55 protein-coding genes, 2 tRNA genes, 2 pseudogenes and 1 riboswitch (1 of these 60 running past the window's edge) are annotated in these 57,671 nt (G+C 38.2%); of the genes and pseudogenes, 26 read left to right on the top strand and 33 right to left on the bottom strand.

Translation table 11 applies throughout. From position 1 onward, the window contains the following. Window positions 1-152, top strand: the end of a protein-coding gene (locus B9T27_RS11305; RefSeq protein WP_086206932.1) for a DUF808 domain-containing protein. The gene continues 775 nt to the left of window position 1, outside the view; the window shows 152 of its 927 coding nt (coding positions 776-927); the start codon falls outside the window, past its left edge; it ends in the stop codon at window positions 150-152. A 51-nt stretch (window positions 153-203) separates the two neighbouring features. Next, window positions 204-1,106 (top strand): neutral zinc metallopeptidase, encoded by a 903-nt coding sequence (locus B9T27_RS11300; protein ID WP_086206931.1) that lies wholly within the window; start codon window positions 204-206, stop codon window positions 1,104-1,106. A 70-nt stretch (window positions 1,107-1,176) separates the two neighbouring features. Here the strand turns inward: B9T27_RS11300 and B9T27_RS11295 are convergent, their stop codons facing one another. Next, the gene (locus tag B9T27_RS11295; protein WP_086206930.1) at window positions 1,177-1,722 is read right to left on the bottom strand and encodes a hypothetical protein; all 546 of its coding nucleotides are present in this window, start codon (window positions 1,720-1,722) and stop codon (window positions 1,177-1,179) included. Between the two features lie 249 nt (window positions 1,723-1,971). Between B9T27_RS11295 and B9T27_RS11290 the strand changes: the two genes are divergently transcribed. Continuing rightward, window positions 1,972-3,471 (top strand): cation:proton antiporter, encoded by a 1,500-nt coding sequence (locus tag B9T27_RS11290; protein WP_086206929.1) that lies wholly within the window; start codon window positions 1,972-1,974, stop codon window positions 3,469-3,471. Window positions 3,472-3,544: 73 nt separating this feature from the next. Here the strand turns inward: B9T27_RS11290 and B9T27_RS11285 are convergent, their stop codons facing one another. The 3 genes from B9T27_RS11285 to B9T27_RS11275 form a co-directional block, all read right to left on the bottom strand. Continuing rightward, window positions 3,545-4,414 carry a histone deacetylase gene (locus B9T27_RS11285; protein WP_086206928.1) on the bottom strand — a complete coding sequence of 290 codons (870 nt, stop codon included), beginning with the start codon at window positions 4,412-4,414 and terminating at the stop codon, window positions 3,545-3,547. A 15-nt stretch (window positions 4,415-4,429) separates the two neighbouring features. Further along, entirely contained in the window at window positions 4,430-5,395 is a 966-nt protein-coding gene (locus B9T27_RS11280) for a hypothetical protein (RefSeq protein WP_086206927.1), read from the bottom strand. 200 nt (window positions 5,396-5,595) lie between these two features. Continuing rightward, window positions 5,596-6,567 (bottom strand): alpha/beta fold hydrolase, encoded by a 972-nt coding sequence (locus tag B9T27_RS11275; RefSeq protein ID WP_086206926.1) that lies wholly within the window; start codon window positions 6,565-6,567, stop codon window positions 5,596-5,598. Between the two features lie 109 nt (window positions 6,568-6,676). Between B9T27_RS11275 and B9T27_RS11270 the strand changes: the two genes are divergently transcribed. The 4 genes from B9T27_RS11270 to B9T27_RS11255 all read left to right on the top strand — a co-directional run bounded on the left by B9T27_RS11270 (window position 6,677) and on the right by B9T27_RS11255 (window position 10,902). Continuing rightward, window positions 6,677-7,018 carry an MGMT family protein gene (locus B9T27_RS11270; protein WP_086206925.1) on the top strand — a complete coding sequence of 114 codons (342 nt, stop codon included), beginning with the start codon at window positions 6,677-6,679 and terminating at the stop codon, window positions 7,016-7,018. A gap of 184 nt (window positions 7,019-7,202) precedes the next feature. Beyond that, on the top strand, window positions 7,203-8,864 hold the full coding sequence (locus B9T27_RS11265; protein WP_086206924.1) for a phosphoethanolamine transferase: 1,662 nt from the start codon (window positions 7,203-7,205) through the stop codon (window positions 8,862-8,864). Between the two features lie 17 nt (window positions 8,865-8,881). Continuing rightward, window positions 8,882-9,571 (top strand): response regulator transcription factor, encoded by a 690-nt coding sequence (locus B9T27_RS11260; RefSeq protein WP_086206923.1) that lies wholly within the window; start codon window positions 8,882-8,884, stop codon window positions 9,569-9,571. Window positions 9,572-9,576: 5 nt separating this feature from the next. After that, a complete protein-coding gene (locus B9T27_RS11255) occupies window positions 9,577-10,902 on the top strand; it encodes an ATP-binding protein (RefSeq protein ID WP_086206922.1) in 1,326 nt (441 codons plus the stop codon). Between the two features lie 157 nt (window positions 10,903-11,059). Here B9T27_RS11255 and B9T27_RS11250 read toward each other — a convergent pair whose 3' ends face one another. Both B9T27_RS11250 and B9T27_RS11245 read right to left on the bottom strand, forming a co-directional pair. Then, entirely contained in the window at window positions 11,060-11,779 is a 720-nt protein-coding gene (locus B9T27_RS11250; protein ID WP_086206921.1) for a phosphatase PAP2 family protein, read from the bottom strand. Between the two features lie 184 nt (window positions 11,780-11,963). Further along, the gene (locus tag B9T27_RS11245; RefSeq protein ID WP_086206920.1) at window positions 11,964-13,151 is read right to left on the bottom strand and encodes an ammonium transporter; all 1,188 of its coding nucleotides are present in this window, start codon (window positions 13,149-13,151) and stop codon (window positions 11,964-11,966) included. A 509-nt stretch (window positions 13,152-13,660) separates the two neighbouring features. Here B9T27_RS11245 and B9T27_RS11240 point away from each other — a divergent pair. Beyond that, window positions 13,661-14,566, top strand: a complete 906-nt coding sequence (locus B9T27_RS11240; RefSeq protein ID WP_086206919.1) for an AEC family transporter — start codon at window positions 13,661-13,663, stop codon at window positions 14,564-14,566. A 26-nt stretch (window positions 14,567-14,592) separates the two neighbouring features. Here the strand turns inward: B9T27_RS11240 and B9T27_RS11235 are convergent, their stop codons facing one another. Then, the gene (locus tag B9T27_RS11235; RefSeq protein ID WP_086206918.1) at window positions 14,593-15,129 is read right to left on the bottom strand and encodes a hypothetical protein; all 537 of its coding nucleotides are present in this window, start codon (window positions 15,127-15,129) and stop codon (window positions 14,593-14,595) included. Between the two features lie 174 nt (window positions 15,130-15,303). Here B9T27_RS11235 and B9T27_RS11230 point away from each other — a divergent pair, with 174 nt between their 5' ends. Beyond that, on the top strand, window positions 15,304-16,365 hold the full coding sequence (locus tag B9T27_RS11230; RefSeq protein WP_086207066.1) for a molecular chaperone DnaJ: 1,062 nt from the start codon (window positions 15,304-15,306) through the stop codon (window positions 16,363-16,365). A gap of 58 nt (window positions 16,366-16,423) precedes the next feature. Here the strand turns inward: B9T27_RS11230 and B9T27_RS15090 are convergent. Further along, window positions 16,424-16,609 (bottom strand): annotated as a pseudogene (locus tag B9T27_RS15090) (transposase); the annotation flags it as partial. Between the two features lie 22 nt (window positions 16,610-16,631). Here B9T27_RS15090 and B9T27_RS15085 point away from each other — a divergent pair. Then, window positions 16,632-16,736, top strand: a pseudogene (locus B9T27_RS15085) (DUF559 domain-containing protein); the annotation flags it as partial. 431 nt (window positions 16,737-17,167) lie between these two features. Continuing rightward, window positions 17,168-17,800: a hypothetical protein gene (locus tag B9T27_RS11220; RefSeq protein ID WP_086206917.1), complete on the top strand. Its 633-nt coding sequence runs from the start codon at window positions 17,168-17,170 to the stop codon at window positions 17,798-17,800. Window positions 17,801-17,845: 45 nt separating this feature from the next. Here B9T27_RS11220 and B9T27_RS11215 read toward each other — a convergent pair whose 3' ends face one another. Next, complete coding sequence (locus tag B9T27_RS11215) at window positions 17,846-20,737, bottom strand: valine--tRNA ligase (RefSeq protein ID WP_086206916.1); 2,892 nt, start codon at window positions 20,735-20,737, stop codon at window positions 17,846-17,848. Between the two features lie 260 nt (window positions 20,738-20,997). Between B9T27_RS11215 and B9T27_RS11210 the strand changes: the two genes are divergently transcribed. The 3 genes from B9T27_RS11210 to B9T27_RS11200 are packed head-to-tail and all read left to right on the top strand — an operon-like array spanning window position 20,998 to window position 23,203. Next, the gene (locus tag B9T27_RS11210; protein WP_086206915.1) at window positions 20,998-21,660 is read left to right on the top strand and encodes a hypothetical protein; all 663 of its coding nucleotides are present in this window, start codon (window positions 20,998-21,000) and stop codon (window positions 21,658-21,660) included. A gap of 35 nt (window positions 21,661-21,695) precedes the next feature. Beyond that, complete coding sequence (locus tag B9T27_RS11205; RefSeq protein ID WP_086206914.1) at window positions 21,696-22,502, top strand: SDR family NAD(P)-dependent oxidoreductase; 807 nt, start codon at window positions 21,696-21,698, stop codon at window positions 22,500-22,502. After that, window positions 22,499-23,203, top strand: coding sequence for an ATP-binding protein (locus tag B9T27_RS11200; protein ID WP_086206913.1), 705 nt, complete (start codon window positions 22,499-22,501; stop codon window positions 23,201-23,203). The genes B9T27_RS11205 and B9T27_RS11200 overlap by 4 nt, the downstream gene beginning before the upstream one ends. A 56-nt stretch (window positions 23,204-23,259) precedes the next feature. Here B9T27_RS11200 and B9T27_RS11195 read toward each other — a convergent pair whose 3' ends face one another. The 8 genes from B9T27_RS11195 to sdsA all read right to left on the bottom strand — a co-directional run bounded on the left by B9T27_RS11195 (window position 23,260) and on the right by sdsA (window position 33,939). Beyond that, complete coding sequence (locus B9T27_RS11195; RefSeq protein WP_086206912.1) at window positions 23,260-23,700, bottom strand: YbjQ family protein; 441 nt, start codon at window positions 23,698-23,700, stop codon at window positions 23,260-23,262. 2 nt (window positions 23,701-23,702) lie between these two features. Next, window positions 23,703-24,059, bottom strand: a complete 357-nt coding sequence (locus B9T27_RS11190; protein WP_086206911.1) for a YbjQ family protein — start codon at window positions 24,057-24,059, stop codon at window positions 23,703-23,705. A gap of 100 nt (window positions 24,060-24,159) precedes the next feature. Continuing rightward, entirely contained in the window at window positions 24,160-25,632 is a 1,473-nt protein-coding gene (gene adeK / locus B9T27_RS11185) for a multidrug efflux RND transporter AdeIJK outer membrane channel subunit AdeK (protein WP_086206910.1), read from the bottom strand. Continuing rightward, window positions 25,632-28,811: a multidrug efflux RND transporter permease subunit AdeJ gene (adeJ, locus tag B9T27_RS11180; protein WP_086206909.1), complete on the bottom strand. Its 3,180-nt coding sequence runs from the start codon at window positions 28,809-28,811 to the stop codon at window positions 25,632-25,634. The genes adeK and adeJ overlap by 1 nt, the downstream gene beginning before the upstream one ends. A gap of 13 nt (window positions 28,812-28,824) precedes the next feature. Beyond that, entirely contained in the window at window positions 28,825-30,090 is a 1,266-nt protein-coding gene (locus B9T27_RS11175) for an efflux RND transporter periplasmic adaptor subunit (RefSeq protein ID WP_086206908.1), read from the bottom strand. 31 nt (window positions 30,091-30,121) lie between these two features. Beyond that, window positions 30,122-30,727 (bottom strand): phosphatase PAP2 family protein, encoded by a 606-nt coding sequence (locus B9T27_RS11170; RefSeq protein ID WP_228146210.1) that lies wholly within the window; start codon window positions 30,725-30,727, stop codon window positions 30,122-30,124. A 159-nt stretch (window positions 30,728-30,886) separates the two neighbouring features. After that, a complete protein-coding gene (locus tag B9T27_RS11165) occupies window positions 30,887-32,941 on the bottom strand; it encodes a site-specific recombinase (protein ID WP_086206907.1) in 2,055 nt (684 codons plus the stop codon). 20 nt (window positions 32,942-32,961) lie between these two features. Next, complete coding sequence (sdsA, locus tag B9T27_RS11160; RefSeq protein ID WP_086206906.1) at window positions 32,962-33,939, bottom strand: All-trans-nonaprenyl-diphosphate synthase; 978 nt, start codon at window positions 33,937-33,939, stop codon at window positions 32,962-32,964. Window positions 33,940-34,357: 418 nt separating this feature from the next. Here sdsA and rplU point away from each other — a divergent pair, with 418 nt between their 5' ends. From rplU to B9T27_RS11120, 8 genes are all read left to right on the top strand, one after another. Further along, entirely contained in the window at window positions 34,358-34,669 is a 312-nt protein-coding gene (gene rplU, locus B9T27_RS11155) for a 50S ribosomal protein L21 (protein ID WP_086206905.1), read from the top strand. Between the two features lie 19 nt (window positions 34,670-34,688). Next, window positions 34,689-34,946, top strand: a complete 258-nt coding sequence (gene rpmA, locus B9T27_RS11150) for a 50S ribosomal protein L27 (RefSeq protein WP_086206904.1) — start codon at window positions 34,689-34,691, stop codon at window positions 34,944-34,946. 221 nt (window positions 34,947-35,167) lie between these two features. Beyond that, on the top strand, window positions 35,168-35,863 hold the full coding sequence (gene lolA, locus B9T27_RS11145; RefSeq protein WP_086206903.1) for an outer membrane lipoprotein chaperone LolA: 696 nt from the start codon (window positions 35,168-35,170) through the stop codon (window positions 35,861-35,863). A gap of 170 nt (window positions 35,864-36,033) precedes the next feature. Further along, window positions 36,034-37,539: a carotenoid oxygenase family protein gene (locus tag B9T27_RS11140; RefSeq protein ID WP_228146209.1), complete on the top strand. Its 1,506-nt coding sequence runs from the start codon at window positions 36,034-36,036 to the stop codon at window positions 37,537-37,539. A gap of 122 nt (window positions 37,540-37,661) precedes the next feature. Beyond that, window positions 37,662-38,435 (top strand): RsiV family protein, encoded by a 774-nt coding sequence (locus B9T27_RS11135; protein ID WP_086206902.1) that lies wholly within the window; start codon window positions 37,662-37,664, stop codon window positions 38,433-38,435. Between the two features lie 129 nt (window positions 38,436-38,564). Continuing rightward, window positions 38,565-39,836 (top strand): serine--tRNA ligase, encoded by a 1,272-nt coding sequence (gene serS / locus B9T27_RS11130; protein ID WP_086206901.1) that lies wholly within the window; start codon window positions 38,565-38,567, stop codon window positions 39,834-39,836. Between the two features lie 83 nt (window positions 39,837-39,919). Beyond that, entirely contained in the window at window positions 39,920-41,317 is a 1,398-nt protein-coding gene (gene cysG, locus B9T27_RS11125; protein WP_086206900.1) for a siroheme synthase CysG, read from the top strand. A 48-nt stretch (window positions 41,318-41,365) separates the two neighbouring features. Next, window positions 41,366-41,845: a tRNA (cytidine(34)-2'-O)-methyltransferase gene (locus B9T27_RS11120; RefSeq protein ID WP_086206899.1), complete on the top strand. Its 480-nt coding sequence runs from the start codon at window positions 41,366-41,368 to the stop codon at window positions 41,843-41,845. Window positions 41,846-41,961: 116 nt separating this feature from the next. On the opposite strand, the gene B9T27_RS11115 is transcribed toward B9T27_RS11120, so the two are convergent. The 6 genes from B9T27_RS11115 to rpoD form a co-directional block, all read right to left on the bottom strand. Then, a complete protein-coding gene (locus B9T27_RS11115; RefSeq protein ID WP_086206898.1) occupies window positions 41,962-43,347 on the bottom strand; it encodes an APC family permease in 1,386 nt (461 codons plus the stop codon). A 266-nt stretch (window positions 43,348-43,613) separates the two neighbouring features. Further along, window positions 43,614-44,798, bottom strand: a complete 1,185-nt coding sequence (locus tag B9T27_RS11110) for an iron-containing alcohol dehydrogenase (RefSeq protein ID WP_086206897.1) — start codon at window positions 44,796-44,798, stop codon at window positions 43,614-43,616. Window positions 44,799-44,801: 3 nt separating this feature from the next. Next, entirely contained in the window at window positions 44,802-45,335 is a 534-nt protein-coding gene (locus B9T27_RS11105; RefSeq protein ID WP_086206896.1) for a hypothetical protein, read from the bottom strand. An 81-nt stretch (window positions 45,336-45,416) separates the two neighbouring features. Continuing rightward, complete coding sequence (lipB, locus tag B9T27_RS11100) at window positions 45,417-46,076, bottom strand: lipoyl(octanoyl) transferase LipB (RefSeq protein ID WP_086206895.1); 660 nt, start codon at window positions 46,074-46,076, stop codon at window positions 45,417-45,419. 623 nt (window positions 46,077-46,699) lie between these two features. Beyond that, the gene (locus B9T27_RS11095) at window positions 46,700-46,993 is read right to left on the bottom strand and encodes a YbeD family protein (protein WP_086206894.1); all 294 of its coding nucleotides are present in this window, start codon (window positions 46,991-46,993) and stop codon (window positions 46,700-46,702) included. 109 nt (window positions 46,994-47,102) lie between these two features. After that, window positions 47,103-49,052, bottom strand: a complete 1,950-nt coding sequence (rpoD, locus tag B9T27_RS11090) for an RNA polymerase sigma factor RpoD (protein ID WP_416224404.1) — start codon at window positions 49,050-49,052, stop codon at window positions 47,103-47,105. A 298-nt stretch (window positions 49,053-49,350) separates the two neighbouring features. Between rpoD and B9T27_RS11085 the strand changes: the two genes are divergently transcribed. Together B9T27_RS11085 and B9T27_RS11080 are read left to right on the top strand one after the other, a co-directional pair. Further along, window positions 49,351-49,560: a PA3496 family putative envelope integrity protein gene (locus tag B9T27_RS11085; protein ID WP_086206892.1), complete on the top strand. Its 210-nt coding sequence runs from the start codon at window positions 49,351-49,353 to the stop codon at window positions 49,558-49,560. Window positions 49,561-49,626: 66 nt separating this feature from the next. After that, window positions 49,627-50,151, top strand: coding sequence for a YecA family protein (locus B9T27_RS11080; protein ID WP_086206891.1), 525 nt, complete (start codon window positions 49,627-49,629; stop codon window positions 50,149-50,151). A gap of 250 nt (window positions 50,152-50,401) precedes the next feature. Here the strand turns inward: B9T27_RS11080 and B9T27_RS11075 are convergent, their stop codons facing one another. Together B9T27_RS11075 and B9T27_RS11070 are read right to left on the bottom strand one after the other, a co-directional pair. Then, a complete protein-coding gene (locus B9T27_RS11075; RefSeq protein WP_086206890.1) occupies window positions 50,402-50,980 on the bottom strand; it encodes a DedA family protein in 579 nt (192 codons plus the stop codon). A 133-nt stretch (window positions 50,981-51,113) separates the two neighbouring features. Further along, window positions 51,114-51,614, bottom strand: a complete 501-nt coding sequence (locus tag B9T27_RS11070) for a DUF2938 domain-containing protein (RefSeq protein ID WP_086206889.1) — start codon at window positions 51,612-51,614, stop codon at window positions 51,114-51,116. Between the two features lie 65 nt (window positions 51,615-51,679). Between B9T27_RS11070 and B9T27_RS11065 the strand changes: the two genes are divergently transcribed. Continuing rightward, window positions 51,680-52,108, top strand: coding sequence for a helix-turn-helix domain-containing protein (locus B9T27_RS11065; protein ID WP_086206888.1), 429 nt, complete (start codon window positions 51,680-51,682; stop codon window positions 52,106-52,108). A 17-nt stretch (window positions 52,109-52,125) separates the two neighbouring features. Here the strand turns inward: B9T27_RS11065 and B9T27_RS11060 are convergent, their stop codons facing one another. Next, a complete protein-coding gene (locus B9T27_RS11060) occupies window positions 52,126-53,058 on the bottom strand; it encodes a rhodanese-related sulfurtransferase (protein WP_086206887.1) in 933 nt (310 codons plus the stop codon). Window positions 53,059-53,175: 117 nt separating this feature from the next. Between B9T27_RS11060 and B9T27_RS11055 the strand changes: the two genes are divergently transcribed. Then, entirely contained in the window at window positions 53,176-53,664 is a 489-nt protein-coding gene (locus B9T27_RS11055; RefSeq protein ID WP_086206886.1) for a DUF1289 domain-containing protein, read from the top strand. A 58-nt stretch (window positions 53,665-53,722) separates the two neighbouring features. Here B9T27_RS11055 and ribB read toward each other — a convergent pair whose 3' ends face one another. From ribB to B9T27_RS11020, 7 genes are all read right to left on the bottom strand, one after another. After that, window positions 53,723-54,382, bottom strand: a complete 660-nt coding sequence (gene ribB / locus B9T27_RS11050) for a 3,4-dihydroxy-2-butanone-4-phosphate synthase (RefSeq protein WP_086206885.1) — start codon at window positions 54,380-54,382, stop codon at window positions 53,723-53,725. 108 nt (window positions 54,383-54,490) lie between these two features. Next, a riboswitch (FMN riboswitch) is annotated at window positions 54,491-54,670 on the bottom strand. A gap of 241 nt (window positions 54,671-54,911) precedes the next feature. Next, a complete protein-coding gene (gene panD / locus B9T27_RS11045; RefSeq protein ID WP_086202976.1) occupies window positions 54,912-55,292 on the bottom strand; it encodes an aspartate 1-decarboxylase in 381 nt (126 codons plus the stop codon). A gap of 144 nt (window positions 55,293-55,436) precedes the next feature. Next, window positions 55,437-56,015, bottom strand: coding sequence for an aminoacyl-tRNA hydrolase (gene pth / locus B9T27_RS11040; protein WP_086206884.1), 579 nt, complete (start codon window positions 56,013-56,015; stop codon window positions 55,437-55,439). A gap of 18 nt (window positions 56,016-56,033) precedes the next feature. Then, entirely contained in the window at window positions 56,034-56,330 is a 297-nt protein-coding gene (gene rplY / locus B9T27_RS11035; protein WP_086206883.1) for a 50S ribosomal protein L25, read from the bottom strand. Window positions 56,331-56,429: 99 nt separating this feature from the next. Then, window positions 56,430-57,383 (bottom strand): ribose-phosphate pyrophosphokinase, encoded by a 954-nt coding sequence (locus B9T27_RS11030; RefSeq protein WP_086206882.1) that lies wholly within the window; start codon window positions 57,381-57,383, stop codon window positions 56,430-56,432. Window positions 57,384-57,419: 36 nt separating this feature from the next. Next, window positions 57,420-57,494 (bottom strand) — tRNA-Gln (locus tag B9T27_RS11025). An 89-nt stretch (window positions 57,495-57,583) separates the two neighbouring features. Beyond that, window positions 57,584-57,658 (bottom strand) — tRNA-Gln (locus tag B9T27_RS11020). Between the last annotated feature and the right edge of the window lie 13 nt (window positions 57,659-57,671).

Raw genomic sequence — 57,671 nt, 5'->3', positions numbered from 1 at the left:
ATCATGTTGAATTAATTCCAAATATTGGGAATATTATGGGGGCTGTAACTCCGACCTTAATTAATATGATCATTGGTATTCTTGCTGGATTAGCTGTTATTTTAGTGATGAAAATAATTGAATCTGTACGTTCTAAATCTAAATCGGCATAATAGTTTAAAGTTAGTAGAATAAAATAGAATGTATTAAAAAAGGATAGAGCTATGCGTTGGAGAGGACGTCGTGTCAGTGAAAATGTAGAAGATGCTCGTGGCAGCAGGGGTGTAAAAGCTGGTGGAATCAGTATTTTAGGCCTTGTTGTTGCATTTGTGGCTTGGAAATTTTTCGGGGTTGATCCTCAACAGGCCTATCAGGTGACTCAGCAAGTTACTGCAAATACACAGAATCAAGCTACAGGAACTATCAAAAATCCAACGCCACAGCAGCAAGAGGCGGCTCAATTTGTGGGTACTATTTTAGCGGATACAGAAGATACCTGGTCACAAATTTTTCAACAGCAAGGTGTTCAGTATATTCCACCTAAATTGGTGATGTTTAGTGGTCGGGTAAATTCAGGCTGTGGTACAGCTGAATCTGCAATGGGGCCTTTTTATTGTCCTGCTGATCAGAAAGTTTATATCGATACAGAATTTTTTAAAGATATGCGGACCCAAATGGGAATTTCTGGTGAACAGAATCAGACTGAATTGACTGCCCAAGATGAAGCTGGTGATTTTGCACAGGCGTATGTGATTGCGCATGAAGTGGGACATCATGTGCAAAATCTATTGGGAATTTCTGCTCAGGTGCAAAAAGCACGTCAGCAATCTAGTCAAACCCAGAGTAATCAGCTTTCTGTCCGTCAGGAATTACAAGCAGATTGTTTGGCCGGGGTTTGGGCAAATAGAACACAGCAACGTACTCAATTTTTAGAGCAGGGTGACATTGAAGAAGCAATGGATGCTGCACATAAAATTGGGGATGATTATTTACAAAAACGCGCGCGAGGAACCGTTGTACCAGATAGCTTTACCCATGGTAGTAGCGCGCAACGTATGCAGTGGTTTCAGACTGGATTGAAATCTGGAAATATTAACGACTGTGATACATTTGGCGCATCCATTTAAGCATTGTTAAAATCGATACATTCCATTAATGATGGGAAATTTTAAAGAAAGAGAGTGATAGCTCTCTTTTTTATTTAGCCAAAAAGCTCTTAAAATTCCGCAGAACTCTAAAACTAACATATAGGGCAAATAAACTAAAAAGAACCATACTAAATAATTGATACTTTAAGTTTTGAATATCAGTGTTGTAAAAATCACGGATTTGTTGCTCAGTATATTGGATTGCTTTTTGTTGCATAGTTTCTGTGTTGATATATTTTAAATTTTTAATATAAACATTGTGCTTATAAGCGACTAAATCTAGATTTAAAATTTTTCTGGATTGGTTTTGATTATCCACGTCTGTACAAATATCTTGTAAATAGTGAGCACAACTGATTTTTACAATATAGCCTTGGTTAGGAATGTGTACATAAATATTCTGATCGGATTTAGAGCGTTGACTACTTAGTCGATATTCAATTTTTTCATTCGACTGGAGACTAAATGATCTCGGTTGAACATGGTTAGCTTGCAAAACTTCCTGTGCTTTTACGATGCTCGTCCAAATTAGTATCAGGGTAATTATAAAGATGATCGCCGCATAAAAAGAGCGGAATACCGTTTTGATGTTCATGGGCAGATGTCATCTATAAGTTTGGAAAGACGCTATCCTAAAATAAATCAGAATATTTGCAAATATTTAAGCTGCATTAATGCATGATCCGTTACTTTTCAGTTTTATGTTAAAAAACTTATCTATTTCAGATTAAATTCGCTATTGCTTGTAAAATTATGAGGTTTTTAAATGGTTTTCATTTGGGGATTCGATTTAGAAATGTTCGATATTTTATTAACTTAATGAAAAAGCAATATTAGGGTTCGCATGGGCAATTATTTCTTTCTTCAAGTATTTACAGTAGTTTTTGCATTATCCATTGCGACGACAATTTTTAATAAACGAATTTTGGGGTTTCCTCAGGCTATAGGTGTTCCTCTCGTTTCGGCAGTTTTCGTTTTTATTTTGCAGTGGGGAGCAAGTCTACTAAATGGCAATCAATTTATCTCCATTAATATCCATAATATTGAAGAAGCGGTACGCAATATCGATTTTTATGATTTTTTAGTCAATGGTGTGATTTGTTTTATTTTAACCTCTTCGGCTTTAAAGTTCAGAGTCTCTGATTTAAAAGTCTTTTGGAAGCCAATTACGATCTTGGCCACTATTGCGCTGGTGCTGTGTGCTTTGTTTTTTGCGGGGATGGTGTTTGGTTTTCAATATTTAATTGGCAATCCAGTTCCTATCTTAATTTTACTTTTACTCGGTTCGGCATTGGGTGCGACAGATCCCATTGGCATTAAGGGTGTCTTAAGCTCGGTACGTGCACCACATCATTTAATTGTTAAGTTAGAAGGTGAATCGCTGTTTAATGATGCAATGTGTATCGCCGTTTTTATGACTTTGTTAAATGTTTTAGAAGGCGAACATTTTAGTCTGCTCACAACTTTACAAACCTTGCTCTATGAAATAGTAGTTGCAGTGATTATTGGTTGGGCCTTTGGATTGGGGATTTTACGTTTACTGCGTGGTAAACATGAAATGGAATCCTTAATTTTAACCACGGCATTACTGGCTTGTGGTTCTTATTTAGTGGCTTTATTTGCACATGCTTCTGCACCGATTGCCTGTGTCATTGGGGGGTTGATTGTTGGAAATAAATGGAAAGAAATTTTACAAGAACGAGAAATTCGTGAAGTAAATCATTTTTGGCATACAGTCGAAGGTATTATCAATTCATTTCTATTTACCTTGATTGGTTTAGAAATTTTCATTCTTGATTTAAGTACCAGTATGATTTTAGGCGGTATATTTGCCTTTGTGGCTTTACATCTTTCTCGTTTTGCCGCTAACTTCCTCGCTTTCGCATTTTTCCCAAGTTTTCGGCATAAAAGTTATAACGGTAGTCTGACTATTTTGTCTTGGGGCGGTGTGCGTGGTGGTATTTCACTGGCATTAATTCTCGCGGTAGCCAACGTTCCAGAATTACGTGAGTACAGTAGTATTTTAATTGGTTATACTTTTATTAGTGTTTTACTTTCGGGAATTGTTTGTGGACTGGGTTTACCAGCAGTCATGAATGCATTTTATTACAATCCGAATGAACCTCAGGATGGTTTTAAGGGGTGGTATCAACGGTTATGTCATCGTATGAATCGTAAAGGCTTTCAATATATTGTGGGTGAAGATGCATTCGGAAATGAAACCATTACGATTTATAACCCAGAAGCTCTGGTTGATCAAAAGACAGAAGATGGGGTTGCAGCGGTACATCATCCAGATAAAGCACAAGAAGTGAAGCGTTTGGAAAATCCCCATAACTTTTAAACTGCTATCTAGATCTCATGTAAATAAAAATGAAGGTGCTAGGCCTTCATTTTTATGTGTGGTTTTTTCTTCATTAAAAGTTGAAATAGATTCGATTGGCCGCTTTAAAAGTATTCACATGTAACGGGACTAAATCATCAAGTTTTTGATAACCACCCGCCAAGACAAACATAATTGGAATGTTGTATTTTTTAGCGAGTTTAAAGACCATTAAATCACGTTGGTAGAGCATTTCAGTGGTGAACCACTTAGAACCACAGCGGTCATTCTGATGGCAATCCATACCCGCTTGATAAATAATTAAATCTGCTTGCCAATCCAAAGCATGTTCAAAACCTTCCACAATTGCTTCAGCATACTGATCAAAAGAGCCTTTTTTATTATGAATATGTCGCGTTAAACTCCGTTCAGACGATGTACAACCAAAAGCCAAAGCATAAATACTAAAATTATATAAATTAGTAATGCTTTGTGTATATTCTGCCGTACCATTGCCACCATGCTGATCACAGTCGAGGACAAAAATGTTCTTATCTGGAAATTGCTTGGCAATTAAAGCGATACCATTAAAAGTGCAATATGCATTACCACGTTCATACACAGCATGATGAAAGCCTTGGGCAATATTGGCAGAAATCCCTTTTTTGAATGCAATACTTGCTGCGACCAATTGGCCCGCTTGAATGGATAAAATCGCTTCACGAAATTGCGGGGTCCAATTTTTAAAACCTTGTGTCGTGGCGAGTGGTTTTTTACCTGTCATAAATGCTTTGACATAATTTGGATCATGAATTGAATATAAAATTTTATGATCAATACTTTCTGGGTCGACTAAATCTGCAAGTTGCTGTTGCTCTAAAACCTCGGCGACTGCAGTCAATTTTTCCATACTATTGGTATGCGTTTGAGCAAAGTACCGTGGGGAATAGCAAGCTTTCAACATCATTCAATACCTAATCTAAATTTGTTCTAAAGCAACGCTTTTTAATTGAGCTAGTTGTGTGGTGCCAGGACTAAACAATCCATTATCAATTTGTTGTTTAAAATGAGAGGTAAATGCACGTTGTCTATTTTCGGGAGAGATCGCGAGTGTGGTTAATCTTAAAAACCAAAAACCGTCAACTTCTGAAAGGGGAATGACAAATCCTTTGTATGTTTTATTCGCGATTTTTTGAATGGTGTCCTCATTATATCGAACCGAGAATAAGCTTCCTTCTGGAATACGGATACCATTCATAATTAATGGGACTAAATTAATACAGGAATGATCATCCCCCATTTTGACTTTTTCAATGAGAATAGGTTGATTCTGATCATTCACAAAAATATTGATTAAACCGTGTCTAAGAAACTTTCGATGTGCGATTTTGAGAAAAAAGTTTTCAGCCATTGGGCATGAGCCGACTTTGGGTTTTTCAACTAAACTTTTAAGTTCTATCAGTGTTGAATCATGCTTTCTCAAGATAATATCTTCTAAAAAATCACAAATCAGTTTGCTTTCTTCAAGTTTTACACCCTGAGCAATACTTCGTAATTGACTTTGAGATTGAACTTCAGCTGCTAAAGTATTATAAAAAAGATTATTTTGGGATTTCTGTGCAAGAAATAATTGCACCTCATGATTTAAATCTAAATTACGCCAAGTTTTGAGTTCTAGGCCATAGGATTTAGCCGTACTGAGGATGGTTCTTAAACGTTTAGTATCGTAATTACTAAAAATTTTAAAGTCTTTAAAGTCAGTTTCATCTGCTGCTAGGTTAATAAACTCTGCAATCACTCGTGTGGCTTGTGTAAAGCCACAGCCACGTCGTTCGGTTTGATGACTAAAATGTTCATTGAGCATTTCGGTTAAATTATCGGAAAGTGGCGTGAGCTGAGTTTGAAAACAGTTGAGAACTTCATGTTCAGATGATGATCCATTCATTAATAATCTCACACAAATATTTGTTATATATTGAATAATATTTTTATAATTATAAGTAGTGTAAGGCCTGTGAGCAAGGCTAGACGATAATTTAAGCTTCAGACGTTAGCAAGATAGCGAAAGCTGCAGAATGTATTACGAATAAGTAGAAGTACAAGCCAAGCAAATTAAGTTTCACTTGGCTTATGAAGGGTTGATCTTTATTTGGATTTGTTCAAGAAGTTCAGATAAGGCTGAACCAGTAATTGCTCTTGCTCCATAATTGGCATATGACCAACACCTTTGAGGATAATCGGATCTTGAGCATTTTTGAGTAGACTTTTTAACTCAGCAGCTGCTTCAACATTAATAATCTGATCTTTCTCTCCCCATGCTATTAACACAGGTTGATCAATGACACGGGTTGCAATTGCAAAACTATCAGGAGTATATACTTTAGACATCAAAATTAGCTGCTCCACTAACTTAGATGTATTCACAGATTGCGAGATCATCATTTTTTCTTGAGATTCTTTTAGTTCTTTTGGAATAAAAGGTGGTAGGTGAGTTGATATTTTTAATAGACGATCCAAATCTCCGGGTTTAGAGACTACTATATTTCGAAGTGTTGCTGGATCTTTTAAGTAAGGTGTATTACCCGTTTTAAACACGCCAGCACTATCAATTAAGAATAATGATTTAGTGTCTATAGGATATTGTGCGGTATAGAGTAGAGCAATTGCCCCTCCCATAGAATGGCCCGCAATATGGGCATCTTTTTCAACTTTAGCTGCTTCTGCAAAACGACGTAATTTTTCTGTCATATTGGGAATAGAATATTCAAAATCTGCAGGGACTCGACTATCACCTTGACCTGGCAAATCTGGAATCACCACATGATAATATGGGGTCAGGTTACGAGCAAAGCGATTCCAGTTATCTCGGCTACCAGCTAAACCATGCACGAGGATGAGGGTGGGTTTCCCAACTTGTCCACCTTCACTATAAGCCCAGTCAATATCTCCAACTTTGAGGCGTTTGGTTTGCAAACCAGCCCACTCGCGTTCTTGTTGAAGGACGCTTTGTATATCAATATTTGCAGCGGCATTGATACTGGTGGAAATGGCTGAAAGTGTAATAGTACCGAAAGATAACGCAACCGTTAGAAATAGTTTTGAAAAAGCCCTTTTCATGTGCAATCCTCTTGTTGTTTTTGATGTTTAAGTAAGTCTTAACTTAATATAAAATTTAACCAAATGCATTTGCATGAATTTTAAATCCAGTCATTTTCGAGTCAATCTGATGCCAAACTTAAAACAGGCCACTTCAAATGAACTTACTAGACAGATTTTAGAAGTGATTAGCCGAATTCCTTATGGAAAAGTCGCTAGTTATGGACAAATAGCGAAAATGGCAGGTCTACCTAAACATGCTCGATTGGTTGGATATGTTTTAAAAAAATTAGAGTCTGATGTGGATATACCTTGGTATAGAGTAATTAATGCGCAAGGAAAAATTAGTTTGAATAAGCTCAATGCACAAGGTGAAAACATTCAGCAAATTAAATTGGCAGCAGAGGGAATCTATTTACTAAATGGCAAAGTGAATATTAAGCAGTTTGGATGGGTAAATTTATATACATGAATTAATTTTTATTCTAAGCAGAAATTTTCAAATATTGAATCGGTTAGAAATAGTTTATCGTGCTAAAAATAAAAGGGATAATGATGATTACGGGGAGATATATTTTCTGGATAAAATCATATTAAGCTCTATTTAAGTTTGATAGATTAAGTTAAAGTGTCTGAAAAACAATGTAATTAGAGTGATGCTAAATTTTATCCAGCGCATAAAACAACGTGAAATTATTTTATCTCAAACCGCATTCCATTTTATTTTAGCAATTTGGCTCGGATTAATTCTTAATTTTGATTTTTTAAAGAAAATAGAATCACTTACGCCATATCAGGGCATTAAGGCAAATTTATTCTTAATCGCGACGGCATGCGTTTTAATTGCTTTGTACAATCTGATCTTACATATACTCGGATGGAAATGGACCAGTAAAGTAGTCGCAATTCTATTGGTATTTATTGGTGGATTTAGTGCCTATTTTGTGAATTCATTGGGCGTGGTGATTTCACCCGATCAAGTGCAAAATATGATGCAAACTGATCCATCAGAAGTGGTCGATTTGTTGTCACCGCAATTTTTTATCTGGACGCTATTTTTTGTAATTTTGCCGATTGTGGCAATTCTTTGGGTTAAAATTAAACCTGATAGTATTGGTAAAGCACTGCTCAAAAAATTAGCCAATATTGTTGCATCTTTTGCAGTTATTGCAAGTTTGTTATTTATATTCTATGTTGATTATGCAGCTATTTTTCGTGAACATCGTGAACTGAAAGGCATGATTTCACCACAAAATACTATTGCTTCAACTTATTCTTATTATCATAAAAAAGCACCTAAAAAAGATTTACCTTTAATTACTTATGGAGAGGATGCGCATATAGCTGCAAAAACTACAACACCAAATCTACCTAAATTGGTCGTGTTAGTTCTTGGTGAAACTGCGCGTGCAGAAAGTTTTTCTTTAAATGGTTATGCAAAAAATACCAATCCAGAATTATCGAAACAAGTCGGTTTAGTCAATTTTACTCAAGTCAGTTCTTGTGGTACTGCAACAGCTGTATCTGTACCCTGTATGTTTTCGGGTATGCCACGTAAAGATTATGATGAACAATTGGCCAGTCATCGTGAAGGTCTACTCGATGTTGCAAAGCGTGCTGGTTATAAAGTCACATGGATTGATAATAATTCAGGTTGTAAAGGCACTTGTGACCGTGTCGAACAGTTCATTATTCCAGAACCGCTCAAACAAAAATGGTGTAAGGATGGTGAGTGTTTAGATGAAATTTTGGTAGAGAGCTTAGATCAGTATATTACGAGTCTGGCTAAAAATGATGAAACACCACATTTGGTGGTATTACATCAAATGGGAAGCCATGGTCCTGCCTATTACAAACGTGCACCTGCCGAATTCCAACACTTTAAACCGACGTGTAGTACCAACGCCATTCAGGGGTGTTCACCGCAAGCTTTAATCAACTCTTATGATAATACGATTGTGTACACCGATCATATTTTAAATCAAGTCATAGAAACATTGAAGAATCAACCAAAGTATAAAACTGCATTTTGGTATTTATCTGATCATGGTGAATCAACTGGTGAACATGGTATGTATTTACATGGTGCACCTTATGCGATTGCACCAAGTCAACAGACCCATATTCCAATGATGATGTGGTTTTCAGATACATGGAAAACTAATGCTACAACGCAGATTAATTGTTTAGAAAAACAAAAGGCCAAAGTACTCAGCCAAGATAATCTGTTCCCAAGCTTATTGAGTTTATTAGATATTCAAAGCCGTGTTATTGATCAAAATAACAATATGTTGCATCAATGTGTATCGCATAGTTGAAAGGAGGAAATCAATCCATGACTAAAATCCTAATGATTGAAGATGATTTTATGATTGCTGAGTCCACCATGACGTTACTCAGATTTCATCAGTTCGAAGTTGAATGGGTCAATAATGGCCTCGATGGTTTAAAGCAATTAACGCAAAATACGTTTGATTTGGTCTTGTTAGATTTAGGTTTGCCGATGATGGATGGCATGCAAGTGCTGAAACAAATTCGTCAAAGGGTGGCTATTCCGGTACTGATTATTTCAGCACGGGATCAATTGCAAAATCGAGTGGATGGATTAAATCTTGGCGCAGATGACTATCTCATTAAACCTTATGAGTTTGATGAGCTTGTAGCACGTATTCATGCATTATTGCGCCGTGTGAGTGGTGGGAATACCCAGCAACAGGGGCAAGAGTCGAATATTTTGCGGAATGGTGATGTGGTTTTAGATGTTGATCAACATATTGCGACACTTAAAGGTGAGCAAGTTGAATTATCCAATCGTGAATGGGCGATTCTAATTCCCTTAATGACACATCCCAACAAAATTTTCTCGAAGTCGAATTTAGAAGACAAACTTTACGATTTTGATAGTGAAGTGAACAGCAATACAATTGAGGTTTATGTGCATCATATTCGGACTAAATTAGGCAAGGATATTATTCGAACCATTCGTGGTTTGGGGTATCGGTTAGGACAACCACAAAAAGTATAGGTCATATGACGACACATTATTCCTTAAAAAGAAAGCTCATTCGTTACACTTCTATTTTTAGTGTGATATTGGGCTGCATTTTGATTACGGCTGCATACAAAATTTCTCTTGAAGAAATAAATGAAATTTTGGATGCACAAATGGAGTATTTGGCAGAACGTGTGGCGCAAAATGCTCGTCCTTTACAAAGTAATTTTGATCAGCATAAGCGCTATCATGAGGAAGATTTATTTGTCGATGTTTGGGCGTATGCTGATCGAACAGATGTCACGCACGAGCATCACCTTTTAGTTGAACCGAAACAAAAGGCAGGTTTCTATTCCCAATCGTCGGTACATGGGGATTGGATTACCTATGTATTGCCGACCAAAGACTTTCAAGTTCAAGTCAGTCAGCAGAAAAAGGTTAGACAGCATTTGGCTTTAGAATTTGCTGTGACCATGTTTTTACCTTATTTAATGATTATTCCATTTGCCTTATTCGGTCTAATTTATATTATTCGACGTAGTTTAAAACCATTGGATGATTTTAAATCTGAACTGGCCCAACGTGATTCAAACTCTTTGCTTGCTATCCAAAATACGCAGTATCCTGAGGAGTTGGTTCCTACTATCAATGAAATGAATCATTTATTTGAACGGATTTCATTAGCACAGCAGGAACAAAGGCAATTTGTTGCAGATGCTGCACATGAATTAAGAACACCGATTACAGCACTAAATTTACAAACTAAAATTTTAATGAGCCAATTTCCAGATGAGGAAAATTTGGTGAATTTAAGTAAAGGTTTAGCGCGAATGCAGCATTTGGTATCGCAACTTTTATCATTAGCTAAACAAGATTCGACCTTAAGTCACGATGTTCAAATTACCAAGTTTAAGTTGAATGATGTGGCGCTGAATTGTGTTGAGCAATTGATGAATTTGGCCATGGAAAAAGAGATTGATCTGGGTTTTGAACGCAATGAACTAATTGAAATGCAAAGTATTGAGCAATCAATTCATTCAATTATTTTTAATTTGATTGATAATGCAATTAAATATACGCCACCCTCGGGCATTATTAATATTTCAGTATTTGAAGATGTCGAAAATAATGCGTATGTGCAAATAGAAGACAGTGGGCCGGGTATAGATGTAGAGATGTACGATAAGGTGTTAAAGCGTTTTTATCGTGTTTATCATCATTTAGAAGTGGGCAGTGGTTTAGGTCTATCTATTGTCGATAAAGCTATACAACAATTGGGTGGTCAATTAACCTTTGCGTATAGTAGTGAGTTGGGGGGATTAAGTGTATTGGTCAAACTTCCTAAAGTTTATCCGCATCCATAATTTTTATCGAATATAATCCATCACAGTGCATCAATAGAATACAACCAATCAAAATAGTGCTTTTTAAAATATTATTTTGCTTGGTTTTTTAATTTTATTTGTCTAATCAGCTAGACTTCATCTCAAAATATTAAAGTAAGATGAGTCTTAGAAAAATCTATACAGATGAAGAACTGCTTTTAGAACTCACCAACTTGTGTGCATTATCTTCAAATTTGCTATAAAAACAACAATAAACGAGTAAGTTAAATGCAAAAACAATCCAACCCGTCCATAGATTATGACTGAGAAAATGCGCGCCACGCATCATTTGTCCCCATCCTAAAATAAAGCCAATCACGAGACCTAAAGCTAAAAAGGCATACGCTAATTTCGGTTGTACTAAGCGGTAGACAAAGAAACCAGTCAATAACGCAAAGCCTGTACTGGCATGTCCACCAGGAAAGCAATGCCCCTCTGTGGCTGAAAAATTCCAGACATAGCCTAGTGCTGTGGGCTGAATCATATTCCATGGACAGGCATGTGCAGAATGTGCTTTTAAAACACCAATCACGGTGGTAGACAACATGCATACCCAAAACATGTAGCCATATAGCCAACGTTTTGCTTTTAATCGTTCTACTTTAAACGAGGCTAACCAAAGGACTAAGAATACAACATACACGGCAATGAGAATATTTTTAAAAATTTTATGATTGAGATGAACTAAATACCAATTATCGCGGTATAAAAAGTTTCCAGAGGCATCGATGAATGGTTGAATTAAGTGCATATCAATTGCACCACCTACCGGAAAATAAAATATGAGCATCAACAGGGTTAGTACAAGAACCAACCCATTGCTTAAAAAGAATTTTTTAAAATCAGATGCCAGCATAGTCAGATTACATTCATGAATTAATTAAAATTTATCGCTATTACAATGAATTAATCTTAAATATGGCTTAAAAATATTTTCAATATAATATATAGGCAAGAGTAAGTATTATTTGAGCACCAACAACTCTGTAACCACGACTCTTTTTGAGCCGCGATACTTTACTCATGAGCAATCTGCATATTTAAAATATTGCATCTTCCGAATTTGCAGATATTTTATGAATGGATAAATCTGCACCACGAAATTCTTCTTCTTGGGTTAAACGAATGCCCATCGTCATTTTTAAAAGGCCATACACTAAAAAACCACCACTTAAGGCAATGATGATGGCGAGCATGGTTCCAATGATTTGTGCCATCATAGAAACACCACCTAAGCCCCCCATCCAATGTTGTCCAAATATTCCGACAGCAATTCCACCGAATGCACCACCAACGCCATGCAAGGGCCATACACCAAGCACATCATCAATTTTAAGTTTGTTTTGAGTATAGGTGAATAATTTAACAAATAAGAAGCCTGCGAAGGCTCCAATAACAAGTGCACCGATAGGATGTACAATGTCCGAACCTGCACAAATAGCGACTAGGCCAGCAAGTGGGCCATTATGTAAGAAACCCGGATCTTCTTTACCAAAGAAATTGGCAGCAAGGGTACCACCGACCATCGCCATGAGTGAATTGATCGCAACGAGTCCAGAAATGGCATCTAGTCGTTGTGCACTCATGACATTAAAGCCAAACCATCCGACGATTAAAATCCATGAACCCAACGCTAAAAATGGAATAGAAGAGGGTGGATGGGCACTAATACGCCCATCTTTTTTATAGCGACCATGCCGAGCACCGAGCAGCAGCACAGCAGCCAATGCTATCCAGCCCCCCATGGCATGGACTACTACAGAACCAGCAAAATCATGAAAACTTGCGCCGAAAGTATGTTTTAACCAAGTTTGTAGGCCTAAGTTGCCATTCCATGCAATACCTTCAAAGAATGGATAAACCAAAGCAACCAAAAATAAGGTCGCAATCGCTTGAGTCCGCATTTTTGCACGTTCCGCAATCCCCCCTGAAACAATCGCAGGAATTGCTGCTGCAAAGGTGAGGAGGAAGAAGCAGCGCATTAAGTTATAGCCATGTTCATTGGCTAAAGTTGTACCTTGATGGAAGAAATGCTGCCCATAGGCGATGTAATAGCCTATAAAAAAGTAAGCGATGGCGGATATAGAAAAATCGGTCAAAATTTTACTGAGCGCATTGACTTGGTTCTTATGGCGGACAGTTCCAAGTTCTAGAAAAGCAAAGCCAGCATGCATCGCCAGTACGAGGATTGCACCGAGAAGAAGAAAGAGTAAATCAGTATTTTGCATGGCGATTCTGTTACTGCTCGATGTCACAATTCCGAATTAGTATAACTATACATTTTGTGGCGTGAAGTGTTTGGTTGTATGAAAAAAATGATTAACACATTCTAAAAGTGTACAAGACTCGATATAAAACAAACTAGTGCACCAAATTGGATTTTGTGCACTAGAATTGGGCAAGATGAAATTTGATTCATTTTTTAAGATATTGAAAAATATAAATAATTTTAAATTTTAAAATAAAGGATACTGAAATGATGGAGTCTATGAAAATGAAGAACTGAATATTACAGTTCAGTTTTTACAAAAATATAGATTGGTATTGTGTAATGATCGGAAATACTCTCAAAATAATGTGTTTTATAGGCTGGTTTAAATTGCTGAGAATGATTAATGTGAGTAGAAAATTATTTTGAATTAAATTCTACTCATAAATGAAGCTTCTATTTTTATATGACATATTAAAAAATGGATGAGCTCCTTAATCAGTAGTAGAGTCATGGGTCAATTTTGTTATGTATAGTATTTTACTGTCGTTATTTCCGCTCATTGCTTTAATTGCCACGGGGTATATTTTTAAAAGATTACACTTTTTGAGTGATGGTTTTTGGGCTGGTGCAGAAAAACTTAACTACTATATTCTTTTTCCTGCCATGTTGTTTGGAAACCTTGCGACGTCAACATTAGATCTCAATATTGTTAAAACGATTGTTGTGGTTTTAGCTATCGTTCTTAGTATTACATGTATTATTTTATATGGACTGCGTTTGATTTATAAAACTGCATCAGCACGTTTTGGCGTGTATATGCAAAGCATGGTGCGCTTTAATACGTATATGGGACTAGCTGTTGTTGCTGCACTTTTTCATACACAAGGCATGACTATTTTAGCCATTACCTTAAGCATTGCTATCCCTGTGGTAAATATTCTATCGGTATTATCTTTGACTAAAAGCGAAGGCATGATTTTTCGTTCTGTTGTTTTCTCTTTGGTTAAAAATCCATTAATTATGTCTTGTGTGGTCGGTATACTTTTTAATGTTTTAGGTTTTTCATTATGGGCAGGCTTGGAAAGTTTGCTTAAGCAGTTGGCGATTTGTAGTTTGCCTTTAGGTTTACTCTGTGTCGGTGCCGCATTGCAATTTATGGCCTTAAAACAGGATGCTATGATATTGTTTTTAAATACCTTCGGTCGTTTGTTAATGGTACCAACTTTGGCATTCTTGGTCTGTAAAATGCTGAATCTATCGGTATTAGAAACACAGGTTTTGGTGGTGTTTTTTGCTTTACCTACGGCCTCGGCAGCGTATATTTTAACCAAGGTTTTAGATGGCGATAGTCAATTAATGGCAGGCGTAATTAGTTTACAAACTTTATGTTCTGCACTGACTTTACCTTTTATTATTTATTTTATGGTTTAAAGTAAAATTTAGAAGTAAGTAATTGATTAGGTTGAAGAATAATTCATTTCTATTTTTTCAATAATTTTTGAGGTGAATTGCTCAATTTTTTCTGCATGTTGAATGAGCTTCTGTTGATGCTTAATCCATTTTAATTCCGAAGGCTGTCTTAAATGTTGAGATAAAATTTCTTCGGAATGGAATAATTCAAAAGAGAGTTGGTTGAGTTGTTCATCATAAATATTACTGTGCACAAAAATATGCAGTTCTTTGGCAAAGACAGGAATTAAGTTTAGATATTCAGACTCTAAAGTTTTAATCGCATCTATTTCACTGGTTTGTTGGTGCTGAAATTCTTGAAGAAATGCGGATGTGCTATTGCGAAGTTGGTAAAGTGTCGGCAATAGGGTAATAAAAAACTTTTGTTTTTGGTTTTCCAGAGTTTGTTGTTCATATAAGCGTTGTTTACGGTCAAAATGTAGGGGAACCGCAACGGCGACAAAGATTGCAATGACTGAACCAAGGGCTTGTACCCATGCAGCAAGTTCCTGATTAAAAATAAGACTGGTTTGTGTAAGTGCCATATTTTCCTCATGGATTTTTATTGTATTGACTCTAGTCTATGTTGGATTCATATTTTAATGAAGGACAATTTTTGATAATCAAGAAGGTCTGGGCGATAGCTTTATAAAAGCATCATTATCTTTGTGCTGATGGAATGTTATTATTGGTATCGTTTTTCTTTTGCTTATTTTTCTATGTCGTTCGATTTAAAACTCAGTGTGCAGCAAGATTCGCAAAATTTATCACAACAACAAAAAAAGCTAAATCGGCTGATTGAGCAAATTGAACAGCAAAAAATACAACTGGCAGCATGGCAAAAAGCCCAAGCCGAAATTCAGCAACAAGCACGTAAAACCCTTGTTCCCATCTATACTGAACTGCATGACATACTGTTTCAGCAGCTTGAACAATTATGGAACAGTTTACAGCGTTATGAATTTTCGAAAGTGGATATTGCACAGCTGGATGATAAAATCCAAAATCTTGCTGTAATCTTAAAAAGTTCCCAAGTGCTTTCAGAACAGAAAAAACTGAAAGTTGTTCAAATTGATAAATTTTATCAGCAACATACAGAACATAATCAAGCGAAAAAGAACAAGAAAAAGGGAGCAGTTGAAAGTCATGATCTGACGGAAACTTATGATCAGAACTCAGAATATGAACAAGCCGATGTAGATTTAGATGGTTATGAGTATGATGAACAGCAACATGAAGTAGAACGTGAACAACATAGGTTAAAGAGACAAAAACAAAAATGCGAGCAAGCGCAAAAAATGGCGGAGCAATCACTCAAAACAGTGTATTTAAAAATTGCCTCGATTATTCACCCTGACCGTGAGCAAGATGAACAGTTGAAAGTTGAAAAAACGGAGATGCTGCAACATGCGAATGCAGCTTACGAGAAGCAGGATTTATTTTATTTACTGAAACTGCAAATACAGGTGGAGTTGAATAGGGGGGTAACTCAAAAAGGTTTGAGTAACGAGCAAGTGAAGTTTTATAAACTGGCTTTAGAGGCACAAAAACAGCAGTTAGATGATCAGATTGATAACATTATTGAGTCACTGAATTGGACGAAACAAGCAAAATCGAAAGTTAAAAAGTCCTCAAATCCAATACAAATTGCCGATATGTATAAGAAGTTAGAAGCGGATTGTGCTGAATTAAAACAGCAAGTGAAATGGGAAAAGGATCGACTCAAATATATAAGTCGGGTGAAAGGGTTAGAGATATTGTTGGGGAATGGTGTTTTGTGATTTTTAAAATTACCTCTCCCTAGCCCTCTCCTGAAAGGCATAGGTATCTACACATTTTTTATAAATTGAATGCGGCCTTAGCAATCGCATTCAGCTCATCAGGCGAATACTCTGACAACAACTGAAGAGTGTTTAATAGTATTGAAAGCCCTGCCAGTATGGCAGGTGCACTTTCTAGTTTGCCTCTTTTTTGTTGCCGACCTGAAATTCGGGTGAGAAATGCCCGAATTCTCACATTCTGCTCTGCCACTGATGCTGAAAATTTAATGTAGCAACTTTTACGCAACAAGCGTTTTATGAGTCTGAAATTTCGCCGTCAGCATGTGATCAAACTCTATATTGTGGATTTTTACTGTCATGAAATTGGTTTATGTAGTTGAATAAGATATTAAGAGGATGAACTTTTAATTTCTCTGAAATATAATGTCTTAATGATTTTTACAAAGAGATACTAAAAATGACTGATGAAACACAACATAGTAAAATGACTGCCCTAAAGTTAGTATTTCCACCTGTTAATAATCGTTTTGCTTATTTATTAAAAAAAGCTGAAGTATTTTAACATTATGTGTCACAGAGTGACTTCTATATGTTGGGAATGAAACCAGTATGAACATTAGAAAATTGGCGTGATGTTGAAGATGGTAAAGTAACATTCGACATTGTCGCAAATAAAAAGATTATTGATACAGGCACTCTTAATTGTGCTCAGATTGCTGTAAAGCTTATAGAAAATAATGGTGATTTTGAAGAAGGTCAACACACCTTAAAAACGCAATTCACTAAAAGTGGAATTGTTTTCTTGAGAGAAGAAGATGAGCATACTTTGGAAGTTTTCACACCAGAAAATATTCTATGGCATAAAACTAATGGTACAAGATATCTTGAAGATATAGATGGATTCGAAAATTATGACAAAATTTTTAATGTGGATTTATTATATGTAGGTATTGCTAAAGTTGGAAATACTTATGATCGTCTCATTGCAAAAGGACATCAAATAAGAATGGAAATTCCTGCTGCAAAAACACCTCTTGTAGTGGGGGAAGATGTATCTGAAGAAATGGTACTCTTCTTTTTTAAGACAGAAAGTACATTTATGTCTCAATTTGGCCTGGACGAAGAAGATTTTGAGACTCCTGAAATTGAGAGAAAAAAAATAGTAGCTGATTGTGAAAAGGCATTTGTTAGTATTTTAGATCCAGAGTTTAATTCAATTAAATTTAAAACTTATCCTAAAGGTAAAGATGGATTATATGATACTAACCTGACAAGATACGTATATTATATTGGTGAAGATATTAAATTTAATTTACCTAGATCAAATCAATCTATTCAAGGAGGGTGGATACATCAGCTCGGATTCCCTCGGAACAGTATTGATAGTATTTTAGTTGATAGAAGTACAGATGAAGTTACTCTATATAAGGCATAAAAAAAATCCCCTCATTTGAGGGGATTTTTAAATTAAATAAAAATATTAAAGCGCTGCAATCTGATCCATATTCGCTTTAATTTTCACTAGCTGATCAGCAAACTCAGCCAATTTCACTTTTTCACCTTCAACCACAGCAGCAGGTGCTTTCGCCACAAAACCTTCATTTGAAAGTTTTCCTGCAATTTGGTCATGCTGCTTTTGAACTTTGTCGAAGTCTTTTTGCAAACGACCCAATTCCGCTTTCGGGTCAATCAAACCCTTCATTGGAACGAATACAGACACATGACCCACGACAGATGAAGAAGACAATGGCGGTTGTTCAGCATCCGTTAAGAACGTAATGCTTTCAACTTTAGCCAATGCTTTCACCAATGGTTCAATACGTGCAATCTGCGCTTTTTCAGCATCAGTGGTGTTTTGCAACAACACAGGTAATAAACGTGCATTACCTAAGCCCATTTCCCCACGAATGTTACGTACCGCACCAATCAAACCTTGTAGCCATTGCATATCTGCTTCAGCTTGATCGTTGATTTTTGCAGGGTCAGCAACAGGGTAAGCCGCAGTCATAATGGTTTCTCCCCCCAAGCCAATCATTGGCGCAAGGGTTTGCCAAATTTCTTCGGTCAAGTAGGGCATAATTGGATGTGCAAGGCGTAACGATGCTTCCATTACCGCAAGCAATACACGACGAACTTCAGCTTTACGTTCTTCAGCCACATTTTCATCATTTAGAACTGGCTTAGTTAGCTCGACATACCAGTCACAGTATTCATTCCAAATGAATTCATAAATCGCTTGCGCAGCCAAGTCTAAACGATAAGTCGCAAAGGCTTGTTGAACCGCAGCTTCCGCTTTTTGTAAACGGCTCACGATCCATTGTTCAGGCAATTCCCAAAGATCAGGACGGGCAGTTTGACCAACCGTTTGACCTTCAACATTCATTAGAACAAAACGCGTACCATTCCAAATTTTGTTGGCAAAGTTACGGTAACCTTCAACACGTTTCATGTCGAACTTAATGTCACGACCCGTATTGGCAAGCGCGCAGAATGTGAAACGAACCGCATCTGTACCGTAAGCTTGAATGCCATCAGGGAATTCTTTACGGGTTGATTTTTCAATCTTCGCGGCTTGTTTCGGGTTCATCAAACCCGTGGTACGTTTTTGTACCAAAGTTTCAAGGTCTACGCCGTCAATCAGGTCTAAAGGATCAAGCACGTTACCTTTAGATTTAGACATTTTCTGACCTTCGCCATCACGTACTAAACCGTGTACATACACAGTCTTAAACGGAACTTGTGGCGTACCATCTTCATTTTTCATGAAGTGCATGGTCATCATAATCATGCGGGCAACCCAGAAGAAAATGATGTCAAAACCAGTCACCAATACGTCCGTTGGATGGAAGGTGTTGAGGAAATAGTTTTCCGCATCTTTCTTCGCATCGCCAGTCCAGCCTAAAGTTGAGAATGTCCAAAGACCCGAAGAGAACCATGTATCTAACACATCTTCATCTTGTGTGAGTTGAACATCAGCGGCAATGCCGTTTTCTTCACGAACTTCAGCTTCAGAACGACCAACATAGATATTACCATCCACGTCATACCAAGCCGGAATGCGGTGACCCCACCACAATTGACGTGAGATACACCAGTCTTGAATGTTATTCATCCAAGCCATATACATGTTGCTGTATTGCTCAGGCACAAACTTAATGTCACCATCTTTAACCGCTTTAATCGCAGGTTCAGCCAATGGTGCAATTTTGACATACCATTGGTCAGTCAATAATGGTTCAACAATTACACCTGAACGATCACCACGTGGTGCTTTCAAGTCATACGGTTGAATTTGATCGAGCCAACCTTCAGCTTCAGCTTGTTCTACTAATTTTTTACGAGCAGCAAAACGCTCTAAACCAATATAGTCCGCAGGGGCAGCAATGGTTTTCGAAATTTGTTCACCAGCTTTAGCAATAAATTCAAACTCAGCCAGTACTTCTGCATTTTTGTTGAAGATATTGATGATTGGTAAGTTACAACGTTTACCTACTTCATAGTCATTGAAGTCATGTGCAGGGGTAATTTTTACACAGCCTGTACCGAAATCTTTTTCCACGTAATCATCTGCAACCACAGGCACTAAACGGCCTGAAATGGGTAGCACAATGTTTTTACCAACTAAGTGTGCATAGCGTTCATCTTCAGGATGTACCGCAACCGCTGAGTCACCAAGTAAGGTTTCAGGACGGGTCGTCGCAACGACTAAATAGTCTTTGCCATCCGTAGTGCGAAGTGACTTATCTTCAAAGAAATATTTGAAATGCCAAAGTGAACCTTTTTCTTCTACTGATTCAACTTCCAGATCAGATAGAGCAGTTTGTAATTTAGGATCCCAGTTGACAAGGCGTTTACCACGGTAAATTAAACCGTCTTTATGCAAACGAACAAATACTTCTTTCACGGCATTGGATAAGCCATCATCCATGGTGAAACGTTCACGTGTCCAGTCTACAGAAGAACCTAAGCGACGAATTTGACGAGTAATGGTATCGCCAGATTGTTCTTTCCATTCCCAAATTTTGTCGATGAATTTCTCGCGACCAAGGTCATGACGGCTAATATTTTGTGCAGCCAATTGGCGTTCAACCACCATTTGCGTTGCAATACCCGCATGGTCCGTTCCCGGTTGCCATAAGGTGTTTTTACCCATCATTCGGTTATAACGGGTGAGGGCATCCATAATGGTATTGTTAAAACCATGACCCATATGCAAGCTACCTGTGACATTAGGCGGCGGAATCATAATACAAAACGATTCACCTTTTTGAGATGGCTTAAAGTAGCCATTATCTTCCCAAGTTTTGTACCATTTTTTCTCGATCTCAGTCGGATCGTAAGTCGTAGCAATATTTTGCGCTGAATCAGTCATAGTTTAAACAGACCAAAAGTATGTGAAAAATTGCATCTATTGTAGCAAAATATTTAAAGCTTTGTTGCTTCGTATTAAGGTCTTATTTTTCAAAACTTATATTCAAGTTGCGCCTTTCAAATTCAACATTTTTTTGGCTGTTATTTTAGGGATTATGTCGCATGCTGTATGTCAAAAAGACAATGTAAATGCCCCATAGCTTTGATAGTATTGGGAGGAAAACAATTAAATTAAATAATGATTCATAATCAGGGAAAAACATGCCACATACGATTGCTTTAAAATTAAAACCAGAAACCTATCAGTGTTTTCAAGAGATTTATACTCAACTCAACGCTGGTGATAAAAATAATTTAGCCAAGCCTTTGGGGGAAAATTTAGCGGATATTGCCTGTGAGGTGATTGATCAGGTTTTTGGTCAAATGGTGACGCTATCCAATTCTGGAGATAAAGAGTCTGAAAAAGTGCTTGGCCAGATCTTCGATACTTTACGTAAATATATGCCGTGGTCTGTTTCATTCTTTGGCAATGAGCGCTTAATCCCGATGGTAAATTATTTAGAAAATTTGATTGAGGTCAAAGATGGGGAAAATTACTTAACCTATCAGGTCGATCATCACTTAATTACCGAGCTATTAGGGCACGTTGAACATATCAAACAAGAGCGCGATCAATATATTGTTCCTGCACTCAAAACGTTTACTCAAGTGGTTGATCAGGGTGTAACCAGTCTAATACGTGAACCTAAAAAAATGTTAAAATTCAATTTGGTGATCGATAAAACCTTGAATGGCGTGATTAACGTGACCACGCAATTAGGCTATAAGCGCTTTGATAAATTAGGCACGATGCATGATGCAAAAACGCTGAGTCAGTTTTTTGAGCATTTTTTGAATTTTTTAGATACTACACCTAAAAATTGAGATTAAATTCATTCTAAATATATAAGGAAATCAAAATGGCGAATTTGGATAGCTTAGACAATAAAATCGTTTGGATTACTGGGGCATCTTCAGGCTTGGGCAAAGCATTGGCACAAGAATGTGCATTGCAAGGTGCGCAGGTTATTCTGAGTGCCCGTCGTTTTGATGAGTTAGAAAATGTTCGAGTAGGATTATTACATCCTGACAACCATCTTTCTATCGTGATGGACATAACGGATGAGTCTCAAGTTCGCCATGCTTATGATCAAGTACTCGCGGAAAAAGGGCGTATCGACTGGCTCATTAATAACGCGGGTTTAAGCCAACGTGCATTGATTGCTGAAACAACCATGCAGACCGAACGGGCCATTATGGAAATTGATTACTTTTCTCAAGTGTTCCTCACAAAAACTGTTTTACCCACTTTCTTAAAACAAAAATCAGGACGAATTGTTTTTGTCTCTAGTGTGGCTGGTTTATTGGGAACACAATATCGCGCGTCATATTCTGCTGCAAAAGCAGCAATTCACATGTGGGCCAATAGTTTACGAGCTGAAGTTGCTCAGGACGGCATCGATGTTTCAGTGATTTTTCCGGGCTTTGTCAAAACCAATGTCTCCATCAATGCATTAAATGGTGCTGGCAAAGCGCAAGGACATGATAATGAAGCGACTGCCAATGGCTTAGATGCTGATGAGTTCGCAACACAAAGTATTAAAGCCTTAATGCAGGGTGAAGAATATATTGTTGTCGGTGGGTCTAAAGAAAAATTAGGTGTTTTAGTTTCTCGTTTCTCACCCAAAATGTTATATAGAATGATTCGTAAAATACGAGTTAAATGATAGTGACTATCCGTAAGAAAGCCGTATTTAACTGGAGTGGTGGTAAAGATTCAGCTTTAGCACTGTATAAAGTTTTACAGCAAAATCAGTTTGAAGTTATTGCCTTATTAACAACCGTGAATGAAGAAACAAAATTGTCTTCAATGCATGCGATTCCTCACGCATTAATTCTGAAGCAAGCAGAGAGTATTGGTATTCCGCTTTATCCAGTATTTTTGCCGAAAGATATTAATATTTATGAGCAACGCATGTTGGATGCGGCAAATCACTTTAAAGAGCAGGGTGTAGCACATTTTATTTTTGGTGATATTTATTTAACTGATGTGCGTAAATATCGAGAAGATCGATTACATCCATTAGGCATAGAAGTGGTTGAGCCATTGTGGAATCAAAACTCAACGGAAGTCATACACGATTTTTTAGCATCAGGTATAAAAACCAAAATTATCGTGACAGATGCCAGTAAATTAGATGAGACTTTCATTGGGCAAGATATTAGTTCAGCCGTGATTGATTCAATACCCGCTGAAGTTGATGTTTGTGGTGAAAATGGTGAATATCATACTTTTTCTTATGCGGGTGGTCCATTTAAGCATTCTGTTGATTTTAATATTATCGAAACCAAAAAAATGTTTTATGAATTTAAATTAGGCAATGGTGAAGAAATGACATATCACTATTGGCAAGCTATTTTTGAGTAGAAAGTGTTTTTATGTCCTGTCATTTTAAATGCTCAGGACAGTATATGTTTACATCTCTAACGTGGGTTGATGATTGCAGTACCATAGGCGAAAACTTCAACCATGCCACCTTGCATGCCAAGTTCAGTGGTACTCAGTCTGAGTCCCATAATATGGTTAGCCCCTATTTTTTCCGCTTCCAGTTTGAGGCGAACCATAGCTTCTCTACGTGCACGATCCACCACACTTTCATATGCAGTTAAACGTCCACCCAAAAAATTCTGAATATTGGCAATAATATATTTAAAATAGTCATGTGAAATAACCACATTGCTACTAATTAAGTGCCCTGGAAGTTCCGAGGCCTGGAATTTGTTGGTATCTATACGAATATAAGCAAGTTTACGCTCTTGTTCTTCAAGTTCTTTAAAATGCTTACGCTCAATATGACGACCGAATCCCCAACCTATCGTAAAAAGAATAAGGGTAAGGATAATTTTAAAAATTAAGCCATCCATAATTAAATTTGAGCCGTAAAGGGATCAGCTAGTTTAGGTGTATGTGTTGCGATCACAACAGCAGTGCCATAAACGAACAATTCAGATGCACCTTGTGCAATGTTAGAGGTTGAAAAGCGGATACCTACAATGGCATTAGCACCTAACCCTTGGGCTTTGGTAATCATACGATCCATCGCTTCTTGACGAGATTCCTCTAAAAGCTCGGTATAACCAGTTAATTCGCCCCCAACAATATTTTTTAAGCTGGCCATCAAATCACGTCCAACATGCTTGCTGCGTACCGTACTGCCATAAACCACATCCAATTGTTTAATGATGTTATGACCCGGAATACTTTCTAAATTACTTAATTGCATAAGAAGCTTTTAAAATAAGGATACATTGGAAGATAGATAAAAATAATCATAAAGGCAACAAAAAAGCCCACCGAAGTGAGCTTTTAAAGTTTAAATCAAATTATTTTTGAGTTTGGTTCTGCGCTTGTTGCTTCACTTCAGCACTTGAAGGCTGTTGAACAACTTGATCAGAGGTATTCGCTTTTACACCGCCGCCTAAGGTTTTATATAGTTCAACTTGGTTATTCAAATTGGCTTGTTCAAGCAATAATAAACCTTGTTCAGCTGCATAAGATGAACGTTGTGCATCCAATACTGTTAAGAAGCTATCAATACCTGCACGGAAACGTGCATTGGCTAGCTTATAAGTCGTATTGGTAGCATCAACTAAGCGACGTTGTGCAGATAAACGATCACCAATATTTTGGCGTGTAGCCAAAGCATCATTTACTTCACGGAAAGCTGATTGTAGCGATTTTTCATAGCCAGACAATGCAATTTGCTGGTCTGTTTCTGAAATTTTAACGTTTACCTTACGTGTACCCCAATCCCAAAGTGGAATATCCAAGCTAGGACCCAGTGACCATACGAATGCACCTGATTTAAACAAATTACTTAAATCGGTTGATGCATAACCCGCAGAGCCCGTTAAGCTAATCGTTGGGAATAAACGCGCCTTAGCGACACCAATATTGGCACCAGCAGCAGACAGTTGATATTCTGCAGCACGAACATCAGGACGGTTATTCAACAAATCACTTGGTAAACCTGCAGATAATGCGGAAGCATTAGTAATGCGCGTTACCCGTTGATTTGGAAGTAAGCTATCTGAAACAGGTTGACCTACAAGTAGATTGAGTAAATTTTTGGCTTGAGCAATCTGAGTCTTATAGTTCGCCACATCATTGCGTGCAGTTTCTACAGAAATCTGTGCCTGACGTACAGGAAGTTCACTGTCGATTCCTACATCAAAACGTTTTTTGTTGAGATTGTAAGAATCAAGCTGAGCTTTTAAAGTTTGATCTGCAAGTTTCAAATTTGCATTGGCAAATGAATAATTTAACCATGCTTGAGTTACTTGACTAATCAACGAGATCTGAGTCGCATCACGCGCACTTGCTGTGGCCAAATAATTGTCTAGTGCATTGTCCTTTAAACTACGAACACGACCCCAGAAATCTAATTCATAGGCGGTAACACCTAGTCCAACTTGATAAGCAGTAAACGCATTATTCGGATCTACAGTCGGAGAAACTTGACGTAATACACTGCCGCTAGCACCAATTGTTGGTAACTGATTATTTTCAGTAATTTGGTATTGTTGCTGGGCACGTTGAATATTCAAGGTTGCAGTACGTAAATCACGGTTGTTTGCTAGAGCAAGATCAATCACTTTTAATAAGCGTTGATCTGCAAAAAAGTTTTGATAACCTTGTTCCGCAATTGACGTGCCAGAAGCATTACTTAAATAACCTTCTGGAATACTTGCTTGAGCTACGGGTTCTGGGCCACGCATGCTTTGACAAGCTGTCAAAGCAAGCGCAAGTGCAGATACCGCAATGCTACGACCTGAAATAGACCATATTTTTTGCATCACGATGATTGCTCCTGATTGTTAATGTTCTTTGGTTTATATTTAAAGATGCTACGAATCCAGACAAAGAATACTGGAATAAAGAAGATCCCTAAAAGAGTCGAGCTGATTACGCCACCAAGTACACCAAATCCGACTGAGTGTTGACTACCTGCACCCGCACCACTTGCAAGCGCAAGAGGGAGTACACCAAAACCGAACGCCAGTGTGGTCATAATAATTGGACGTAAACGCATTTTTGCAGCATGCAATGTTGCTTCAAAAAGCTCTTCGCCTTTTTCCTGTAATTCCTTTGCAAACTCTACAATCAAAATTGCATTCTTGGCAGATAAACCGATGACTGCAATGATCGCGACTTGGAAGTAAATGTTATTAGAAAGGTTTGGATCACCTTTAATGGTCATACCTAAATAGGTAAGCACCATAGCACCAACAACACCTAATGGAACCACAAGTAATACCGAGAATGGAATTGACCAGCTCTCATATAATGCAGCAAGACATAAGAAGACAATCAATAGAGATAGTGCATATAGGAATGGAGCTTGTGCACCAGACTCACGTTCTTCTAAAGATAATCCAGTCCATTCATAGTCAAAGCCTGATAAGCCCATTGATGGCAATTTAGCAATAATTTCTTCCATTGCTTTCATTGCGTCACCAGAACTGACACCAGGGGCAGGAGTACCTTGAATGTTGACCGAAGAGATACCGTTATAGCGTTCTAAACGCTGCGAACCATAGACCCATTTTCCTGTTGCAAAAGCAGAGAATGGAACCATTGCACCTTGGTTATTACGTACATACCATTTGTTCAGATCTTCAGGCATCATTCGAGCATTCGCTTCGCCTTGAATATAAACTTTTTTCACTCGGCCACGGTCAATAAAGTCGTTAATATAAGAACCAGCCCAAGTCATACTCATAGTCGAGTTGATTTCGCTAATACTCACACCCATGGCACCAGCTTGTGCTTGATCAATAATAATTTGATACTGCGGCGTATCTTCTTGACCATTTGGACGGACACCAGCAAGACGTTTATCTTGAGCTGCCATACCTAAAACTGCGTTACGTGCAGCAATAAGCTTGTCATGTCCTTGACCACCTGCATCTTTAAGTTGCAAGTTAAAACCAGCAGTTACACCTAATTCAGGCATTGCTGGAAGTTGTAGAGGCATAACATATGACGCATCTTTGATGATCATATTTAAAGCCATACCACGTTTAATTAAAGCACCGATTTGTTGCTCAGGAGTTGTACGCTCTTTCCAATCTTTTAGACGAATGAATGCAAGACCCGCATTTTGACCAACACCAGTAAATGAGAAACCAGTAACACTAAATACAGATTGAACGGTATCTTTTTCTTGTTTCATGAAAAAGTCGGTCATAGTATCAATGGTTTTACCAGTACGCTCTAATGTTGCATTGGGTGGTAATTGTACAAGTGTCATAACAACACCCTGATCTTCTTCTGGTAAAAATGAAGAAGGGAGTATTTTAAACAGTACAATTAATACACCAATAACAACTACGTAAATCACACCAGAAAATATTTTATGATGCGTCATACGGTTTACACCGTTTTGATACTTCTGTGCTGTTTTTTCAAAGCTAGTGTTGAACCAACGGAAGAATCGAGCAACAATATTATTGCTTGGTTTTTGATTTGGATCATGTTGCTTTAATAATGTTGCACAAAGCGCAGGGGTAAACGTTAATGCAACGATTAACGAAAGTACCATTGCTGTAACCAACGTGATGGAGAACTGGCGATAAATTACCCCCGTGGTTCCACCAAAGAATGCCATCGGTATGAATACCGCTGATAACACACTGGTAATACCGATCAATGCACCAGAGATTTGTTTCATTGATATTTCAGTTGCCGCGACAGGATCAAGATGATCCTCTTGCATTACCCGTTCAACGTTTTCAACGACTACAATCGCATCATCGACCAAGAGACCGATGGCAAGAACCATGGCAAACATAGTTAAGGTATTGATTGAGAAGCCAAAAACATTAATAACTGCAAAAGTACCTAAGACTACAACCGGTACGGCAAGTGTAGGAATAATCGTTGCACGCCAGTTCTGTAAGAATAAGAACATGACAATAAATACAAGAATAATTGCTTCGATTAATGTATGTACTACACTTTCAATAGAAAGTTGAATAAATGGTGTTGTATCAAAGGCCAATTGGTCTTTCATACCTGTAGGATAGTTTTTGCGTAAATCAACTAAACGCGCTTCAACTGCTTTTGCCGTATCTAAGGCATTGGCACCTGTTGCAAGTTTAATAGCAACACCACCTGCTGGCTTACCATTGTATTTAGAATCAAATTGATAGTTATCTGCACCGAGTTCAACACGAGCAATATCACCGATACGGACTTGAGCGCCACTCACGGTATTTTTTAAGAAGATGTTTTTAAATTGTTCAGGTGTTTGCAACATGCTTTGTGCATTAATCGTTGCATTCAATACTTGGCCTTGAACAGAAGGTGCTCCACCTAACTGACCAACTGCAACCTGTGAGTTTTGCGCACGAATTGCTGCTGCAACATCACTTGGCGTGATTTGCAAACTAGTCATTTTGGCAGGGTCTAGCCAAATACGCATGGCATAAGAGCCACCAAATACTTGTACTTCACCGACACCAGCAACACGGCTAAGCGGTTCAGAAATATTTGAGTTTACATAATCTTTAATATCATCAGCTGATAAGTTTTCATCAGGAGAGTAAAAAGCAATAACCTGTAAGAAACTTGCACCTGATTTAGTCACTTTAATCCCTTGACGTTGAACATCTTCAGGTAAAAGTGCAGTGGCAGATTGTAATTTATTTTGAACTTGCACTTGTGCAATATCGGGATCAACCCCTTGTTCAAAATTTAATTGAATAGAGGCTTGGCCATTACCCGCACTGTTTGACGAGATATAACGTAAGCCATCTAGACCGTTCATTTGTTGTTCAATAATTTGCGTAACTGTATTTTCAACAGTTTCTGCAGAAGCACCTGGATAAGTCGCAGCAATCGTGACAGTCGGAGGTGCAATCGTTGGATATTGAGCAATCGGCATTTTAGAGAGCGTAAGAATACCCGCTAACATAATAACCAGTGCAATCACCCATGCAAAAATAGGGCGATGAATAAAAAATTGAGCCATATTCGTCTACCCCTTATGCATGTGAAGTAGTTTTTTGTTCGGTCGTTTTTGCTTCTTGTGCTGGTTGAGCAGTATCCGCTTGTTTTGTACCTGTCGCAGGTTGAGCTTGTGGCGCAGCCGCTTGAGGTTGATACGGTTTAGCGACAACTTGCTGTTCAGGTTTTACTTTTGCAACCCCATCAACAATGATTTTATCGCCTGCCTGTAAGCCTTGAGTCACAATCCAGTTTGGACCTTGTGATCCAGAAGTTGTAACAGGACGAGGTTCAACCGCACCTTTGGCATTTACAATCATTGCCATTGCTTGACCCGTCGGGGTACGTGTAATCGCAATTTGAGGAACCAAAATGGCGTTTGGAATGATACCTTGCACAATTTGTGCATTGGTAAACATGCCTGGAAGCAATAAGTGGTTCGGGTTCGAGAAGACTGCACGTAAAGTGATGGTACCGGTATCTGGGTTTACACTTGCATCTGCAAATGCCAGATTACCTTCAACTGGATAGTTTGTACCATCTTCAAGTTTTAAACGAACTTTAGTGTTGTTACTACGATCAATACTACCTTGACTGAGTTCTTGTCTTAAACGAAGTAATTCGGTGCTAGATTGATTGATATCTACATAAATTGGATCAAGTTGCTGAATTGTGACCAAAGCATTGGCTTGATTTGCAGTGACTAATGCACCAGCTGTGACTGAAGAACGACCAGACTGACCAGAAATTGGTGAACGTACGGTTGTATAACCTAAGTCAATTTGTGCACTTTTAAGTGCAGCTTGTGAAGCAGCAACATCTGCTTCAGCAAGTTTTACTTGGGCGGCTATATCATCGTATTCTTGTTTTGATACGGCATTAATCCCGATCAATTGACGATAACGATTAGCTTTCACTTGTAATGCATTTAAATTTGCTTGTTGGCGAATTAATGCAGCTTTAGCGCTCTCGACATTGGTACGATTTGTACCCGCATCAATTTCATAGAGCGGCTGACCTTCGCGTACAAAACTTCCTTCAACAAACAAACGTTTTAAAATAACACCACTTGTTTGAGGACGTACTTCTGAAATTTGATATGCCGAAGTTCTACCCGGCAGTTCAACTGCTTGTTCAATGCTTTGTGGTTGAGCAACAATGACACCAACTTCTGTAGGTGGCATTTTTTGGGCAGCAGCAGCTTGCTGTGCTTCTTTTGGATCTTTGCTACAACCCACAAGTGCAATACTTGTTGCTAAAGCACAAGCAGTAAGGGTTGGAGCCCAAAGCTTTGCCGACATCATTGTTCCACCTCATTTAGATTTTTATCTAACATTAATTTGTTTTACTCAATAAAGATCGCGACATCATTAACCACAATAACGCGATCCATATAAAACCGATACTCCAGCCTGCAATCACATCTGTAGGAAAATGTGCTCCAAGATAAACTCTTGAAAATCCCATACTCAAGCACCATAAATAAGCTAGAGTATGGATTAACTTGGCTTGGGCATGTTTATAAAATACAAACAAGACTAAGCTCGCCAGTACCGCTGCATAAAGACTATGTGCACTTGGAAACGAAGCACCATAGGTTTTAACCATTTGATACATAGCATCAGGTCGAGGCCGATCTATTAAATATTTTAATGACCAACCAATTATCACACTTCCTGAAATGCCGAAGCCAATAAACAGAATATTTGCAATTTTTCTTTGCCAAAAAAGATATAAACACCAACAGCCACAGATAAATAATGTGGCTGGTAATCCTCCGATATAAGATAAACCTACACTAAAATCATTCAAAAAAGATGAACGATGTAAGCTTATCCATTCAACAGTAGAATGATCGAATTGTTGAATATAAGGAATATGCAAACCAATACTGCTGAAAATCAATCCAATACAGCCGATAAGGAGGAGTAAATAAGGCATTAAACCACCTTGATTATATTCATTGCTTTGACTACGAATAATTTATGCCCCGAAGTGTACTTGTCAGTACACTTTTTTTCAAGTCAGTATAAAAAGCTACTTTATACTAAGTTTATTTTGAAAAACCTGTAAGAACTTGCACAAAAAATAACAAAAAATTTAATGGTTTAACTTTTGTTGAGATGAATTTTCATCTTCAATTTTTAACGGTTGTTGAGGTGGCCAAAAGAAATCGAGTGGCCGTGTCACGAAATGGGTTAAGACCAATTTGGCCAAAGGCTTCCATTGTTCAAAGCGAACTCGTCTAGCTCTTAACGCCACAATAATCGTCAGAGTGAAGCTAACAAATAGATTGGTGAGACCAATGAGCATGACCCCTAAAAAGGAAACGATGATTAAGCCGATATCTGGTGCACCATTAATGCTCATTAAACCTTGAATAAAGTTTGCTGATGCAAAGGCAATATGACGGATATCCAGTGGTAAGCCTAAGATGAAACCTAGAGTACCCATACTGCCGAGCATGATCCCAAATAAGAAATTACCAGCTAAAGCACCCAAATTCCGTTCCATATAGTCTGCAAATTTATTTAATCGCGGTTGCCCCATAATTCGTTTGAGTCGAGGGTGGGCTTTTAAGCGTGGGCCGACTTTGCGATAAACTGCCATGTTGTCAAAATAACCTGCAATTAAACCAGATAAAAATAAGCAAACTCCTGCAATAGCAGCATGAAAAATAGCTAAAGAGGTGAACGGATTTAGACTGTGTAATAGTGCCGTTGCTTTCGTATGTGTGAGTAAAGGCTCAGACATTAGCACTTGCCACAGATAGGTGATCAGCGCTGCAGTTGGGATGGCAATAGAAATATTGCCCAAAATCGCAATAAATTGTGTGCGAATAATATTAATAATTAAGCCAGCCAGTTCAGCGATTTGAGCAGTTTTAGAACCTTTACGATGTTGAACTGTAGAGGCTAGAGCTGCTGCTGTCATTGCGGGTTGTTTGGTAGCAACAGTAAAATGCAACACATGAATTAGCATAAAGCCAAAGGAATAATTCATGCTATATATGAATGCTTGCATTAAAGGGGCAAGAATTAATCGACTGGCCAGTATTTTTAAAGTTGCCATCATGGCAATAATCACACCTGCACCAGCAGCTGCGATATACATACCAAAAAAACCCTGCTTGTCGGTACTTACATAATGCTCACCAGTTTTACTGGCGTTTTCAGTAACTTGTAAGGCGATCAGTTCACTATTGGCTTTGAGCAATTCACGCACACTGGTTTCACTGTAATGTGCATCAACGAAATCCTTTAATAACATTGTTAAAGACTGATAACGTATTTGATGGTTTTCAATAATAAGATTTAAAAGCAGCTCAATACGATCTAAACATTGTTCCAATAAAGATAACAAATACGTCAAACTTAAGCTGACGCCAATACGTTTGATCGCACGGCGTACTTTAAAAACAATGTCACGACATTGTTCAATCATCACCAAAGCTTGATCGGCATTGGCAGGTGCAATAATTTGGATATCTTCATTCTTTGGGGATGATTTTTTATAGGCTTCAATGAATTCTACAATTTCACGATTTTGTACTAAAAAAGGTGATTCATATTCGGTCAGTTCAGGTTGTGCATTGATAAATTCAGGATATAGGCCAATACCACTAATTCGATAAGATAAAATGGTAACGGCTTTAATCAATTCGCGGTTGATGTCTAACTTTTCATTCTGAAAGCCATGACCCTGATCTAAAAGTTGGAAAAACTGCATCCATAGGTTTTCATCAATTTGATCTAACCATTGCACATCAGTTTTTAAATAAAAAACTTGAGCAACTAAATAGCTAAGATCGGATTCATCTTTAAGTAGGGGGAGGAAATGTGCGCCTAAGCGTTGCCCAAGTTGATTCCAAAATCCATCTAAAGATAGAATTCCACTGTCAGCATATAAGTTAGTTTGTTTGTAGTGATTGATTAATTTGAGTAAATAGCCTTGAAGGTTATTCGTGGCATTGGGTGAAATTAATAATGCTTGAATCAATAATTTAAAATTTTTATTGGATGTATCTGGATCATTACTGTCTTTGGGTCGTATACGTTTAACCAGTTCAATAAGAATATTTTCATCAGGAACCGCTTGTGGTGTCTCAAGCTGTTCCTGCATGTTTAGGAAGAGATCATTAAAAATTATATGCATAGGCAAAAAGTAACTTAAGTTTATTGAATTCGATGTAAGGCAAGTTGTGCCAAATTATGGAGTGCTTGACGATAGTCACTTTCAGGTAATTGTTGTAAAGCATTCAGGGCAGATGTAGTTTCTTCATGGGCACGTTGACGACAATAATCTAATGCACCAGAAGTATTCACGATTTCAATCACACGATCTAAGTCTGCAACACCACCGGTTGCTATACTTTTACGGACTATATTATGTTCTTCACCAGTGGTATTTTTTAAGGCAGAGATTAATGGCAAAGTTGGTTTACCTTCCATTAAATCATCACCAATATTTTTACCTAAGGTTTCTGCATCTGAGGTGTAATCTAAAATATCATCAATAATTTGGAAGGCATTGCCAAAATGGCCAGCAAATAAACGTAACGGTTCACGGTATTCATGTTTACCTGCAAGAATCGCAGCACCTTCTGTCGCTAATTCAAATAAGCGTGAAGTTTTTCCATGAATAATACTTAAATAAGTGGCTTCATCTGTATCTGGTTGATGTTGCGCTTGAAGTTGTAAAACCTCACCTTCTGCAATCTCACAAGTTCCAGTGGAGAAGTCTTTCAGTAAGACCATATTGTTTAAGTCGACCAAAAGATCAAAAGCGCGTGAAATAAGGAAATCACCGACCAGAACCGCTGTTTGATTGTTCCATGTAGCATTTGCTGTTGGACGACCACGACGTAAACCAGATTCATCTACTACATCATCATGTACTAGTGTTGCGGTATGTAGCATTTCAATAATCGCAGCCAGCTTTTGGGCATTGATTAAATTAGTTTCTCCACAAATATGGGCTGCCAATAAACACATGATTGGGCGCATACGCTTGCCACCGGCTTCAACTACATGTTTACTGACTGACATCACGAGTGCAACTTTCGAGCTAATCCCTTCATTAATAAGCTTGTCCATCGCAGCAAAGTCAGTGGCAACAGGGGCGAGAATATCTTGCTTAAAATCGATGGTCATGTGAAAGGAGTCCTCTTGCAAATGTGTTCAATTTGATGAGTAGTGTAACAATTAATATCAAGTCATGTCATTGATACAAACAAATACGTTTATGAATCTTGATGATTTGTATTGAATTTATCCAAAAAATGAGTGCCGTGAAATACAGCATCATTGTTTTGTACCACATAGTAGCCGATTTGTTTTAAAAATCTATTTCAATTTTTATAAAAAATGATGTGAAACAAATCTTAAATTCTGTAAAAGTACATTGGTTCATAAATATTTGACATAGATGTTAATAAATAGCCAAAATTACTTGTTGTTTAATTAATTATCACTTAAAATCTTTGCCCTTGTATAACTCCCAGTGGCGATCGTATTAAGATCGATATATTCCTGTATCGACACGACGACACGGGCAAGTTTGGAGTACATTATGTACGCAGTAATCCAAAGCGGTGGTAAACAGCACCGTGTTGTTGAGGGTGAAACCCTTAAAGTAGAATTGTTGAAAGCTGAAACTGGTACAACTATTACGTTTGATGACGTATTAATGCTTGTAAACGGCGAAAGCATTCAAATTGGTGCTCCAGTTGTTGCTGGCGCTACAGTAACTGCTGAAATCGTTAGCCATGGTCGTCACGACAAAATTCGTATTGTAAAAATGCGTCGTCGTAAGCACTATCGTAAACAACAAGGTCACCGTCAATGGTTCACTGAGTTGAAAATTACAGCTATTTCAGGCTAATTACGAGGAGTAAATAGACATGGCAACTAAAAAAGCCGGTGGATCGACACGAAATGGTCGTGACTCAAACCCTAAAATGTTAGGTGTTAAAATGTACGGTGGTCAAGCTGTGACTGCTGGTAACATCATTGTTCGTCAACGTGGTACAGAATTCCACGCTGGTGCAAACGTAGGTATGGGCCGTGACCATACTTTATTTGCTACCGCTGATGGCGTGATCAAATTCGAAGTGAAAGGTCAGTTTGGCCGTCGCTACGTAAAAGTTGAAACTGCATAAGTTTTAATTTTTTTAAAAAAACCCGCATTTTTTGCGGGTTTTTTTATGCAGCAACATTTCTATTCAAGCTGCAATGATCTTCATCATGATGGATGAATTTCTACAATTGACAGCAATAAAAATACAAAAGTTCTTATATTCTAAATTATTAGCAATTGAATTTGGTTTAAGATGAGACATCAAACAAATTTCGCTTGAGCAAATAGATAAAAGGTGAACCTATGAATATGCTTCGTAAAACGATGGGTGCTGTTGCAATGAGTGCAATCATGCTTGCACCAGTCGTAAGCACTAATGTTTTGGCAGCGACTGCTGCATCGGAGCAACAAGCAACCGCAAACTTAGTTAAACAATTAGGTGATATTAAAAGTTTAACCGCTAACTTTGAGCAAACAACTCAAGTTACTGGTGGTGGTAAAGTCGCGCAAAAAAAAGGTTTATCTGCACAGCATATGAATCAAACTTTTAAGGGGGTGATGAAAGTTGCTCGTCCTGGTAAATTTTATTGGGAAACTACATCTCCTGCGAAACAAACCATTATTACAACAGGTCGAACTGTATGGATTTATGATCCAGATCTGCAACAAGCTGTTCGTCAAAGTTTAGATGACCAAGTAGCAAATACCCCTGCATTGTTATTGAGTGGGAATACCTCACAAATTATGCAGGCATATCGCATTACTCAGCCGAATGCGAGCAAAACCTATTACACGCTGTATCCTAAACAGAAAGATGGCGCTTTCCAAAGCTTAACCATTAGTTTTGGTACTCAAAATGCACCTAATTTAATGGTACTTCAAGATTCATTAGGCCAAACGACTACCGTGAAATTTAATAATGTGAAAGTGAATCCATCTATTTCAGCAGCCACTTTTAATTTTACACCGCCTAAAGGTACGGATATTATTGATCAGTAAATTTGCAATGTGCTGATGTTTCTTAAGCAACCGAAAGGTTGCTTTTTTTTAATGTCGAAGACAAGCATGAAATCCATTAATCTAAAAAATAAAATGGATCTTTGAAGTTGGATTAAACTTAATGCAGGTATAAAACTAGCACTCGATAAAACAATAATAGGATCGATTCAATGGCTAATTATCATCACACTCAGAACAAGATAATTGAAAATAATGAAAAGACATTAATCATGGATTATCCACGGATGACACCGTTGAAATCAAAACTGAATGTATTGCGTCAAAGCATCATGCAAAAGGGCCTGCATTGGTTGCAAAAAAAATCTAAATTACCCAGTAATAATCCTTATTTGGACGGTATTTTTGCTCCTGTTGCGGAAGTAGAACAATTAAATTTCAAGGTGCATGGTGAAATTCCACAACACTTAAATGGTATGTTGTTGAGAATAGGGCCAAATCCGATTCATGTGGAGAATCACGCACTTTATCATTGGTTTGTTGGTGATGGGATGTTACACGCTTTGCGTATTGAAAATGGTCAGGCGAAAAGTTTTAAAAGTCGTCTGATTGAAACAGATGCTGTGCAGAATACAAAACAGCAGCCACTGAAAGATGGTTTTCGTCGTGGTCCAAGTGGTGTGGTGAATACCAATGTGATTTATCATGCCAATAAAATTTGGGCTTTAATTGAAGCGGGTACGTTTCCTGCGCGTTTAGACTTAGATCTAAATACAGAAACACATCAATTTTTTTATACAGATGCTGATTTGCCCTTTACCGCACATCCGCATAAAGACAATCAAACAGGGCGTTTACATGCCATTTGTTATGATGCTTTAGATCCTCGGCATGCTTATTATGAGGTTTTGGATCAAAATGGGCATCTAATTTATTTTGCAAAAATACCTGTTAAACATGGTCCCATGATTCATGATTGTGCCATCACGGCAACTGATGTCTTAATTTTTGATTTTCCTGTAACTTTTTCTGTAGCACAACTATTGAAAGGCAGTAGTTTACCGTATGTTTGGAATGATCAGCATCAAGCACGTATTGGAGTTTTGCCTAAATTTGGTCAAGCATCTGAAATTCAGTGGGTAGATGTTGAGCCATGTTTTGTTTTTCATGCCGCCAATGCTTATCGAAATGAGAAAAATAAAATTGTTGTCGATCTGGTTGTACATCAACAGATGTTTCAGCAGTCGCAGCAGGGTCCATTTGAGCAACAAAATGTACAATTAGAGCGGTGGAGTATTGATGTAAAAACCTCAGCAATTCAACGTGAAGTGATTGATACTCAAGCGCAAGAGTTTCCAAGGATTGATGAGCGTTATACTGGTGAGGCCCATCGTTATCTTTACGCCGTCAGTTTTGATGAACAGAAAATGACAGCAGCAAATCAATTACGTTGTCATGATGTTTTAGAACGACGCTTAACCACGTATTCTTTTGGAGAGGAGTGGGTTACTGGAGAGGTAGTCTTTGTGCCTGAATCTATGCAGAGTCCAGAAGGTGTAGGATATTTAATGTCTTATGTACATCACATTGATGCTTTACCCAGTAAAGTTGTGATTCTGAAGGTGAATGGCACCGAAATACAATTGCAAGCAGAAATTGATTTAGGCGTACGTGTGCCTTTAGGTTTTCATGGAAATTGGGTGGATTTATCTACATAAGAGCAGTTTTTGATCTTAAATCTCGAATCTATTTACTAAAGGATACATTTTTAAATTTCATTGAGTTACAGGGCTTTGTATAGTGCAAGGGTTTGGTAAGGATAATAAGGTTTGAAAATAAAATGACGCAACATGTAATGAAACAATGGTTTTGGGCAGTTCCAGTATCGATCGCTGTGGTTTTAATGCTTGGTTGTCAGGAAAAGCCCGCACCGCAGGTCAATACAGTCGCAGCAGAAAAACAGCACACGATTCCATTAATTCAAGCCAAAGTGATTCGTGTTGTACTTCCTAAAAAGCAATTTTGTGATGATGAAGGGTGTACGCAATATGATTTACAAACTATTCAAACGCAAGTACCGTGGATTGATGCTTATTTTTTAGGCCGTATAAAAAAAGATGTCCCAGATGCTTTTACAGCGAATGATAAGGTGCGTGCTGAAGTAAACACCCAGAAAGGCCTGAATCAAAATACAATTTATGTGCAATTCATTGCGCAGCACTATAATTTGGCAACCTTTGTAATTCAGTCCTATATTTATAATGCAGGTGCAGCGCATGGTATGTCACATCAGGAGTTTGTTACTTTTGATTTGAATACTCAGAAGCGTTTGGCATTGACTGATATTTTAAAGCCGAATGTTGAAGTGAAAGTTGCAGATGCGCTATATGAGGCCAATATAAATTGGTTGCAACAGCACAATATTGAACGTGCTAAATTACAATTGAGTGATAACTATTACTATGGCATCAACGGGATTGTCTTTGTTTATCCATTGTATGAGCTGGCCTCTTATGCAGAAGGAATGTCTGAGTTAACACTTCCTTATGCTATGGCGAAAGATTTGGTTAAAGCTGAGTATTTACCGAGTTTACCTGAATATGGTAACCCGTAATTTTTAGGCTTAAAACTATAATTGACGTCTTATTATTCGAAACATAACCAGTGGATAGCTCTTTCACTATATTTTTAAGTGCTAAGAGCTTACACTATAGTCAGTTTTTTTCTTTCCTAAAGATTGGCTATGATTGACCCGAAATTACTCAGAAATAATATTGAGGCTGTAAATTTAGCCTTAGCAAAACGTGGTGTACAACTTGATGTGAACGAGTGGGCATCTCTAGAAGCTCGCCGTAAAGATATTCAGTCCAAAACTGAAGCTTTACAAGCGGAACGTAATTCGGGTGCGAAACAAGTCGGTCAAATCAAAAAATCTGGTGGTGATGCTTCAGAAATCATGGCACGAATGAGTGCGATTGGTGATGAAATTAAAGCTGCCGAGACTGCATTGCATGAATTGCAAGCCGAAATTGAAACAAAATCTTTATCTATTCCTAACTTACCACATGAGTCTGTGCCAGAGGGTAAAGATGAAAGTGATAATGTTGAAATTTTGAAGTGGGGTAAACCGCGTCAATTTGATTTTGAAATTAAAGATCATACTGACCTTGGTGAAATGATGGGTGGTCTTGAGTTTGAAACTGCGACTAAATTGACGGGTACACGTTTTAGCGTACTCAAAGGCCCATTGGCGCGATTGCAGCGTGCTTTGACTCAATTTATGTTAGATACGCATACACTTAAAAATGGTTATACTGAAGCGTATGTACCATATTTGGTCAATGCAGATTCTTTACGTGGCACAGGTCAGCTTCCTAAATTTGAGGAAGATTTATTCAAAATCCAAGGTGAGAAAGAATACTATCTCATTCCAACTGCCGAAGTTCCAGTCACCAACTTTGTGCGTAATGAAATTATTGATGCTAACCGTCTGCCATTGAAGTATGCCGCGCATACACCTTGTTTCCGTAGCGAAGCAGGTTCATATGGTCGTGATACTCGTGGTTTAATTCGCCAACACCAGTTCGATAAAGTTGAAATGGTGCAAATTGTTAAACCTGAAACATCAATGCAAGCACTTGAAGATTTAACAGGGCATGCGGAAGGTATTTTACAAGCACTTGGCTTACCGTATCGTAAAATCATCTTATGTGGTGGCGATATGGGCTTTGGTGCAATTAAAACTTATGATTTAGAAGTTTGGGTGCCGAGCCAAGATACTTATCGTGAAATTTCAAGTTGTTCATGTATGGGTGATTTTCAAGCACGCCGTATGTTGGCACGCTACCGTGTAGACCAAAAGAAAACAGAGTTAGTGCATACTTTAAATGGTTCTGGTTTGGCTGTGGGTCGTACTTTATTGGCAGTGATGGAAAACTATCAACGTGCAGATGGCTCAATTGAAATTCCAGAAGCACTCCGTCCATATATGGCAGGTACTACGTATATCGATTAACTCTTGCAAGAGTCGATATACTGTATAAGTTTGTTTATAAAAAATTGCTATAGATGATCAGATCTAAAATATTGAGGTAGTTCGTGGATATCTTTCCAATCTCTTTAAAGTTGCAACAGCAACCTTGTCTGATTGTCGGCGGTGGGCATATTGCTTACCGTAAGGCAATACTTTTGGCGAAAGCAGGTGCAATCATTGATGTGATTGCACCTGAAATTGATCAGCAGCTGTTAGCGCTTGTAAGCCAAAGTTGTGGGCAATACGTTGCAGCGAAATTTGAACAACAATTTAATAGTCAAAGTTCTGATTTAAATGGTTTGCGTAAATATCGATTGGTTATTGCTGCCACAGATAGTAAAGATACCAATCAATACGTTTTTGAAGTTTGTGAAGCTGAAAATATTCTAGTCAATAGTGTAGATGATCCACCACATTGCCGTTTTATGGTGCCTGCAATTATTGATCGTTCTCCTTTAGTGATTTCTATTGCGACGAATGGTACATCTCCAGTTTTATCCCGCCAGATTCGGACTCAGCTTGAAGCGAATATTCCACATGGTATGGGCAAGCTTGCTGAGTTTTCTGGTAAATGGCGTACTGCTGTTAAAGCTAAAATATTAAATCCCGATGAACGTCGGATCTTTTGGGAGGACTTATATGCAAGCCCACTCAAAGAACAGGTATTTAATGACAATATTGCCGCAGCAGATACTTTAATCGAGCAAGCATTGGTGGAATGGAAAGCACCACAAGGTGAGGTCTATTTGGTCGGAGCAGGGCCGGGTGATCCAGAGCTATTGACGCTGAAAGCATTACGTTTAATGCAACAAGCAGATGTAGTGATCTACGATCGTTTGGTCTCGCAACCGATTTTAGATTTATGCCGCCGTGATGCTGAAAAAGTTTATGTAGGTAAAGCGCGTTCGAATCATGCGGTACCACAAGAAGGTATTAATGCACTTTTGGTTAAATATGCAGCACAAGGCAAACGTGTTTGTCGCTTAAAGGGTGGTGATCCATTTATCTTTGGGCGTGGTGGTGAGGAAATTCAGGAGCTGTTTGCATCTGGCGTCAGTTTTCAGGTGGTTCCCGGTATTACTGCTGCTTCGGGCTGTTCGGCATATGCTGGTATTCCTCTGACACACCGTGATTATGCGCAAAGTGTTCGTTTTCTCACTGGGCACTTAAAAGAAGGTTCACCTGAGCTGCCATGGCATGAATTGGTCTACGCAAATCAAACCTTAGTGCTCTATATGGGCTTAGTAGGGTTGGAAAAAATTTGTGAGCAATTGATTGCGCATGGTCAACGTCCAGATATGCCAGTGGCTTTAATCTCGAAAGGTACCACACCTGAACAAAAAGTCGTGGTGGGAACTTTGGCAGATATTGCTTCTAAAGTTTCAGAACATCAAATTCAAGCACCGACATTGACCATTATTGGTGAAGTCGTGAGTTTGCGTGAACAATTACAGTGGCAATAAAAGTATTACCACTGCTTATTTTTATGATTAATTAAGTCGAGAACTCCCGTGATTCATGTCGTCCTATTTGAGCCTGAAATTCCTGCAAATACAGGGAATATCATTCGTTTATGTGCGAATACTGGAGCGCAGTTACATTTAGTCAAGCCATTAGGTTTTGAGCTGGATGACAAAAAATTGAGACGTGCGGGATTAGATTATCATGAATGGGCACACATGAAAGTGTGGGAAAATTTTACTGAATGCCTAGCTTATCTTGAAGTACAAGGAGTTGAGCGCGATGCAATCTATCCTTTAACAACGAAAGGATCTGAAACACCGCATACTTCGGATTTGAATCGTTCTGTGGCCTTGTTAATGGGGCCTGAAACCCGTGGTTTACCTGAAGATGTGCGGATGATGTTTCCAAAGGATCATTGGATTTGTTTGCCAATGGCCGCCACTTCACGCAGTTTAAATTTGTCGAATGCCACGGCTGTGATTTTATATGAAGCGTGGCGTCAGCAAGGGTTTGCTGAATTAAAATAACTGAATTAAGTTGTTTTTAGTGTCCTTTGAGGAAAGCAGTTTTATTTTTAAATTACAATTAAAACGTGAAAAAAAGGCGCATTAAGCGCCTTTTTTTGAACATGAATAATTTCTAATTATTCATGTTCATTGTGCTGTGGTGCAGGATAACGGAAACCTTTGGTTTTATAACCAAGATATAAAATACCGAACATTGCCCACCATAGACCATATTTTAATGAGGTTTCTTCAATCTCTAGCCATAAAGCAAAGATGCTAAAGAAACCAAATAATGGAATAACCACATAATTGATAATGTCTTTGATATTTTTGGTACGACCATCACGTAATGCATATCGTGAAATCACCGATAAGTTTACAAAAGTGAAAGCAGTTAAAGCACCAAAACTAATCAGTGAAATCACCATATCTAGACTCATAAAACCAGCCATTAAGGCTACAGCACCTACAATTAAAATATTGTAGGATGGTGTAAAGCTTTTCGGACTAATATGGCCAAAAATCTTTTTATTAATCACACCATCACGGCCCATTACATACATTAGGCGAGATACGCCCGCATGTGCTGAAATACCTGATGCTAGTACGGTAATAATTGCAAAGCCTAATACCACCGATTGGAATAGACTACCGCCAATTAATAGAATTTCAGGCTGAGTTGCGGCAATATCTTTAAAGTAGCTTTTAGGATCACCAGGATAGTATAACTGCATAATGTACGTGCTGATGATAAAGATAACTCCAGCAAATAAAGCAGTCATAAAGATCGCACGTGGCAGTGTACGTTCAGTATCTTTGGTTTCTTCAGCCAGAGAGCTGAGTGAGTCAAAACCTGTGAAGGAGAAGCACAGTAGCGTCGCACCAGTAATAAGCGCACCGACTTGTGTAAGCTCATTCCAAAAAGGTGCAAGACTCCATAAGTGACTGCGTTGCTCCGCACTCATTATGCCATCTGCGTTGATACCTGCATTTAATTTCGTATATAACAGATACGTAAATGCGGTAATCACAACCAGTTGGAATAGAACAATCAGGCTGTTAAAGTTGGCAACGAAACGTACACCACGTAAGTTAACTGCGGTCATTACGGCTGTTAGTCCAAAGACCCAAATCCAATGATTAACATCTGGGAAGAGTGCTTCCAAGTAGATAATCGCCAAGATAATGTTCACCATTGGCGAGAGTAGATAATCTAGCCAAGAAGACCAGCCCACCATAAAGCCAACATTGGGATGAATCGATTTTTGAGCATAAGTGTACGCTGAACCCGCAGAAGGGTAGCGCTTAATCATATGCCCATAACTGATCGACGTCAGTAAGATTGCGACAAGCGCAAAAATATATGAGGTAGGAACGTGAAAATGACTTTCTTCGGATACTAAACCAAAAGTATCAAATAAGGTCATAGGTTGAATATAAGCTAAACCGATAATAATGATGTGCCAGAAACCTAGCGTTTTTTGCAGTTTAGCTGCCGGTTGAGTCCCAGTGTTAATAGTCAACGGCGTTATCCTCTTAATCGTTGATCAAGGATCAGTCATGTTTATAAGGACCGTTTGAGACGAAACGATCCCCCCTACGAATAAAACAAAAGTGCGCCAATCTACTCTAAATGGTATCTTTTGTCAGTAACTTTGTGATTTTTTTAGTAAATAAGATGGTTTTTTATGCAAAAAACTAAAGGCTCTATTTCTGATTAGAGAAAAGCCTGATGTTTATAAAATTCATCAGGCTTAATTTAAATATAACACGGCTTATTTTTGAGTCATTACCATGCTTTTTCTAAGATATTTCGTAAATCTTTGAAAGTTGCTTCTTTCGGGTTATAGATAATCGAACCATCATTGAGTGCTTTTTCAGCCACGTCATCTAACTGCTCTTTGGTTACTTTTCCTGTTTCGCTTAGTGTGCGAGGAAGCTTAGTTCGTGCATATAGGTGGTCACGCATAGTATTTAACATTGCAATGGTTTTGTCTGCACGTAGATTGGCTGGTGTTTGTGCATAAATATCTGCACCGGCTAACGGAAGTAACAAATCAGCAATTTTATCGCCATTGACTTCTTTGTTGTATTCCAGCACATAAGGCAGGAATAAATTCATACATAAACCGTGTGGTAAATGTGCAACAGCACCCAATGCATGTCCCAATGAATGGACAATGCCCACCATGGAATTTGAGAAGGCAATACCGGCCATGGTTGAAGCTTGAGCCAGCTCTAAACGCGCTTGAGCATCATTTGGATTATCTAAAACATTAAACATGTTATTGCTGATTTTTTTAATTGCTGCGGTTGCATAAGCATCTGAAATTGGATTTGCTGCCATACAGGTATATGCTTCAATCGCATGCGTCATAGCATCCATGGCAGTCATAGCAGTTAAATGCGGTGGTAGCGTTTGGGTCATGCGTGGATCTAAAATCGCAGCATGTGGCATTAAATAATTTGAAGCAAATGCCATTTTGACATGCTTTTGATTGTCAGAAACGACAGCTACCATGGTCACTTCTGAGCCAGTGCCTGATGTCGTTGGAATCACGAAAAATGGTTTTAAAGGATTGGGTAGGTTATGTGCACCTGAATATTTAGTTAGATCATTGCCACCTTCAGTGACTAAAATATTGGTTGCTTTAGAGGTATCAATGACTGAGCCACCGCCTACGGCAATAATGGCATCACAACCATTTTCACGATAAGCTTTTGCTGCAGCTTGTACTGTTTCAAGGCTAGAGTCTGGTGGAACATCATCAAAAATAAAGCCAATTTCAACATCCGTTGGCTCAAAAGCAGCTTCGATCGGCGTTAAAAGATGATTGCTGCGCACGCCTTTATCGGTAATGATCATTGGGCGTTTAGAGCCTAATGCCGCAAGTTCGTAAGGAATATGTTCTAACGCAGCATGACCAGCGATCACTTTAACGGGACAAAAAAATTCGTAATATGGTTTAGCCATGTATTATGCACTCCCTTTTAAATAAGATTGGGCAACTTTTAAATAAATATTTGCTGCACCAGTTAATTTTTCTTTTAACGTTAATTCGCGTGGATATTCTTTCACAGCCAATTCTGCGACAAGTTTTGGCAAAATTAAGGCTTCCATTTTATTTAAACAACGAACTAAGCGGATGGCATAGCTTAAATCACCATCAGCAATCATACGGTCGTTGGCAAAAGCCTGAGCGGTACTTTCTTGAAATGAAAAAACTAAAAACGCATGATGTAAATGTTTAAAGGTAATGGTCAGATCTGGTTTATCTGCTAAGGATTTCACCAGTTCTAACTCTTGTTGTGGTGTTACTTTTGCAATAAACGCAATATCATTTTGGAAGACATCCATAGATAATGTAAAGCCAACTGGGAATTTAGACACTTCATGTCTAATTTCATCATCGACTTGGCTCGCCATTACCAAGCCCCGGCCAATCACATCCATCATGAGTTTGACGTAGGCTTGTTCTAAAGCGGGTTTTACTGATTTGGTTGAAATCACTCGCTTATCCCTTTAATAAAAAATTTTATTTATATTTTAGAGTAATTACTCTAATTTATTCTCAGGTAAAAATAAAGCCATTTATACTGGAATGACTTTAAGGTCACTAAAGTAACCGCTATTATCCATATATTCAATCACATCCATACATAATTGCTTATAGTTAGGAGGGTGTGGCAAAAGATCGCAGACTCGCACCATTTCTAAACCTGCGTAGCCGCACGGATTAATGGTGTGAAATCCAGTCAAATCACAGTCAATATTTAATGCTAAGCCGTGATAACTGCGGCCTTTACGTATTTTAAAACCTAATGAGCCAATTTTGCGTTCATTAACATAGACCCCTGGTGCATCAGGTTTTGCGTAGGCTTCGATGTTGTGTTTTTTTAATAAGGCGATCATTAAGTTTTCAGCAAAGGAAACAAGTGTACGTACATTCCATTTGAGTCGATTTAAATCAAACATAAAATAGATCACCATTTGTCCTGGTCCATGCCAAGTTACTTGACCACCACGATCAGATTGAACAATAGGGATGTCGCTCGGTATCAGGATGTGTTCAGGTTTGCCAGCTTGCCCTTGGGTTAAAACATTGGCGTGTTGTAAAATCCAAAGTTGGTCTGGTGAATATTCATCACGTTGTTCAGTATAGCTTTTCATCTCTTGAAAGCGTTCAGTATAGGGAGTGAGTTCCAGATACTGGCGTACAACTAAAGCAGGTTTTAGAACAGCATCATTCACTTGATGTGTGTCCTTTAATGCAAAAAAGAATGGATTAATTATAAATAAATAGTACGTCAATAGGGAGGAATTATCAGACTAGATATTTGTATTGAAAAACAATTTATTATCATGAATGTATATCATTGATATTGGTGATGAACGCTGATTTTTTTAAATAAATATTTATTTTTTATTATAAAAATTATGTCTGCATTTAACTTAGATATGCAATTCTAAAGGTCTAAAAATAATATTACTGGCTTGTTTTTCGCTTATAGATGATTAAGAGTAAAGTAAAAAGGAATTTAAATATGAATAAAAATCTAAAGTATATTGTTCAAGTCGGGGCGAGTAGTGCTACTGAAATATTTATATGCAGACAATTTTGGATAGGCTTTATCTGGTATATAGCTACCTATGACTAAAACAGGTCTTTGTTGAATAAAACATAATAGGGTGTTTTACAGCTCATTAGAAATTTTCCAACATAGAGACAATCGCATTGTATGGTTGTTGGAATCGCTAAAATGCACCATCTTATGATGGTTTACATGTTCACGTGTAATAACAAAATGGAATTGAGTGGCTGAGATTGAGGATATAAAAAACACGCTCAAAGGCGTGTTTTTTAGTTTTAAGATTTACAGAGCTGTTTTAATTAATGGGCAAGCTGCTAAATCTGCATACAGTGCATGAACTTGTTCAAGTTCTACAAAGGTGATTTGTGCAGTTAAAGAATGATATTTCCCAGTCCGTGATGGTTGTATCTTGATACTTGTGCCATCAAAATCAGGGAAGTGCTTCACCATAATATCTACAACAGCATCATGCAAATCTTCGTGAGCTTCACCAATCAATTTAATCGGATAATCCATAGGGAATACCCAAAGATGTTCTTGAAGTTCGCGTGATGGTGTACGGTCTACTAGAGTCATAGTCGCTCCTTATATCAAACGCCTGCAAAAGAGCAGGCGTTATATTCTTTATTACATATATAATGGGGATACTTGATTGATTATTCAAGTCCCCCATTGTTGTTAACGGTTAGTCATTTTCTAAAAATGAACGTAGATGTTCAGAGCGAGAGGGATGACGAAGTTTACGTAATGCTTTAGCTTCAATCTGACGAATACGTTCACGCGTTACATCAAATTGTTTACCGACTTCTTCCAAAGTATGATCGGTTGGCATATCGATACCAAAACGCATTTTCAGGACTTTAGCTTCACGTTCAGTTAAGTTTTCAAGTACTTCACGAGTAGCTTCTTTTAAGCCTTCTGAAGTTGCGGCATCAATTGGAGAAGTGATGTTGCCATCTTCAATAAAGTCACCAAGATGCGAATCTTCATCATCACCAATCGGTGTTTCCATCGAAATTGGTTCTTTCGCAATTTTAAGAACTTTACGAACTTTCACTTCATCCATTTCCAAACGCTCACCTAATTCTTCAGGCGTTGGCTCACGGCCCATTTCTTGAAGAAGTTGACGAGATACACGATTGATTTTGTTAATCGTTTCAATCATATGTACTGGAATACGAATGGTACGTGCTTGGTCCGCGATTGAACGGGTAATCGCCTGACGAATCCACCAAGTTGCATAAGTTGAGAATTTATAACCACGACGGTATTCAAATTTATCAACGGCTTTCATTAGGCCGATATTACCTTCCTGAATTAAATCGAGGAATTGTAAACCACGGTTGGTATATTTTTTCGCAATCGAAATTACCAAACGTAAGTTGGCTTCAACCATTTCTTTCTTCGCACGGCGTGCTTTGGCTTCGCCAATTGCCATCCGTTTAGAAATGTCCTTAATGTCTTTAACACTTAGGCCTAATTCTTTTTCAAGATCAGCAATTTTCTGTTGGAATGCCAGAACATCTGGACGTACTTTTTCTAAATAACCTTTTTGGTCAGCAGGTGCTTTTGCAATCTGTTCATCTAACCAAGCTGGATTTGATTCTTGACCTGGGAAAGATGTACGGAATTGAGTGCGATCCATACGACCACGACGAACTGCATAACGCATTACTTCACGTTCAGATGTACGAATTTGTTCATGCGTGCCACGAATCATTTCTGAAATAATGTCAAATAAACGCGGTGTAAATTTAAACATCATGAATACAGTCGCAAGTGCTTCCATTGCTTCCGTTGCTTCAGTCGTATCACGACCACCTTTAGCAATCGCAACTTTGGCATTATTCCAAACGTTTTTTAATTCGTCGAAACGTGCTTTTGCAATTTCAGGATCTGGACCAGATTCACCTTCCGATTCATCATCATCGCTGCTTTCAGCTTCTTCTTCTTCGTCATCATCCAATTTTACATCTTTGGTCGGTTTTTTAGATGAATCTTCTTCAACTTCATCTAATTCTTCCGCGACTTCTTCCAATACTTCAGGAATAGGTTCATCAGATTCTGGGTCTAAATAACCAGACAAGAGATCTGCTAAGCGACGTTCACCAGCTTCATAATCTTTATATTCTTGTAATACAACTTCAACAGCATTTGGCCAATAAGCGATTGAATGAAGAACGTCACGAATGCCTTCTTCAATACGTTTCGCAATATTAATTTCGCCTTCACGAGTCAAAAGCTCAACTGTACCCATTTCACGCATATACATACGAACAGGGTCGGTGGTACGCCCAGGCTCGCTTTCTACAGAGGCAAGTACGGCTGCAGCTTCTTCTTCTGCAACTTCATCCGCAGCTTCAGTATTACCTTCGAACATCGTATCATCAGATTCAGGCGCACGTTCGTGCACAGGAATGCCTACATCTTGAAGCATTTGAATAATGTCTTCAATTTGTTCGCTTTCTGTGATTGAGTCTGGTAGATGATCGTTAACCTCAGCGTAGGTTAAGTAACCTTGTTCTTTGCCTCGGCTAATCAGAGCCGCTACTTGTGAAGTAGGGGAATGCTTATCGCTCATCTTTGCTCTCTTCTCGTTGAATCTGTGACAGTGAAAAACCGTGCATGATAGCACAATTCGCTAAAATAGTATCTGAGTTGGTCTCGCTCAAATCCGTTTGAAAAAAATCTTAAATTTCACAACTATTTTAAATAGTCGGGGCGTAAAAATTATTTTCAAGCCCAATTGCTATTTTTTACAAATGTGTTAGAAATTGTGTAATTATTAGTTCAATAATGACATAAAGTTGGCGTTGAATAGAAGTATAATCTCGGTTTTATATGTAAAAATTAAATAAAAATTGACAATGTATTAAAACTAAGATAAATAGCGCCTAGACCCATTCACATTTTTTCACATTGAGGTAGTTTTAGTGTCTTCTACAGATTTTGAACTAGATGATAACTACGGTGATGATGATGTTAGTTTTGAAGAGTCACCTAGCAAAATTAGCGCCAAAGAGTCTTTAGAAAAGCGCCGCTTGATAGATGACCTACTTGCACAACGCCGTTTAGATCGTGAACTGAAAGATTTTGATTATGATCTGGATGATGACGATGATTTTGATGACAAAGACGAATAAATTCAGATTGGGTATAGCTTGTGAAAATGCTATGCTACTCCCTAATTCAAATATGTTGGAATCGAAATGAGTGCTTTAGATTTGGACCTGTTGAGTGAATATCTAGATGGCGACCAAAATGAGCATGGTCTAGATTTCGCGGCAACTCATGGTTTTTTATGTGCAACCGCAGTAGGCCCAGCTTTTGATCAGTGGCTTGATGAGCTTTTTGATAATAATCAAAAGAACGTTCCGAGTGAAATAATTGCGCAGATTAAGGCATGGTTAGAATCAATTCGTCAAAACTTAGCCAATGAAGAAGGCATTGAGTTTCCTTTTGAAATTGAAGAAGCAGATGTAGAGTCAAGCTTAGGTGATTGGAGCGTTGGTTTTGTTGATGCGATGTTCCTCAATGAAGAAGCATGGTTTACACCTGAATATGAAGATCAATTGGTTGATTTATCTTTACCAATGATGATGTTCAGTGGTATCGATGATGAAGATCCACAAATGGAATCTTTCCGTCGTAATGGCCAATTGATGGATGAAATTGCAGAAGAAATTCCAGCGAACTTAAATGAAATTTATTTGATGTATCACACACCAAAATAATGATTTAGTTTTGTTAAAAACACCTCTTTGGAGGTGTTTTTTTATGCAAATTTAAATTGAAATAGAGTTTTGTATATAATTTGAAATGTATAAAGAGGCTAGCAATTCAATCAATAGCAAAAGTGCTTGAAAATGGCCTGCTTCATTTTGGAGTCTTTTTAAAGCTATGGATCTAAGCTATTACATAAAATTAAGGTCATTGTATAGGTTGTTGAAAATGCTTTTCATTTTAGCTACAGCACAGTAGTAATTATTTTTTTGGATAAAATTTACGATAAGCCCAATACATTAAAAAAATAAATACAAGACTTACTATTATGTAGCCGACTCGATGCAAAATTTCCTGCATTAGTACAACATTATTGCCAAAATAATAACCAATACAGGCCAAAAAAGTCGTCCAAATAATTGTACCTAAAGCACTATAGGTCATAAATTTCCAAAATGGCATATGACTCATTCCAGCAGGAATGCTAATTAAAGAGCGTATAGCTGGAATCATCCGTCCAAAAAATACAATCCGATGTCCATATTTTTCAAACCAAGCTAAAGCCTTTTCTACATCTTTGGATTTAATCCATAGGTATTTACCATAGCGGTCAATCCAACTCAAAATTTTATGATTTGGGATTTTTAGACCAATCCAGTACAGTAAAGCTGCAGCGATGAGTGATCCTAAGCTGCCTGAAATAATGACACCTGAAAGTAAGAGTTGACCTTTGGATGCTGCGAACCCTGCTGAGGGCATAATGACCTCAGAGGGGATAGGAGGAAATACATTATCTAGGAACATCAGGATTGCGATCCCAAAGTAGCCCAGTTGTTCCATTATGGAAATAATCCAGTCAGTCATAGTTTCGATACATCATTTTTAGCTCTATCCTAAGTTTAATAACAAAGAATTACATTACTATTTGTATATTTAATTTTATTACTCATTGCATGAATGATGCCTATATTATTTAAAGTAGATGTAACATCTGTAAAATTATAGCGCCTAAATATAAACCAATTCCAAATAAAGCATGGGTGGATAAACTTTTTAGTCGAGCCTTATTGGGTTGTGGGAGTTTTGATGCAGCTACACCAAAACCAAAACAGGGTTGCATAATTAAAAAAGGGAATATCACAGTGCTCAGTCCAAAAGTGAGTGCTGGCAGGAGTTGTGGATTGGCAAGCCATGATTTTCCGACTATTAAAATAAAAATAGCGCTAAACATTAACCCGATCAAATAATGACTGATCCAGCCTATTGCTTTTTCACCTTTTACAATAGGGGTTTGTAAGATGGTTTGATGGAAGGCCTTTCCTTTGAATAGATAGATAATCCATCTTCCGACAAATTTATAATCTAAAGATGGAATATTAAAGCAACGTTTTAAGCAGAATGAATAAAGATCAATCCACAGTGTGGCGAGTATAGCTATGATGAATATGGCGCTATAAAGTTCGATTGAAGTCATTTGAATATTACCTGAAATACTTTAGATTGATCTACTCTACAAGTTGAAGTGAACTTCAAGTCAAGATGAATGAGCTAAGTATTGCAGAATTGGTCAAACGAACAGGCATTCCCAGTTCAACTATTCGCTATTATGAACATGAGGGATTGATTCGTTCGATTGGTCGTAAAGGTTTACAACGTATTTTTCATATTCAAGTTGTAGATCAATTATTATTAATTGGTTTGGGAAAGCAGGCTGGATTTACACTTAAACAATTACATAAAATGTTGCAGAATAAATCTCAACCTATTGATAAAAATAAACTTGAGCAGCGTGCGAGTGAAATTGATGCTCAAATACAGCAATTAGATGCATTGAGACAAAGTCTGCGTCACGTGGCTCAGTGCCAGTATGAAAATCCTTTAGAATGTAGTCAGTTTCAAAAGCTATTAAGAAATGCCTCATTTGCACAAGCTGAAAATAAAAAAGCCATCAAGAATGATGGCAATTAAAATCAAACTTGAATCGCTTATAGGCGTTTGCGTTTTGCAGCAGCAATTTGCGATTGACGCATGCGGAAACCATCTTTTTGTTTTTCTGTAGTTTTATCAATGCAATAAACACATGATACACCGTGATCATAGCTTGGTAGTTCCACTTCAGCTGGAAGTAATGGCCATCCACAAGCATGACATTTAATATTTTGACCTTCTTCAACGCCATGTGTTACTGCAGTACGGCCATCAAATACGAAACATTCACCTTCCCATAGACTTTCTTCAGCAGGTGTTTCTTCTAGATATTTTAAAATACCACCTTTTAGGTGATAAACTTCATTAAAGCCTTCTTGTAGGAGGAGAGAAGTTGATTTTTCACAACGGATTCCACCTGTACAGAACATAGCAATTTTTTTATCTTTATGCTGTTCTAGATTTTGTTTAACGTATTCTGGAAATTCCCGGAAAGTTTCAGTTTTGGGATCAACTGCACCTTTAAAGGTACCAGCTTTGTATTCGTAATCATTACGAGTATCTACTAAGATTACATCCTCACGTGCAATTAGTTCATTCCATTCTTTCGGGTCAAGATAGTGACCGACTAAATCACGTGGCTTTACTTCAACTCCAAGTGTAACAATTTCACTTTTGAGTTTGATTTTCATTTTACGGAATGGTTTATCATCACTTTGTGATTCTTTATATTCCATTGCATTAAAACCTTCATTGAGAAGGAAGGCATGCATTTGATCAATAGCGTCACGATCACCAGCAATTGTACCGTTAATGCCTTCACCTGCAACAATTAGAGTTCCACACAAGTTGATGCTGTTGACTAAATCTAAAAGGCGCTGTTGAAGATCGGCTGGATCTTGAACTGCTTTAAATTGATATAGTGCGGCAACAACCCAACTTGTGGTCGCTTGCTGTTCTACAGGTGCAAGCTGTTCTACAGTAGCGTTCATGGAATACTCCAAATGTATTATGATAGGACAAAATTCAAGGCGCGTATTTTAACGCGAATTGTGTAAATAAGCGAGAAAACCATAAAAGAAATATGGTTTTGTGTGAGGATTTTTGTTTTGAGTAATGATCGTCGAATACCATCTTTCACTCCATGCGCAGGACGTTGTTCTACGGTATTTGGTGATGCAGTATGTCGTGGTTGTCGACGCTTTAACCATGAGGTAATTCATTGGAATACTTATACTGCTGAACAACGCTTAGCGGTATGGAAACGCTTGGATGTGCAATTGGATCAAATTTTAGTTCCCATGTTACCTTTGGCGAATGTACAGCATGTAGAAGGCTTTATTCTTGGGAAGCGGATTCGAGTCTTAGGTACAGCAAGTCAAGGTCGCAAGTTATATCATGCTTTAAAATTATGCGAAAAAAACAAGCATTTAGCTGAAGAAAGTGGTTTGGGTATTACTGCTCAACAAGTTAAACCAATTTGGCAAGAATTTGAACGGCGGGTATTGGCTTTAGCAACGGCAAGTTATGATTTTGCTTTTTTACGTGCAGATGGTATGCGGCATCATTTCTTGCGTACATTAGATGAAGATGAATAATTGCACCAGTAAAAGCCCCATAGCGAGATACGCAGAGCAGGGCTTTTACTGTTTATACCTAAAGATTATGCGTTAAACGATATTGTACAATTTCTTCAATTGTAATGACCGTTAAGTGATGGGTTTGCGCATAAGCTAAAACTTGAATACCTGATGCCATCGTGCCATCTGCATTGGTTAACTCACATAACACACCTGCTGGTTTTAAGCCAGCTAAGCGTGCTAAATCAATCGTTCCTTCGGTATGTCCACGACGTGTTAAAACACCACCTTCACGTGCGCGTAAAGGAAATACATGTCCCGGTCGGTTCAAGTCGCTTGCCACAGCACCTTCTTTGATGGCCGCTTGAATGGTGGTGACACGGTCTTTGGCTGATACACCAGTGGTTACACCTGTTGCTGCTTCAATAGTCACGGTAAATGCAGTTTTAAATTGACTAGAGTTATGTGAAATCATCGGGGGGAGTTCTAAATGATTTGCTAATTGTTCTGTTAGACATAAACAAACAATGCCTGAACCATCACGAATCATTCGAGCCATGGTTTCTACAGTGAGTGTTTCTGCCGCAACAATTAAGTCGGCTTCATTTTCACGATCAAAATCATCCATCACCAAAACAGGTTGCCCTTGGCGAATGTCTTCTAAAGCTTGTTGAATACGTTGTTCAGCAGGAGCAAGAGCTGAAAAGAAAATTTCGGGTTGAATTAAACTAGACATTGAAACGCTCGCGTAATAAAAAAAGTACGATTGAACATTTCAGGACATGAGAAATAGTGGCGTTACGAAACAGATCCAAATACTTTGCATTGGAGATGTATGGTGTGACGTCGTCTTCTTTCATCCGGACTATACCGTCGGCTTTGGTATTTCACCAAATCTGCGTATCGTAGCTGCTTGAAATAAATTTCAGATTAATACGATAAGCTCGTGGGCTGATTAGATCATACTTGGAAAGTATGTCTAACTTACCACCGGTGGGGAATTGCACCCCGCCCTGAAGCGATGTAGCGTTATTATAGGCTTAATTTTCTAAATAAAGCAGCCTTGACTTTAGAATGGTCAGTTCTATTTATTTTAGTTGTTATATTGAATATTATTCTATCTATTAGATTTATATTGATATTTTTAAGATTGAAAACAGTCGTCTCTTAGGAAGCACAGTTTTAAAATATATGGACTGATAAAGTTCAATGATTGAGCACAACAAAAAACCCGCAAGCTGCAGGTTTTTTGAATCTTGATAAGACTATGCTACCTGAACGGGAATACAGTTAGCAGTATGATTCACAGTATTATTTGGATTTGCATACACAAGACGCGGTTTGTGTGCATTTGCTTCTGCAATGGTGAAATCACCAAAGGTTGCAATAATGACTAAGTCACCAACATCTGCTTGATGAGCAGCGCCACCATTCACAGAGATAATGCCTGAATGCTCTTCACCACGAATAGCATAAGTGGTGAAACGTTTACCGTTAGTAACGTTCCAGACATGGATTTCTTCGTATTCACGAATACCAGCTAAATCCAATAACACGCCATCAATAGCACAAGAACCTTCATAGTGAAGCTCTGCTTGGGTGACTACTGCACGGTGAATTTTTGCTTTTAATAAACGAGATAGCATGGCTTGCGTCTCCTAGTTGTCCTAAGACAGTTATCTGTCAGTTAAACAATAACTTCTTTGTTGGGGATACGTTAAAAAGCGCATTTTGCTCTCAAACCAGTATCAAGGCAAGAAAAATTGTTTAACAAAGATTAATTTTGTAATTTACGGTTTGTAGGCATTTATTTGATTCATTGCCTGCTGGATTTCACCATTGACCAATAATTTAATGCGGCCTAGTGCATAGTGAATTGCATCATCCATAAGTGTCTGTTCACTTGTAGGTGCTTTGCTTAAGACATGACCTGATACGCGTTCTTTTGTGCCAGGATGTCCAATGCCAATGCGTAAACGATGAAAGTTTGCACCTAAATGAGGAACAATATCTTTTAAACCGTTATGACCGCCATGACCACCACCTGATTTTAGGCGAATGACACCGGGGTTCATATCGAGTTCATCGTGAGCAATAAGCATTGCTTCGGGAGCAATTTGATAGAATTTTGCGAAGGGGACAACGCTTTGACCTGAGAGGTTCATAAAGGTTGTGGGTAATAGCAGACGAACGTCTTGACCTTCGATATTACCACGACCACTGATGCCCTTATATTTGGGATCAGCTTTTAACTGTATGCCATACTGTTGTGCAAGACGTTCTACGAACCAGAAGCCTGCATTATGGCGGGTTTGGGCATATTCCGTTCCCGGATTACCCAAACCAACAATCAGTGAAAGTTTTGACACTAATTACACCATTAACACTTATGCGCGTTTAAAGTCAGCGTGCATTGGTGTATTTTTAGCTGGGTGACGTTGTAAAGCTTGGATTTTAACGCTTTCAACTGTATCACCGATTTTGATTTCAACAACTTCTTCAAAGAAAGCGTTGTTTTCTAAAGCTTTAACAAGCTCACGAAGTTCTAAAGTTACAGTTACAGGAGCTGCTTCGCCACCGTAAATGATTGCTGGAACTTTAGCTTGAAGACGAAGGCGGCGGCTCGAACCTTTCCCTTGTACTGATTCGTCACGAGCTACTGCATTTAATACGAAGTTTGCCATGATGACATTTCCTCATTAAGATTTAAAATAAACTGAACCTTCGACCAGTTCAGTGATATAAAGCCCTGTTAAAAACAGGGCTTTGAAAATTTCGCGCTTTTATAAATAAGAATCGAACATCGCGCTAATAGATTCTTCGTTGTTAATACGACGAATTGTTTCTGCAACCATACTAGCTACAGAAACTTGGCGAATCTTGCCAAGTTCTAATGCTTCTTGTGACAATGGAATTGTGTCAGTAACAACAAGTTCATCAATCACAGAATTACGTAAGTTCTCTAACGCTTTACCCGATAAAACTGGGTGAGTAGCGTAAGCGATAACACGACGAGCACCAAAAGTTTTCAGTGCATCGGCAGCTTTACATAGGGTACCTGCAGTATCGACCATATCGTCGACAATGACACAGTCACGGTCTTTCACATCACCAATTAAATGCATCACTTGTGATTCATTTGCTTTCTGGCGACGTTTATCGATAATTGCGAGATCGATATCACCCATTTGCTTAGCGACTGCACGTGCGCGAACAACGCCACCAACGTCAGGTGAAACCACCATCAGGTTGTGATGTTGCTGTTGACGAAGGTCAGCAAGCAAAACAGGAGTTCCATAGATATTATCTACAGGAATATCGAAGAAGCCTTGGATTTGGTCGGCGTGCAAGTCGATCATGACAACACGGTCAATTCCCACGGTTGTGAGCATATCTGCAACAACTTTAGCGGTAATTGGAACACGAGTTGAACGTGGTCGACGGTCTTGGCGCGCGTAACCAAAGTAAGGAATAACTGCAGTAATACGACCAGCACTTGCGCGACGCAAAGCATCAGCCATAACGAGGACTTCCATAAGGTTGTCATTCGTTGGGGCACAAGTAGGTTGTACTATAAAGACGTCTTTACCACGCACATTTTCAGTAATTTCGACAGTGATTTCACCATCAGAAAATTTACCGACAGCTGCTGCTCCTAACGGAATATGCAAATGGCTAACGACTTTTTGGGCGAATTGTGGATGCGCTGTTCCACTAAAAACGACAAGATTGGGCATGAAGCACCCTTGGCGGTTGAAATGTATAGAATTAGATGGCAGGGGCGGCTGGATTCGAACCAACGGATGCCGAGATCAAAACCCGGTGCCTTACCACTTGGCGACGCCCCTAATGCGGCAGAACTTTAATATTTATATCGTTATTTGTCAAGATAAATTAACAATTAACCGATAATTTGTTCTATCTTTTTGAAAAACAATGGCAGGGGCGGCTGGATTCGAACCAACGGATGCCGAGATCAAAACCCGGTGCCTTACCACTTGGCGACGCCCCTAATTTGACAGAGT

It is taken from the genome of Acinetobacter sp. ANC 4648 (genome assembly GCF_002135345.1).
In the GTDB taxonomy this organism is placed as follows: domain Bacteria; phylum Pseudomonadota; class Gammaproteobacteria; order Pseudomonadales; family Moraxellaceae; genus Acinetobacter.
The sequence above is the reverse complement of the archived record's forward strand: the minus strand, read 5'-3'. Positions and strand labels throughout refer to the sequence as shown.

Excerpts from the sequence above, each read along its gene's own strand:
- B9T27_RS11275 (WP_086206926.1), bottom strand. The coding sequence starts at position 6,567 with ATGAAAAGGGCTTTTTCAAAACTATTTCTAACGGTTGCGTTATCTTTC.
- B9T27_RS11095 (WP_086206894.1), bottom strand. The coding sequence starts at position 46,993 with ATGACTCTAGTAGACCGTACACCATCACGCGAACTTCAAGAACATCTT.
- ribB (WP_086206885.1), bottom strand. The coding sequence starts at position 54,382 with ATGTCTAGTTTAATTCAACCCGAAATTTTCTTTTCAGCTCTTGCTCCT.
- B9T27_RS11110 (WP_086206897.1), bottom strand. The coding sequence starts at position 44,798 with ATGGCTAAACCATATTACGAATTTTTTTGTCCCGTTAAAGTGATCGCT.
- panD (WP_086202976.1), bottom strand. The coding sequence starts at position 55,292 with ATGCTATCTCGTTTATTAAAAGCAAAAATTCACCGTGCAGTAGTCACC.
- B9T27_RS11215 (WP_086206916.1), bottom strand. The coding sequence starts at position 20,737 with ATGACTGATTCAGCGCAAAATATTGCTACGACTTACGATCCGACTGAG.
- B9T27_RS11255 (WP_086206922.1), top strand. The coding sequence starts at position 9,577 with ATGACGACACATTATTCCTTAAAAAGAAAGCTCATTCGTTACACTTCT.
- B9T27_RS11280 (WP_086206927.1), bottom strand. The coding sequence starts at position 5,395 with ATGAATGGATCATCATCTGAACATGAAGTTCTCAACTGTTTTCAAACT.
- B9T27_RS11235 (WP_086206918.1), bottom strand. The coding sequence starts at position 15,129 with ATGGCACTTACACAAACCAGTCTTATTTTTAATCAGGAACTTGCTGCA.
- B9T27_RS11230 (WP_086207066.1), top strand. The coding sequence starts at position 15,304 with ATGTCGTTCGATTTAAAACTCAGTGTGCAGCAAGATTCGCAAAATTTA.
- B9T27_RS11245 (WP_086206920.1), bottom strand. The coding sequence starts at position 13,151 with ATGCAAAATACTGATTTACTCTTTCTTCTTCTCGGTGCAATCCTCGTA.
- B9T27_RS11210 (WP_086206915.1), top strand. The coding sequence starts at position 20,998 with ATGCCACATACGATTGCTTTAAAATTAAAACCAGAAACCTATCAGTGT.
- B9T27_RS11070 (WP_086206889.1), bottom strand. The coding sequence starts at position 51,614 with ATGACTTCAATCGAACTTTATAGCGCCATATTCATCATAGCTATACTC.
- B9T27_RS11165 (WP_086206907.1), bottom strand. The coding sequence starts at position 32,941 with ATGCATATAATTTTTAATGATCTCTTCCTAAACATGCAGGAACAGCTT.
- rplY (WP_086206883.1), bottom strand. The coding sequence starts at position 56,330 with ATGGCAAACTTCGTATTAAATGCAGTAGCTCGTGACGAATCAGTACAA.
- B9T27_RS11260 (WP_086206923.1), top strand. The coding sequence starts at position 8,882 with ATGACTAAAATCCTAATGATTGAAGATGATTTTATGATTGCTGAGTCC.
- B9T27_RS11295 (WP_086206930.1), bottom strand. The coding sequence starts at position 1,722 with ATGAACATCAAAACGGTATTCCGCTCTTTTTATGCGGCGATCATCTTT.
- lolA (WP_086206903.1), top strand. The coding sequence starts at position 35,168 with ATGAATATGCTTCGTAAAACGATGGGTGCTGTTGCAATGAGTGCAATC.
- B9T27_RS11290 (WP_086206929.1), top strand. The coding sequence starts at position 1,972 with ATGGGCAATTATTTCTTTCTTCAAGTATTTACAGTAGTTTTTGCATTA.
- B9T27_RS11195 (WP_086206912.1), bottom strand. The coding sequence starts at position 23,700 with ATGGATGGCTTAATTTTTAAAATTATCCTTACCCTTATTCTTTTTACG.
- B9T27_RS11175 (WP_086206908.1), bottom strand. The coding sequence starts at position 30,090 with ATGATGTCGGCAAAGCTTTGGGCTCCAACCCTTACTGCTTGTGCTTTA.
- rplU (WP_086206905.1), top strand. The coding sequence starts at position 34,358 with ATGTACGCAGTAATCCAAAGCGGTGGTAAACAGCACCGTGTTGTTGAG.
- B9T27_RS11205 (WP_086206914.1), top strand. The coding sequence starts at position 21,696 with ATGGCGAATTTGGATAGCTTAGACAATAAAATCGTTTGGATTACTGGG.
- B9T27_RS11135 (WP_086206902.1), top strand. The coding sequence starts at position 37,662 with ATGACGCAACATGTAATGAAACAATGGTTTTGGGCAGTTCCAGTATCG.
- adeK (WP_086206910.1), bottom strand. The coding sequence starts at position 25,632 with ATGCAAAAAATATGGTCTATTTCAGGTCGTAGCATTGCGGTATCTGCA.
- B9T27_RS11065 (WP_086206888.1), top strand. The coding sequence starts at position 51,680 with ATGAATGAGCTAAGTATTGCAGAATTGGTCAAACGAACAGGCATTCCC.
- B9T27_RS11270 (WP_086206925.1), top strand. The coding sequence starts at position 6,677 with ATGCCAAACTTAAAACAGGCCACTTCAAATGAACTTACTAGACAGATT.
- adeJ (WP_086206909.1), bottom strand. The coding sequence starts at position 28,811 with ATGGCTCAATTTTTTATTCATCGCCCTATTTTTGCATGGGTGATTGCA.
- sdsA (WP_086206906.1), bottom strand. The coding sequence starts at position 33,939 with ATGACCATCGATTTTAAGCAAGATATTCTCGCCCCTGTTGCCACTGAC.
- B9T27_RS11200 (WP_086206913.1), top strand. The coding sequence starts at position 22,499 with ATGATAGTGACTATCCGTAAGAAAGCCGTATTTAACTGGAGTGGTGGT.
- B9T27_RS11300 (WP_086206931.1), top strand. The coding sequence starts at position 204 with ATGCGTTGGAGAGGACGTCGTGTCAGTGAAAATGTAGAAGATGCTCGT.
- B9T27_RS11190 (WP_086206911.1), bottom strand. The coding sequence starts at position 24,059 with ATGCAATTAAGTAATTTAGAAAGTATTCCGGGTCATAACATCATTAAA.
- B9T27_RS11075 (WP_086206890.1), bottom strand. The coding sequence starts at position 50,980 with ATGGAACAACTGGGCTACTTTGGGATCGCAATCCTGATGTTCCTAGAT.
- serS (WP_086206901.1), top strand. The coding sequence starts at position 38,565 with ATGATTGACCCGAAATTACTCAGAAATAATATTGAGGCTGTAAATTTA.
- B9T27_RS11240 (WP_086206919.1), top strand. The coding sequence starts at position 13,661 with ATGTATAGTATTTTACTGTCGTTATTTCCGCTCATTGCTTTAATTGCC.
- B9T27_RS11285 (WP_086206928.1), bottom strand. The coding sequence starts at position 4,414 with ATGTTGAAAGCTTGCTATTCCCCACGGTACTTTGCTCAAACGCATACC.
- B9T27_RS11060 (WP_086206887.1), bottom strand. The coding sequence starts at position 53,058 with ATGAACGCTACTGTAGAACAGCTTGCACCTGTAGAACAGCAAGCGACC.
- B9T27_RS11265 (WP_086206924.1), top strand. The coding sequence starts at position 7,203 with ATGCTAAATTTTATCCAGCGCATAAAACAACGTGAAATTATTTTATCT.
- rpmA (WP_086206904.1), top strand. The coding sequence starts at position 34,689 with ATGGCAACTAAAAAAGCCGGTGGATCGACACGAAATGGTCGTGACTCA.
- B9T27_RS11250 (WP_086206921.1), bottom strand. The coding sequence starts at position 11,779 with ATGCTGGCATCTGATTTTAAAAAATTCTTTTTAAGCAATGGGTTGGTT.
- B9T27_RS11170 (WP_228146210.1), bottom strand. The coding sequence starts at position 30,727 with ATGCCTTATTTACTCCTCCTTATCGGCTGTATTGGATTGATTTTCAGC.
- B9T27_RS11140 (WP_228146209.1), top strand. The coding sequence starts at position 36,034 with ATGGCTAATTATCATCACACTCAGAACAAGATAATTGAAAATAATGAA.
- B9T27_RS11080 (WP_086206891.1), top strand. The coding sequence starts at position 49,627 with ATGAGTGCTTTAGATTTGGACCTGTTGAGTGAATATCTAGATGGCGAC.
- B9T27_RS11030 (WP_086206882.1), bottom strand. The coding sequence starts at position 57,383 with ATGCCCAATCTTGTCGTTTTTAGTGGAACAGCGCATCCACAATTCGCC.